Source organism: Bartonella sp. TT67HLJMS, assembly GCF_042193375.1.
GTDB classification, from domain to species: domain Bacteria; phylum Pseudomonadota; class Alphaproteobacteria; order Rhizobiales; family Rhizobiaceae; genus Bartonella; species Bartonella grahamii.
The window spans coordinates 1-57,671 of the sequence record NZ_JBHILP010000013.1; the positions used below are offsets into that span (position 1 = coordinate 1).

General features: G+C 37.4%; 42 protein-coding genes and 1 pseudogene. 16 read left to right on the plus strand and 27 right to left on the minus strand.

Annotated features, from left to right (window positions below):
* The first annotated feature begins 482 nt into the window (after nucleotides 1-482).
* The 3 genes from pyrF (at nucleotide 483) to ACFIJQ_RS07680 (ending at nucleotide 4,438) form a co-directional block, all read left to right on the plus strand.
* Nucleotides 483-1,328, plus strand: coding sequence for an orotidine-5'-phosphate decarboxylase (gene pyrF, locus ACFIJQ_RS07670; protein ID WP_375629576.1), 846 nt, complete (start codon nucleotides 483-485; stop codon nucleotides 1,326-1,328).
* A 488-nt stretch (nucleotides 1,329-1,816) separates the two neighbouring features.
* Entirely contained in the window at nucleotides 1,817-3,304 is a 1,488-nt protein-coding gene (gene hisS, locus ACFIJQ_RS07675; RefSeq protein WP_273788329.1) for a histidine--tRNA ligase, read from the plus strand.
* Nucleotides 3,305-3,892: 588 nt separating this feature from the next.
* A complete protein-coding gene (locus ACFIJQ_RS07680; protein ID WP_273788328.1) occupies nucleotides 3,893-4,438 on the plus strand; it encodes a replication protein in 546 nt (181 codons plus the stop codon).
* 814 nt (nucleotides 4,439-5,252) lie between these two features.
* On the opposite strand, the gene ACFIJQ_RS07685 is transcribed toward ACFIJQ_RS07680, so the two are convergent.
* Complete coding sequence (locus tag ACFIJQ_RS07685) at nucleotides 5,253-5,774, minus strand: peroxiredoxin (protein WP_375620153.1); 522 nt, start codon at nucleotides 5,772-5,774, stop codon at nucleotides 5,253-5,255.
* 216 nt (nucleotides 5,775-5,990) lie between these two features.
* Here ACFIJQ_RS07685 and ACFIJQ_RS07690 point away from each other — a divergent pair, with 216 nt between their 5' ends.
* Both ACFIJQ_RS07690 and ACFIJQ_RS07695 read left to right on the plus strand, forming a co-directional pair.
* The gene (locus ACFIJQ_RS07690; RefSeq protein ID WP_375629581.1) at nucleotides 5,991-7,619 is read left to right on the plus strand and encodes an alpha-D-glucose phosphate-specific phosphoglucomutase; all 1,629 of its coding nucleotides are present in this window, start codon (nucleotides 5,991-5,993) and stop codon (nucleotides 7,617-7,619) included.
* A 1,065-nt stretch (nucleotides 7,620-8,684) separates the two neighbouring features.
* Nucleotides 8,685-9,020: a zinc ribbon domain-containing protein YjdM gene (locus tag ACFIJQ_RS07695; RefSeq protein WP_015856728.1), complete on the plus strand. Its 336-nt coding sequence runs from the start codon at nucleotides 8,685-8,687 to the stop codon at nucleotides 9,018-9,020.
* A gap of 1,130 nt (nucleotides 9,021-10,150) precedes the next feature.
* Here the strand turns inward: ACFIJQ_RS07695 and ACFIJQ_RS07700 are convergent.
* The 23 genes from ACFIJQ_RS07700 to ACFIJQ_RS07810 all read right to left on the minus strand — a co-directional run bounded on the left by ACFIJQ_RS07700 (nucleotide 10,151) and on the right by ACFIJQ_RS07810 (nucleotide 39,353).
* Nucleotides 10,151-10,729 (minus strand): NifU family protein, encoded by a 579-nt coding sequence (locus tag ACFIJQ_RS07700; RefSeq protein WP_375629584.1) that lies wholly within the window; start codon nucleotides 10,727-10,729, stop codon nucleotides 10,151-10,153.
* 59 nt (nucleotides 10,730-10,788) lie between these two features.
* Nucleotides 10,789-11,280, minus strand: coding sequence for a universal stress protein (locus ACFIJQ_RS07705; RefSeq protein WP_273788325.1), 492 nt, complete (start codon nucleotides 11,278-11,280; stop codon nucleotides 10,789-10,791).
* Nucleotides 11,281-11,342: 62 nt separating this feature from the next.
* Nucleotides 11,343-12,413: a tryptophan--tRNA ligase gene (trpS, locus tag ACFIJQ_RS07710; RefSeq protein WP_375629587.1), complete on the minus strand. Its 1,071-nt coding sequence runs from the start codon at nucleotides 12,411-12,413 to the stop codon at nucleotides 11,343-11,345.
* A 60-nt stretch (nucleotides 12,414-12,473) separates the two neighbouring features.
* Nucleotides 12,474-14,045 (minus strand): murein biosynthesis integral membrane protein MurJ, encoded by a 1,572-nt coding sequence (gene murJ / locus ACFIJQ_RS07715; protein WP_375629643.1) that lies wholly within the window; start codon nucleotides 14,043-14,045, stop codon nucleotides 12,474-12,476.
* Nucleotides 14,046-14,902: 857 nt separating this feature from the next.
* Nucleotides 14,903-18,127: a BID domain-containing T4SS effector gene (locus tag ACFIJQ_RS07720; RefSeq protein ID WP_375629590.1), complete on the minus strand. Its 3,225-nt coding sequence runs from the start codon at nucleotides 18,125-18,127 to the stop codon at nucleotides 14,903-14,905.
* 318 nt (nucleotides 18,128-18,445) lie between these two features.
* Entirely contained in the window at nucleotides 18,446-20,470 is a 2,025-nt protein-coding gene (locus tag ACFIJQ_RS07725; RefSeq protein ID WP_375629593.1) for a BID domain-containing T4SS effector, read from the minus strand.
* Nucleotides 20,471-20,680: 210 nt separating this feature from the next.
* Entirely contained in the window at nucleotides 20,681-21,964 is a 1,284-nt protein-coding gene (locus tag ACFIJQ_RS07730; RefSeq protein ID WP_375629596.1) for a BID domain-containing T4SS effector, read from the minus strand.
* 330 nt (nucleotides 21,965-22,294) lie between these two features.
* Nucleotides 22,295-23,476, minus strand: coding sequence for a BID domain-containing T4SS effector (locus ACFIJQ_RS07735; RefSeq protein ID WP_273788320.1), 1,182 nt, complete (start codon nucleotides 23,474-23,476; stop codon nucleotides 22,295-22,297).
* 313 nt (nucleotides 23,477-23,789) lie between these two features.
* Nucleotides 23,790-25,388 (minus strand): BID domain-containing T4SS effector, encoded by a 1,599-nt coding sequence (locus ACFIJQ_RS07740; RefSeq protein ID WP_375629600.1) that lies wholly within the window; start codon nucleotides 25,386-25,388, stop codon nucleotides 23,790-23,792.
* A 10-nt stretch (nucleotides 25,389-25,398) separates the two neighbouring features.
* Entirely contained in the window at nucleotides 25,399-25,599 is a 201-nt protein-coding gene (locus tag ACFIJQ_RS07745; RefSeq protein ID WP_375629603.1) for a hypothetical protein, read from the minus strand.
* 999 nt (nucleotides 25,600-26,598) lie between these two features.
* The gene (gene traG / locus ACFIJQ_RS07750) at nucleotides 26,599-28,515 is read right to left on the minus strand and encodes a Ti-type conjugative transfer system protein TraG (RefSeq protein ID WP_375629606.1); all 1,917 of its coding nucleotides are present in this window, start codon (nucleotides 28,513-28,515) and stop codon (nucleotides 26,599-26,601) included.
* Nucleotides 28,516-28,669: 154 nt separating this feature from the next.
* Entirely contained in the window at nucleotides 28,670-30,304 is a 1,635-nt protein-coding gene (locus ACFIJQ_RS07755; RefSeq protein WP_375629609.1) for a BID domain-containing T4SS effector, read from the minus strand.
* 10 nt (nucleotides 30,305-30,314) lie between these two features.
* Complete coding sequence (locus ACFIJQ_RS07760; RefSeq protein ID WP_273788316.1) at nucleotides 30,315-30,530, minus strand: antitoxin VbhA family protein; 216 nt, start codon at nucleotides 30,528-30,530, stop codon at nucleotides 30,315-30,317.
* Between the two features lie 65 nt (nucleotides 30,531-30,595).
* Entirely contained in the window at nucleotides 30,596-31,666 is a 1,071-nt protein-coding gene (gene virB11, locus ACFIJQ_RS07765) for a P-type DNA transfer ATPase VirB11 (RefSeq protein WP_015856713.1), read from the minus strand.
* The gene (virB10, locus tag ACFIJQ_RS07770) at nucleotides 31,663-32,823 is read right to left on the minus strand and encodes a type IV secretion system protein VirB10 (RefSeq protein ID WP_375629612.1); all 1,161 of its coding nucleotides are present in this window, start codon (nucleotides 32,821-32,823) and stop codon (nucleotides 31,663-31,665) included. Before virB10 ends, virB11 begins: the two co-directional genes overlap by 4 nt.
* Nucleotides 32,816-33,682 (minus strand): P-type conjugative transfer protein VirB9, encoded by an 867-nt coding sequence (gene virB9 / locus ACFIJQ_RS07775; protein WP_375629614.1) that lies wholly within the window; start codon nucleotides 33,680-33,682, stop codon nucleotides 32,816-32,818. The genes virB10 and virB9 overlap by 8 nt, the downstream gene beginning before the upstream one ends.
* Nucleotides 33,679-34,383, minus strand: a complete 705-nt coding sequence (locus tag ACFIJQ_RS07780; protein WP_273788313.1) for a virB8 family protein — start codon at nucleotides 34,381-34,383, stop codon at nucleotides 33,679-33,681. Before ACFIJQ_RS07780 ends, virB9 begins: the two co-directional genes overlap by 4 nt.
* Nucleotides 34,337-34,639, minus strand: coding sequence for a hypothetical protein (locus tag ACFIJQ_RS07785; RefSeq protein ID WP_015856709.1), 303 nt, complete (start codon nucleotides 34,637-34,639; stop codon nucleotides 34,337-34,339). The genes ACFIJQ_RS07780 and ACFIJQ_RS07785 overlap by 47 nt, the downstream gene beginning before the upstream one ends.
* A gap of 210 nt (nucleotides 34,640-34,849) precedes the next feature.
* Nucleotides 34,850-35,836 carry a type IV secretion system protein gene (locus ACFIJQ_RS07790; RefSeq protein WP_273788312.1) on the minus strand — a complete coding sequence of 329 codons (987 nt, stop codon included), beginning with the start codon at nucleotides 35,834-35,836 and terminating at the stop codon, nucleotides 34,850-34,852.
* Nucleotides 35,823-36,344, minus strand: a complete 522-nt coding sequence (locus ACFIJQ_RS07795) for a type IV secretion system protein VirB5 (protein WP_273788311.1) — start codon at nucleotides 36,342-36,344, stop codon at nucleotides 35,823-35,825. Before ACFIJQ_RS07795 ends, ACFIJQ_RS07790 begins: the two co-directional genes overlap by 14 nt.
* Nucleotides 36,341-38,695 (minus strand): VirB4 family type IV secretion/conjugal transfer ATPase, encoded by a 2,355-nt coding sequence (locus ACFIJQ_RS07800; RefSeq protein WP_273788310.1) that lies wholly within the window; start codon nucleotides 38,693-38,695, stop codon nucleotides 36,341-36,343. Before ACFIJQ_RS07800 ends, ACFIJQ_RS07795 begins: the two co-directional genes overlap by 4 nt.
* A 22-nt stretch (nucleotides 38,696-38,717) precedes the next feature.
* Nucleotides 38,718-39,026: a type IV secretion system protein VirB3 gene (locus ACFIJQ_RS07805; protein ID WP_273788309.1), complete on the minus strand. Its 309-nt coding sequence runs from the start codon at nucleotides 39,024-39,026 to the stop codon at nucleotides 38,718-38,720.
* On the minus strand, nucleotides 39,027-39,353 hold the full coding sequence (locus tag ACFIJQ_RS07810; RefSeq protein WP_375629619.1) for a TrbC/VirB2 family protein: 327 nt from the start codon (nucleotides 39,351-39,353) through the stop codon (nucleotides 39,027-39,029).
* A 396-nt stretch (nucleotides 39,354-39,749) separates the two neighbouring features.
* On the opposite strand from ACFIJQ_RS07810, the gene ACFIJQ_RS07815 reads away from it, so the two are divergent.
* Together ACFIJQ_RS07815 and ACFIJQ_RS07820 are read left to right on the plus strand one after the other, a co-directional pair.
* On the plus strand, nucleotides 39,750-40,490 hold the full coding sequence (locus tag ACFIJQ_RS07815) for a hypothetical protein (protein WP_273788308.1): 741 nt from the start codon (nucleotides 39,750-39,752) through the stop codon (nucleotides 40,488-40,490).
* Nucleotides 40,491-41,538: 1,048 nt separating this feature from the next.
* Nucleotides 41,539-41,775 carry an EexN family lipoprotein gene (locus ACFIJQ_RS07820; RefSeq protein ID WP_273788307.1) on the plus strand — a complete coding sequence of 79 codons (237 nt, stop codon included), beginning with the start codon at nucleotides 41,539-41,541 and terminating at the stop codon, nucleotides 41,773-41,775.
* 1,029 nt (nucleotides 41,776-42,804) lie between these two features.
* On the opposite strand, the gene ACFIJQ_RS07825 is transcribed toward ACFIJQ_RS07820, so the two are convergent.
* Nucleotides 42,805-43,164 (minus strand): helix-turn-helix domain-containing protein, encoded by a 360-nt coding sequence (locus tag ACFIJQ_RS07825; protein ID WP_375629622.1) that lies wholly within the window; start codon nucleotides 43,162-43,164, stop codon nucleotides 42,805-42,807.
* Nucleotides 43,165-44,301: 1,137 nt separating this feature from the next.
* On the opposite strand from ACFIJQ_RS07825, the gene ACFIJQ_RS07830 reads away from it, so the two are divergent.
* Both ACFIJQ_RS07830 and ACFIJQ_RS07835 read left to right on the plus strand, forming a co-directional pair.
* Entirely contained in the window at nucleotides 44,302-45,147 is an 846-nt protein-coding gene (locus ACFIJQ_RS07830; RefSeq protein WP_375629625.1) for a TIGR01459 family HAD-type hydrolase, read from the plus strand.
* Nucleotides 45,147-46,148 carry a bifunctional riboflavin kinase/FAD synthetase gene (locus tag ACFIJQ_RS07835; protein WP_375629627.1) on the plus strand — a complete coding sequence of 334 codons (1,002 nt, stop codon included), beginning with the start codon at nucleotides 45,147-45,149 and terminating at the stop codon, nucleotides 46,146-46,148. The genes ACFIJQ_RS07830 and ACFIJQ_RS07835 overlap by 1 nt, the downstream gene beginning before the upstream one ends.
* A 1,718-nt stretch (nucleotides 46,149-47,866) precedes the next feature.
* Here ACFIJQ_RS07835 and ACFIJQ_RS07840 read toward each other — a convergent pair.
* Both ACFIJQ_RS07840 and ACFIJQ_RS07845 read right to left on the minus strand, forming a co-directional pair.
* Nucleotides 47,867-48,100: pseudogene (locus ACFIJQ_RS07840) on the minus strand (D-alanyl-D-alanine carboxypeptidase); the annotation flags it as partial.
* Between the two features lie 159 nt (nucleotides 48,101-48,259).
* Entirely contained in the window at nucleotides 48,260-48,589 is a 330-nt protein-coding gene (locus ACFIJQ_RS07845; RefSeq protein ID WP_375629628.1) for a TIGR01244 family sulfur transferase, read from the minus strand.
* A 1,003-nt stretch (nucleotides 48,590-49,592) separates the two neighbouring features.
* Here ACFIJQ_RS07845 and parA point away from each other — a divergent pair.
* From parA to ACFIJQ_RS07880, 7 genes are all read left to right on the plus strand, one after another.
* A complete protein-coding gene (gene parA, locus ACFIJQ_RS07850) occupies nucleotides 49,593-50,222 on the plus strand; it encodes a ParA family partition ATPase (RefSeq protein WP_015856698.1) in 630 nt (209 codons plus the stop codon).
* Nucleotides 50,219-50,449 (plus strand): plasmid partition protein ParG, encoded by a 231-nt coding sequence (locus ACFIJQ_RS07855; protein WP_015856697.1) that lies wholly within the window; start codon nucleotides 50,219-50,221, stop codon nucleotides 50,447-50,449. The genes parA and ACFIJQ_RS07855 overlap by 4 nt, the downstream gene beginning before the upstream one ends.
* 1,127 nt (nucleotides 50,450-51,576) lie before the next feature.
* Nucleotides 51,577-51,813 (plus strand): EexN family lipoprotein, encoded by a 237-nt coding sequence (locus ACFIJQ_RS07860; protein WP_372440020.1) that lies wholly within the window; start codon nucleotides 51,577-51,579, stop codon nucleotides 51,811-51,813.
* 187 nt (nucleotides 51,814-52,000) lie between these two features.
* Nucleotides 52,001-52,270 (plus strand): EexN family lipoprotein, encoded by a 270-nt coding sequence (locus ACFIJQ_RS07865; protein WP_273788302.1) that lies wholly within the window; start codon nucleotides 52,001-52,003, stop codon nucleotides 52,268-52,270.
* 3 nt (nucleotides 52,271-52,273) lie between these two features.
* Nucleotides 52,274-52,492 (plus strand): EexN family lipoprotein, encoded by a 219-nt coding sequence (locus tag ACFIJQ_RS07870; RefSeq protein ID WP_015856695.1) that lies wholly within the window; start codon nucleotides 52,274-52,276, stop codon nucleotides 52,490-52,492.
* A gap of 899 nt (nucleotides 52,493-53,391) precedes the next feature.
* Complete coding sequence (locus ACFIJQ_RS07875) at nucleotides 53,392-53,622, plus strand: hypothetical protein (protein ID WP_273788301.1); 231 nt, start codon at nucleotides 53,392-53,394, stop codon at nucleotides 53,620-53,622.
* A gap of 2,729 nt (nucleotides 53,623-56,351) precedes the next feature.
* Nucleotides 56,352-56,756 carry a flagellar protein FlgN gene (locus tag ACFIJQ_RS07880; RefSeq protein ID WP_273788300.1) on the plus strand — a complete coding sequence of 135 codons (405 nt, stop codon included), beginning with the start codon at nucleotides 56,352-56,354 and terminating at the stop codon, nucleotides 56,754-56,756.
* Nucleotides 56,757-57,671: the final 915 nt, after the last annotated feature.

Here is a 57,671-nt window from a genome sequence, read left to right on the forward strand (position 1 = left end):
TCTCCTTGAATATGCTGGAGATACAATGTCTTTTTGCCAATTATGTTCCAAAAGTGAATAGATATGCGCTAAAAAGGGATAGGAGAGATCTAAAGTTAAGCTCGAGATCATCATAGTGGGGCATTTTCTTTTAAAACTTTTGTTTAAAGCACGTTCATAGAGAGTTTTTGTTGATCATAAAAAAGGGGTGTAAAAACGACAAGGTACGCTATTGGGCTTTATGAGGTCATTGAACAAAATAATATGAACGCTTTTTTTGTTTATATTCTTTCATAAATTTGAATTTTTGTCTCATGACAACGTCTTGGTCGATAAACATGTGATAAGCGTTACGAATGGAAATATATTTATGTTTCATAAATAAAAGTACACTTTGTATAGAGAGCTCTTTCTTTGTGTTTTCAGTATTGTATTCTTTTGACAAATGCTTTTCTTTTTGATTGTATCAGAAAGTTTAAAGACAGACCGTGTTAGGATATAAAATGTTTTGTTCAGCTTTTTTTAAAAATAGTGAAAAATATGGACCGCTTTGCGTTGGTTTTGATCCGAGTCATAAAGTTTTGCAATCATGGAATTTAAGCTGTGATTATAAAGGTCTAAAAGATTTTTGTGATATCCTCTTAACAGCGGTTGTGGGTAAAGTGGGGATGATAAAGCCTCAAGCCGCATTTTTTGAGTTATATGGGGTGGAAGGGCTTCAAATTCTCAAAGAACTTATTGAAAATGCACAGGCACAAGGTTTGTTGGTTCTCGTTGATACGAAAAGAGGGGATATTGGCTCTACTGCTGAGGCTTACGGTAAAGCTTGGCTTGGTTCAAGTAGTGCGTTTAAAGCAGATGCCATGACAGTCAATCCTTTTTTAGGATTTGATGCTCTCATTCCTTTAATAAAGATTGCAGAAGAAACAAAAACGGCTGTTTTTATGGTTGTTCAATCTTCGAATCCAGAGGGAAGGCACATTCGAAATGCGCGCATTGGTGATCAAACGGTTTCTGTTCATTTGGCACAGCGTATTTTTGAATATAATAGCCAATCTTCAAGTCAATATCATCATGTTGGTCCTATTGGGGCAGTGATTGGAGCAACATTGGGCAATGAAGCAAAAGATACAATCGAACAGCTAGAAAATAACTTATTTCTCGTTCCTGGCATTGGGGCTCAAGGGGGAACAATAACACAATTAACTCAGCAGTTTCCTCAAAGGCTATGGCAGAATCTTATTCCTTCCATTTCAAGATCGATTACACAGGTTGGTCGAAATAGTGTTGATTTAAAAAATGTTATTCATGATTTTGCTGAGCAATCTAAAAATACGCTTCTATCTTAAAGTTTTTTGCTAAGTTATCAAAGAAAAAAAGCTCTTATAAAAGAAGGGGCTTATCAAATTTTAAGTCAGATACTTCTTTCAAAAAGTGTTCATATATTTCTTATTTTCTGTTGGGATTGGGAGGATCAAATACGGAAAGCAAATGTTTGAAAAAAAAATGCAGAAATCTTGGAAATATATGAAAAATTGCTTCAAGGAAGACGAGATAAAGGAAGAAAATGTAAGAAATACCTGAACAGTGCTAAAAGATGAGGCATAAGAGGGCTTGGAGAGTGTATTCGTTTTGGGCACGTTTTAGTTTAAGGGCTATGACTCATCTTACAGGATAAACTCTTTTAGAATATTGCTTTATAAGGATATTACTTTTGTAAAATAAAGGACTCTAATATGTTATTAAAAGTTTTTAGATTGATAAAGTCATTGCAGCGTTGGTTTCTATAAGATAGACACACGTTATCTGTGAATACATATTGTTGTTAGAGAAAAACATGTCATTGAAACAAGAAAAAACCAAAGCCCGTTTACCCCGTGGTTTTGTGGATCGTACAAGTGCACAGTTGTATGCAACTGAAACAATGATTGCGCAAATTCGCGAAGTTTATGAACTTTACGGTTTTGAAGCACTGGAAACACCAATTTTTGAATATACGGATGTGCTGGGTAAGTTTTTACCTGATGAAGATCGTCCAAATGCGGGCGTTTTTTCGCTACAAGATGATGATGAGCAATGGATGTCTTTGCGCTATGATCTTACTGCGCCTCTGGCCCGTTATTTTGCAGAGAATTTTGAAGTTTTGCCAAAGCCTTATCGCAGTTATCGTCTTGGTTTTGTGTTTCGCAATGAAAAACCCGGACCAGGGCGGTTTCGGCAATTTATGCAGTTTGATGCGGATATTGTTGGAACACCAACGGTAGCAGCGGATGCTGAAATTTGTATGATGGCAGCGGATAGTTTGGAAAAGTTAGGGTTTCAGCAGCATGATTATGCCATTCGCTTGAATAACCGAAAAATTCTGGAAAGTGTTTTAGAATTGATTGGTTTAGGGGAAAGGGAGCAGATTGAAAGGCGCTTAACTGTTCTTCGAGCAATGGATAAACTGGATAAATTTGGTCCTGAAGGCGTGCGTTTGCTTCTAGGCAAGGGGCGTTTGGATGAAAGTGGTGATTTTACAAAAGGGGCCGAGCTTAAGGATAAAGAGATTGAGTGTATTCTTTCCTTACTGACTGTAAATGCAAAAACGGCAGAAGAAATCCTTGATGCTCTCAGACAAGTCGTTGGTCAGAGTGCTCAGGGGCTTGAAGGGGTTCGCGAGCTTGAGGAAATGCAAGCAATCTTTGTCGCTAATGGTTATCACAATCGCATTAAAATTGACCCTTCGGTGGTTCGTGGATTAGAATATTATACGGGACCTGTTTTTGAGGCGGTATTGCTTTTTGATGTTCTCAATGATGATGGGCAAAAAGTTGTTTTTGGCTCTGTTGGTGGTGGTGGGCGCTATGATGGATTGGTGGCACGCTTTCGTGGTGAAAATATTCCGGCAACAGGTTTTTCAATCGGTGTCTCACGCTTGATCGCTGCTTTGCAAAATCTTGGAAAGCTGCCTATGAAGGAGACAACAGGGCCGGTTGTGGTGTTGATGATGGATAAAGAACCAGAAGCTGTTGCTGGTTATCAAAAAATGGTGATGCAGTTGCGTGGTGCGGGAATTCGTGCTGAGCTCTATTTGGGGGCATCGGGAATTAAAGCGCAGATGAAATATGCAGATCGACGTCAAGCGCCTTGTGTGGTGATTCAAGGGTCACAAGAACGTGAGAGCGGAAAAATTCAGATTAAAGATTTGATTGAAGGGGCGCGTTTGTCCCACGAAATTAAGGACAATCAAACATGGCGTGAAAGCCGTCCTGCGCAAGTGATGATTGATGAAGAGCAATTGGTTCAAACAGTACAAGATATTTTGGCAGCCCAAAAACGGTAATGATAAAAGTTTTGTGAAAGCGATTGTTGGGAAAAGCTCGAACATTTCCTCTTCAATTTTCAGAATTTGTATTTTACTTGTTTAGATATTCTTAAAATCGCGTTATTTTTTTAAAGTTCCTGCGGCATAAAAGCAATTTTTAAAGATAAAAATGCTTTGTCGTCATTATGAAATGAATGCTTTTGAGCGCGCGAGGTAAGTCCCTTCGTGCAACAAAATACTGGACACTGAAGCATTTGAGGTTCTTGACGCAACCCTGTTTAGAAAAATTGATGATCAATAACAGAAACCCAATAGTTTATAGAAATATTGATCATTCATATGGATTTAATTTTTGAATTCTCATTTGCTGATATCATATTTCTACTGTTTTATTGTCGGCAGTCTACAATCTCACATCCATGAGAGATGAAAGAAATCTCAAGAGTTTTATTTTAGAAGATTTTTTTTAGTTTCAAAAGCAACGAATAACTTAAATCAGACAATTTTTAAAGGGAAAATATGGGAGGCATTATAAGAGATTATAATGACAACCATTTGAAATTATTCATTTATTATAACAAATCAATTTTTTACGGAGAAATGAAAATGGCCCAATATGATTTTACAGTGTTATATGAAAGAAATCCCTTTATTTTGAAAAAACCTGAAGATATTGGAAAATCATTTAAACTTCCTCCTTCAAATTTCGGATTTGAAGATCTTCCGCAAATTACGTTTTCAGGAGCGTCCGATAGCCGGCGTATGATTTTTGGGCTATCATTTAGTGGTATGAAAGCATTTTTTGTGATGTTGTGGCAAGTAGGGAAAATGTCAGATGAAGATGATGTGGATTTATGGTTTGATCAGGTAAGATTAGATGAGGATACTCTCAATGAATTTTTGATTTGTGATCTTTCAATTCAAGAACCAGAATATCTTAATTTTGAAAGTTTTAAAGAAGGTATCAAAGAATTAGAAAAGAATAAAATTGTAGCGAAGGGGACAAAACGATATTGTTATTTTATTAATCCAGATATTTTTGGTCTTCCTGAATGTGATGAAGATTTTGAGCTCGATGAAGAGGAAGAGATAGAAGAGGAAGAAATGAAAACACACTTTATGGTAGAACATTCAAATAAACGCCTTCTTTAACCGTTTCTCTCTTAGAGAAAAATAAAAGCTTAGAATAAATGGCTATGAGAACAGCAATGAGTCTGTTTATGGTATGTGAATTGGAATGTTTACGGGATCTGTTTTTATTTAATATTCTTCATGAACAGTTATTTATGCAGAGCCGTTTTTATACCATATTTTTTTTCTTGATGCTTTTGTGAACCTTGCAGTAATGATGTTCATAGCTCTAGTATTTTAGAGCGTTTACGAGACGCATTTTTACTCTTTTAATCGTTTATTCATATGCCAACCTCACGTGCTAATAAGCGAGAAAATAGTTTTAAGTTCAATATAAGAAGGGATAAAATAACACAATCTTATGATATTCAGTGCCTCTCATTCGACATGAAAAATTATAAATTATCCTTATAAATCAAATTATTGTTTGACACAAAGCTTTTCTCAATAGGAGAAATTTACATTGATCTTGCATATTTCATCGATACGTTAGTCCTTGATGTTTCTGAGAGAGTTTTGTATGAATTTGCGCATTTCGCAATTGCATCCCCATTTTTTGATAGCGTGCAACAGTTTTTAGCTTTTTATTCTTTTAGCACTATAATTGGTTTGGATTTTTTACTGGAAATTTTTCAAGTTTTTTCAAAGCAGTTAAAACGTGAAATACCTATTAAAAAATTATTGCTGGAATATTTTCTCACCAAAAACGCACAACCAACTTATAGTGTCTGCTTTGACAAATAGATGTTTCAAAAAATATAAACGACACAAATTTTCTTTATTAGGGAAATTTGTGTCGTTAAATTTTGTTTAAATAGACGATTTGGGGGCGGAATTAGTTTTTCAAAGCTTTTAAAACATTTTGTGGTGAAGAAACTTCATAAGGATCTGTTGCGCAATTATCTGAAAAGCCTGCTTCTTCAAACCATTGCTCAACCACACCATCATTAATAACGGCAGCATAGCGCCATGATCGCATGCCAAAACCAACATTGTCTTTTGCAACCAGCATACCCATTTTGCGTGTGAATTCACCAGAGCCATCAGGAATTAATTTCACGTTTTTGATATTTTGTGTTTTTCCCCAAGCATTCATGACAAAAGCATCATTGACGGAAAGACAATAAATTTCATCAATACCCGCTTGTTTAAATTCATCATAGAGTTTTTCAAAGTCAGGAAGCTGAAAAGTTGAGCAAGTAGGGGTAAAAGCTCCAGGAAGAGAAAAAAGAATAACACGCTTTCCTTTAAAGTAGGCATCGCTGTTAACTTCTTGCCACCGATAAGAATTATTTTCACCAACTTCATCTCGGACACGTGTATGGAATGTTACATTGGGAACAGTTTTTTTCATCATAAGGATGCTCCTATATTTTTTACAAAAATTTCGTTTTAAAACAGCTTTTGTCTTTAAAAGCATATCGGAAAGAACGGTTTAAATAAAAGGGATTCTTTAAGAATTCTTACTTCTAACGAGTGTGCAAATATTTCACACTTCCGTCAAGTAGAATTAATGGTCGACTTTGGATACTCTTCACCTTAAAATTAAAGGAAAGAATATGAAGGTATTTACATGACCATAAAGACAGTTTTGACCACGGCTTTTGAGGGGCAAAAACCGGGAACGTCTGGTTTGCGCAAAAAAGTGTCTGTTTTTCAACAACCTCATTATGTAGAAAACTTTATACAGTCTCTTTTTGATAACATTGGGCCTCTTGAAGGAAAAATGTTGATTCTTGGGGGCGATGGGCGCACTTTTAATCGTACGCTCCTTCAGATTGTGTTGAAGATGGCAGCGGCGCATGGTGTTTCTTGTGTTAAAATGGGAAGGGGCGGTATTCTTTCTACACCTGCTGTTTCGCATCTTATTCGTAAAACCCATGCTCATGGTGGACTTATTCTTTCTGCAAGCCATAATCCTGGTGGTCCAGAGGGAGATTGTGGTATCAAATACAATGTTTCTAATGGTGGACCCGCTCCTAATTCTTTATGTGATGCTATTTTTGCAACATCGCAACGTCTTTCCTTTTATAAAATTCTTGAAGCACCAGATATTGATTTAGATAGGCAAGGTACGATCTTTATGGGAGCCATGCGGATTGATATTATTGATCCTGTCGCTGATTATGTTGCTTTGATGCAGGAGCTTTTTGATTTTGACTGTATTGCCAAGGCCGTTGCTCGAGGTCTTACTTTACGGTTTGATGCTATGCATGCGGTAACAGGGCCTTATGCTCATGAAATTTTTGAAAAATGCTTAGGATTTTCTGAAGGAACAGTGGTTAATGGTATTCCTTTGCCAGATTTTGGAGGCGGTCATCCGGATCCCAATTTGGTTTATGCCAAGGCTCTTTATGATTTATTGATGTCAGAGCAAGGACCAGATCTTGGTGCAGCCTCTGATGGTGATGGAGATCGTAACCTCATTATTGGTCGTCAACAATTTGTCTCGCCTTCAGATTCTTTGGCTATTATGGCTGAACATGCACACCTCATTAAAGGATATCGAAAAGGTGTTGTGGGGATAGCGCGTTCTATGCCGACGGGGCGTGCTGCTGATCTGGTTGCGGAAAAACACGGATTAAACTTTTTTGAAACGCCAACGGGATGGAAGTTTTTTGGAAACCTTTTGGATGCGGGGAAAGTAACCTTTTGTGGTGAAGAAAGCTTTGGAACTGGCTCTCATCACATCCGCGAAAAAGATGGTTTATGGGCTGTCTTATTTTGGTTAAATCTTTTAGCGGTAACAGAAAAAACTGTTGCACAAATTGTTCAACAGCATTGGTATACCTATGGGCGTTTTTACACGTTACGGCATGATTATGAAGAAGTTGAAGCAGATAAAGCTTTGGAACTTATAGAACATTTGCGTACGCACTTACCACATGCAGGAACTGAAATTGCAGGATTTTTCGTCAAAAAAGCAGATGATTTTACATATCATGATCCTGTTGATCAGAGCGTTAGCACGCGGCAAGGTATACGTATCTTTTTCGAGAATGGAGCACGGTTGGTGGTCCGGTTGTCGGGAACAGGGACGCTAGGTGCTACTTTACGACTTTATTTTGAACAGTATGAAAGTGATCCGCGCAAACACAATTTTAATCCGCAAGAAGTTCTCCAACCTTTGCAACAGGTGGCGCTAAAACTGTTAAATATACAACAAGCATTGGGGCGAGATCGCCCTGATATTATCACCTAAGATCAGTGGAATGTTTTTTGTAAAGGTATGATGATTGATCACATGAGGTATGATTTTAGGGGCGTGATTTTATTGATCATAAGGCAGATCCTCCATTTTTAAGCTCGCTTTGTTTTTTCCTCTTTTACATATCAATCGGATTCCTAAAACTGCGGGCTTCTTAAAACCAAATGCTGTAGGTAATTATAATCAGGTATAATCGGGGAATTTATGTCCAATGGGGTCTGATGGTTTGATGGAAATGTTTGTTTAATAGGGGAGATGTTCCTCATGCAAAACAAAATACTATCATGTTGTACATTTCATATGTTTGTCTTAAAGAAGCGTCTCTCTCAAAACACTAAAAACGCATCTTATGCGTGTCACTTTTGAAAGGGATAACCGGACATCCATTGAGCAGCACCGTTTTTATGCTTATGAGAGAGTAAGACCAGCATCATCATTCACTTTGCTCGTTTTCAATGTTGGTTTTTATATTTGAAAATATTTAGTATTTTGAATAATCGTTTTACACGGCTCTTCCTACTTGTAACCTGCAAGCAAAAGACTTTGGTTGATTCAATGTCAAAGGGGGTAAGAGAATCTCAGTTTATTTATTGGCTCTCATTCAATATACAAAACCATTAACTATGATTATAAATCAGTCTGTTCTCTAACATTATGACTGTTATCTTTACTTAAATAAAAGGTCAAGTTGAGGCTATCATTTTCTTATTTCTTAGTTTTTAGTTCTTTGAGAGCGTTTTATTCAGAGAGGTTCCTTTTCTAATTGTTTTTTATCCATTCGTTAATTGCATTGATGATGCATAAGAAAATGATTTTGATTAATTTATTAGAGAGAATGAAGTGAGTAAATTTTATGATATGCGGGGGGCTCATTTAAGTTGTATAATGATCAATCATTTTTATAAACTCATGTATGGTATGTGACGATAGCATTCATGAACACCGTTGGCAGATGAGGGGTGAAACAAAGGGAAATGTTTTTCTAAAATAATGGACAATAAGCACTTCTTGCTTTATGACCAGTCATAACGAATGATTTTTCTTTTAAAAGGGGAATTTATGACCCAATATCCCAAATGTCCTCGTTGTGATTGTCTTTATACTTATGAAGATGGTGAAAATTTTGTGTGTCCTGAATGCGCACATGAATGGCCACAAAAAAACGATGATACTGTTCTTTCCGATACTGTTTATGATGCCAATGGTCAGATTTTAACAAACGGAGATACCGTTATGGTGATAAAAGATCTGAAAGTAAAAGGCGCTTCATCTGTTTTAAAAGGTGGTACTAAGGTAAAGAATATTCGCTTGGTGGATGGGGATCATAACATTGATTGCAAAATTCCAGGGATTGGTCAGATGAGTTTAAAGTCGGAGTTTGTGAAAAAAGTTTAGGCATTTATCCCCTTGCAATTGTTTTTGCATTTCGCTGGTTTTTTATTTTTACATTCTTCTCGAATGGGCTTTTTTTCTTGTTTCACAGATTACACCAATCAGATAGAGGCAATATATTTTCCTTTATTGCAAAGCCATGTATCGCAGAGGAATAGTGACTCTGTCTTTTCTTTTAATACGCAGTTATGGGTGAAGTTGGATGTTGACTTACATGCGACAGTAAAAGTATGTGCTTTATGAGAAGAACAACGCGGTAAAGCAGACAAACTTATTCCTGCTGAATTGAAGAAATATTCTCATTTTTTTATTAGATAATTTCTCAAACAATCATAATAGATCTAGTTTCAATGTATTTATTTTTACAGGTAGTTACACCGTTTGCGTCATATTTATGGAAATGAGATTGAAAATGATAGAGGGGAAACTCTTTATTTTAAGAATAGAAAAAGGACGGTATGATCTTGATAAGGTCGTACGGTTATGCATTTTCCAGCTCTTAGTGTTGCAACAGTCCCTTATAAAAAGTGTGTATAAGAGCTATTAAAATAGTTTTTGTTATTATCCAGTTTGTGCTGTGTAAGTGGACGATTTTGATTGATACAATAAAAACAGAATTGAAATAAGAAGAATGTCAGAATTCTCATTCAAGTTGCAAAATGTGATCTTTGTCGATTGGCTGCTACAAGAAGTATTTTGCGTGATTTTATCGTTGGGAGAACTGAGAAAGATGGAGCAAATGGGCACTCTATCTTACAATGTTTTCTTTTTTGGGTTTTCTTTTTTGTAACGGGTCGTGTTTTCCTAGTTAAAATTGCATGACAGGGTTATGAAACAAAATAAATTTAAAGTGCACATCCATGCATTGTACTTCTGTGTACGGATTGGTTTGTTGAAACAACTTATGCTTCTTAAAAGGGGCTTTGAGATCTTTTTAAGGCATATGTGGAGGTGAAATATGAGTGAAGGTATCATTATTAGACAGATTTTTTTAACAGTACTGTATTTTTATGGCTGCATAGCTTACTTTTAAAATTTCAGGAATAAAATGACGCAAGATTTTTGCACTCCATGTTTGAGCGCTGTTGAAGAGGGGAAATCGGTGTGGTTATTTTACCTATTGAGGTCAATATTTATTGTGGCATGGCTTCAACGCCTAAAACTTCAGGGATAAAATGGCGTAAAAGATTCTCAATACCATGTTTGAGGGTTGCCGTTGAAGAGGGACATCCAGCGCAGGCACCCCGCATATTGAGATAAACAATACCATTCTCAAATCCGCGAAAAGTAATGTCTCCACCATCATTGGCAACTGCTGGGCGGATACGCGTTTCAAGCAGCTCTTTAATGGTTAAGACAATATCAGCATCTTTTTCGTCATAAAATTCTTCGTTAAGGGCATGGGTTTGTGCTTGTATTGTAGCGTTGGTGGTAATCACTGGCTCATTGGATAGAAAATGTTCCATGATTGTGCCTAAAATGACGGGCTTGAGATGTTGCCATTCTCCTTCTTTTTTGCTTACGGTGATAAAATCATAGCCTAAAAAAACACCATTGATATTGGGAATATTAAACAGCTTAGCTGCCAAAGGTGAGTTTTTAGCTGCTTCTTCAGGGTCACGAAATTCTAATACGCCCTCAGAAAGAACCATGCGTCCTGGCAGGAATTTAAGTGTTGCAGGGTTTGGGGTGGTTTCAGTTTGAATAAACATAAACTCTCCTTTTATAATGAAGGATTGGGAAGATCTTACATTGTAGAATATTATATTTTTTAGGCAATAGATCTAATATCTTCATCGGCAAGATTGCTAGGAATAACAATGACAGGGATTGAAAAAGCTGTCCCTTTATTTCCGATTAATTGAACAAGGGGTCCTGGTCCTTCTGTATGTCCACTGGCTGCTAAAACAATTAGTGCAATCCTTTTATCTTCGTCGATTAGTTTGGAAATCTCATCAATTTTTTTTCCTTCACGCACCACTATTTCTGTTTCAAGCGCATGGGTGGTGCGGACTTCACTGGCAATGTCTCCTAATATTTTATGAGCACTTTGCGTTGATTCTGTGCGCATAACGTTGTTTACACCCAGAAAATGTTGAAATTCTACACTATCAACGACACAAAGTAATACCAATGTTCTACTGGTATTTTGGGCATGCTGTGCAGCAAACGCAACGGCACGCCGACACTCTGGTGTTTCATCGATAATGACTAAGTTTTTTTTCTTGGGTTCTTTTTTCGGATTTTTGGGTTTGGAAATCATGCACTTTCTCTATTTTGTACAAACGATTTTTTTGCTCTCTACAGTTTTTAGTTTTATTATCTTTATGTATCGTGCAAAAATCCAATAATTTCACGAATTTTTTTCATATTTTCTTCTGCGAGCATACTAGCACGTTTAGCGCCATCATGCAAAACAGAGTCAATATAATCACTTTCTTGATGCAGTCGACGTAATTCTTCTGTTATAGGGGCAAGCTTATGGACAGCAAGGTCGGCTAGAGCTGTTTTAAAATGCGAAAATTGTTGACCAGAAAATTCTAAGAGAATCTTTTCTTTGCTAACTTTGGCAAAGGCGGCATAAATACCAAGCAGGTTGTCTACTTCTGGTCGTTCTTTTAAAGCGGTAAGGGTATCGGGAAGAGGAGCCGAATCCGTTTTGGCTTTGCGTATTTTTTTGGCGATAAGATCAGCATCATCGGTCAAATTAATGCGTGAAAAATCTGAAGGATCTGATTTTGACATTTTTTTCGTCCCATCGCGCAAAGACATAACGCGTGTGGCTGTTGTTCCAATAAGCGCCTCTGGGAGGGGAAAGAAGCCTTGTTTTTTTTCTTCATCCGTTTGTATAGAGATACCGAAATTTAATTCGGCAATACGCTGTGCATAGTCGTTGTTAAATTTTTGTGCAATATCGCGTGTGAGTTCAACATGCTGTTTTTGATCTTCGCCTACTGGAACATGCGTTGCACGATAGACTAAAATATCAGCAGCCATCAAAGTGGGATAGGCAAAAAGCCCTAGGGATGCTTTTTCGCGATCTTTTCCTGCTTTATCTTTAAATTGTGTCATGCGTTGAAGCCAGCCGATACGGGCAACACAATTAAAAATCCAAGCAAGTTCAGCGTGTTGAAAAACACGTGATTGGTTAAAAATAATGTGTTTTTGAGGATCAATACCGCAGGCTAAAAAGGCTGCTGTCACTGTTCTGGTGGATTCGCGTAAAGTAAGGGGATCTGGGTTGACTGTGAGCGCATGCATATCCACAACACAGTAGAGGCAGTGATGAGAGTTTTGCAGTTCAACCCAACGCTGAATGGCTCCAAGATAATTGCCAAGATGTAAATGACCACTCGGTTGTACGCCGGAAAAGACAAGTGGTGTGAAGGTATCCATAGGAGTGCTCTTTCTTCAATTAAGGTTATTTGTTTTATTGTTTTTGACAAAGTATAGATATTATGAGCGTTTTTTCAAATTTTTAAGCATGTGAAAAAAGGAATGGGTGTTGAATAAAAAATAGGCACTAAAATAGATCAAGAATATGCCAAGCATGATCCCAGCTAAGGTGCTGGCGCGCAAGAAAAAGGATGCTTGTGAGGATAAAGGAAAAGACAAAAAACCAAACACATTCAATCCGTAATAGAGGGCTAGTGCACTCAAAAGGGTTGCTATTATGAGACATAATATTTGCTTTATCAGTTGGAAGTCGTATTTCCAATAACCGCGTTTGATAAGGACACCCCAAAGCAACAGGGCGTTGACCCATCCAGAGGTAATTTCAGCAATAACAATGCCTCGTGCAGATAGAATAGGAAATAATGTTAAGGCGAGACTGATATTGATGAAAACGCAAATACCTGTAAAAATCATCGGTGTTTTTGTATCTTCATGGGCAAAAAAATTAGGAATAAAGACCTTAATGAGAACAAAAGCTGGAAGTCCTAGTCCATAAAGTTCCAGTAATTGTGCAACATGGTGTGTTGATTGACTGGTAAATTGTCCTCGCTCAAAGAGCAAACTGACAATGGGAGTGGAGAGCAGTAAAAAAGCGATGGATGCTGGAAGTGTTAACAATAGCGTTAATTCAATAGAGCGGTTTTGTAAATTGTGGGTTTCTTTGTGCTTTTTGCTTCGCAAAGCGCGTGTTAATTCTGGTAAAAGAACGGTTGCAACGGCAATGGCGATTACACCTAGAGGCAATTGGTAAAGACGATCAGCGTACATCAAAGAAGAGACAGCACCCGATTGACTAGAAGCAATGTTGGTATTAATGAGCAAATTGATTTGTGTGATGCCACCCGTGATGGCTGCTGGGAATGCTAAAGTTAATAGCTTGCGAACATTAGGACTTAAATGGGGCTGGCGGAAGGAAATTTTCATTCCACTTTGACGCAAAGCAAGGGCAATTAAGGTGAGTTGAAGAAGCCCTGCTGCCAATACACCCCAAGAGAGATTTAAGCCGATATGCCAAGCGTCAAGTTTATAGATCCAAGCATAGGCAAGAACACCAATCAGAATAATGTTTAAAAAGAGTGGGGCAATGGCGGCAATAAAATAGCGTCGCAGAGCATTAAGCATGCCCCCCATCATGGCAGCAAGCGACATGCAGGTTAAATAGGGAAACATGATCGCAGTAAAGTGAATTGTAGCGTTAAATTTTGTTGCATCTTCGGTAAAACCTGGGGCAATAATGGTTCGTACCAAAAAAGGCATACTCAGTTCCATCGCAATCGTTAACAGTAAGAGCATCGAAAAGAGAACGCCAAAGACTTCTTCTGCAAATTTGCATGCTGTTTCTTGACCATCTTCAGTAATTTTTTTTGCAAAAAGAGGAATGAAAGCAGCGTTAAAGGCACCTTCAGCAAAAAAACGACGAAATGTGTTGGGAAAACGAAAAGCAGCGTTAAAGGCATCAGAAACAGGACCAGTCCCTAGGGCTGCTGCCATAAGCATTTCGCGTACGAAGCCAAAAATACGGCTCATGAGGGTTCCGGAAGCAACTGTTGCAATTTTTTTAATCAATGTCATAAAGGTATATCGGGTTCGTTGTAAAAGAGAAGCGATGATAGGAGAAATAAACCGTTTTAAATCGTAAAAATCTGATCTGTATCCCAATCAAGGATACTTTTTGTAAGCGTTTTACGACGGTGTTTATCTTTCTGTCAACAATGGTGCTTGAAGACTTTTTTATGCTCCTTGTTTACTGTTGCATTACAATTTTTATTGTTGCCATAAAATAATTAAAATTTCTTTTTCAAACTGAAATATGGGAGCGATATCATGACAGTTTGAAGGAACATATAGGGATATATAATGTTAATTTCTCTTTATGGTGTGATGTCGTGAATAGTGCACCCCAATACCGTTCTGTTTTTATGTAAGGGGCATGACCCTATTAAAGAACGCAAATAAAATAAAAGCGTGAAGCAATGTACAATCTCCATTATCTATCCATTATTTAAAAGACAGTGCTTTAGATGTTTTTAAAAGTTGTAAGGCTAAGCTAAAAGGTGATGGCAAAGCTCGTGATTGGTTTTTACCTTTACGGCTTTATATTCTCTCAAAATTAGGCTGCCTTCCCATTTTAGAGATTACATAAACAAAAGGATAGGAAGACGTGATCTTTCAACAGCATTTTGTCTGTTTTTAGCACTATAGGTAATGAAAGTGATTAATTATCATTTTCAAAAATGATTGATCCTTTCATTTTACTTGTTCAGGTTTCTTTTCATAGTTAATGAGGATAAAATCTGAGGAAATAAGATAAATTTGTTCTCTCATGGTTTCCATTCCTGTTGAGGTGCGATTGATTTGCCAATGAAAGCAGGCGGGTAAAGGCTATCATTTTTACCAGAGAGGGCAAAAAGTTAAAGTTTATGAATCCTTTAGATATTCATTGTCATGGCTTTTGCGTGCTCTGTTTTGTGAGGTTGAATATTTTCTTGTCTTTTAGAACTCTGATTGACGTTTTCTGTCATTTTTTGCACTTTAATTGTTTCTTTATCAAGAGTGTTGGAACATTTTTTTTCATTGTTTGTCTTTATAGGTTGATGCTGGATAGATTGATACTGGTTTGGTGCTAAGCACTCATCGAATTTATGGTTATAAAAATACATGGGTTGTATATGCTGTTCTATCTCTTTTATCTGCTTGACTATTTCCATAATTTCTTTTGCTTTAACGGTTGATGTGCCAAGATACTTCGCAAGTTTTTCAAGATTATTTTCCTTTATAGCTTCATGCTCGCTTGAGGATAAGCGCTCATTGATTTTTTTGATATAAGTCCTTATCTCCCCCCTTAATTCAGGAGAGTTTGATAAAGTTTCTTGCTGTTGTGCTTTTGACAAGGAAAAGAGATTTTTCATCCAAGCCTCAGGCATTTCTACCGACTGTTCACACCGCCTTTGTTTTATATGATGGGTATGGAGAATGTCTCTTTCTGTTTGTTTAAAAATATTGATATAACGATCAATGGCTCTACAGAGGGGCAAAATATTTGCTTCAGCATGGGCGCGCGCGTTGTTTTTTATGCCAAATACATTGCTACCAGAAAGCTTAGAAATAGATTGAGGAGAGGTGGCAATTTGATAGGTGAGCTGTTCTCCTTCAGTATGATTTTCATGGATCATCTCTATTCTTTCCTGCAAAATATGACGATTGCCATAAATGATTTGGCACAAAGTTTCGATTTCTTTTCTTCTTGCTTGAATGGATGCGTTGTTTTTTATCCTTGTGGCAATTTCATTGTTGGTAAGGGGGGCTATTGTTTCTGCGGGGATAAGCACTTCTTGCTGGTTTTGAACTTTTGGTGCTGTAAAGGAGAGGGCGTCACCGATTTTTAATGTCTGTATTTGCTCTGGAGTGAGATCTTTTTTATTTCCTAAGATGAAAATCCCGTTGGCATCAAGCATGAAGCCATTGGGTCCACTGCCTCTGTAGAAGCCTTTATAGGTATGCCCTTCTTTCGCTGTTATAATAAGATGATGATGAATATTTTCAAATCCAATATGTTTCATATTGTCTATGAATTCTTTTAAAATAAGTATTTTTTCTGGATTTGAGATATCCTCAAGAAGATGTTTCATCTCTTCCTTATCGTTGTGTTTTAGCGATGCAATGCTGGCAAGATTCATACGTTTTTCTGTTACAAGAGAAAAGTCGAGTGTGTGACCAGCAACTTGCCCAAGTTTTTCAAAAAACATTCGTTGTGTGCGTCCATTACCTTCTCTGAAGGGATGCGTATAGTTGAGTTGTATCAACATTTCAGTGACATATTCAACAAATGTTTCGCGGGTTAAGCCTTTTAAACTATTCGTTTCAGAAAGTATTTTATCTAAATTTTCTAGTCCCTCTTGTATCTGTTTTGCTGAGGCAAAAGAAATACCAGCTTTTTTCATCATTGGCATATAAGCAACGGTACCATCTTCAAATGTAAATGGTTTTTCGCGTGTTTGTCCGGCCCATTCAAAGGTATTTTTAAATAGGGTGTGATGAATATATTGGAGATATGTGGAAGTTAGTTTTTGCGGTGGCGCTTCTTGGCGTAGATGAATGATTGCTTTTGTTGTATCATGGGCACATTGCACTTTTAATTTTTTATAGTCGTTTATTCCATATTTATTTTTTAAGATGATACTATTAGGGCAAAAGAAATTACGGTACATTGTCTTATTTTCTTCGGTTTCAGGCGATGAGGATAATTTCTCCTGTAAGGTGAGAGGGACGGTGTCCGTTTTTTTTGTACCAGTGTCCCAGTATGCCGTTGCTTGTTTTGGGGGCTGTTTTGTTCTTTCTTGATGATCAGAGCGTTTTTCCTTTGTCATTTGGACAGATGTTGGATTATTTGTCGCTGTATTGCTGGTCTGTAAAATGTTTTTTTGGAAATCTTTTTGCATTTGCCTTATGGAGGAAGCAGATTGAGCAATTGGTTTGGTCATTTGTTCTTGCAAACTTTGGGACATAACTTCAATGCTGTCATGTAAAGCATGAGGGGCAATCCATGGTGAAAAATGGGCTTTTTCTTTTTTCTTTGTTTGAATGGATGTGTTGTCTTTGCTCTTTTTAGTTATTTCATCGTTTGTAAGAACGTCTCTTTTTTTTTCTGGAAGAAATGTTTTTTGCTGGGTTTTTGCTGGGTTTTGAGTTTTGGGCGCTGTAAAGGAGAGGGCGTCACCGATTTTTAATGTCTGTATTTGCTCTGGGGTGAGATCTTTTTTATTTCCCAAGATGAAAATCCCATTGGCATCAATCATGAAGCCATTGGGTCCACTGCCTCTGTAGGTACCATGATAGGTTTCTCCTTCTTTTGCGACGACAGCGATATAATAATTTTTTTCATCCAATCCAAGTTCTCTCATAGAGTTGGTAAATTCTTGTAAAATGAGCAATTTTTCTGGATTTGAGATATCCTCAAGCAGATGCTTCATAGGCTCTGGATTGCCATGCTCCATGGCAGCGGCGCGGACAAAGTCTTTACGTTTTTTGCTCACAAGAGAAAAGTCTAGCTCATGTCCTGCTGCTTGAGCGAGTTTTTCAACAAACAGTCTCTTTGTGCGCCTATTGCCCTCTCTGAAAGGATGCATGTGGTGCAAATCTATCATTATTCCAGCTGCTTGTTCAACGAATTCTTCGCGAGTTAAGCCTTGTAAATTGTTCTTTTCAGCAAGCGTTTTATCTAACTTTTCTAGTCCCTCCTGTATTTTTCTGCCAATCGCAAAAGGTTTTGTAAATTCTTTTCTTTTCAAAATGGGCATAGAAGCAACAGTACCATCTTCAAATGTAAAAGGCTCTTCACGTGTTTGTCCGGCCCATTCAAATGCACGGGAAAAGAGGCGTTGATGAAGGTATTTTAGATAGGAGGAATTAAACTGTTCTGGTAGAGGTTCTTGACGCAGTTTTATCATTTCTTTTTTTACATCATCACAACATTGTTCCTTTAATATTTCTTGCTCTTTGATGCGGTATTTATTTTTAAGCACTTTGCTATTGGGATAAAAGAAATTCTGCGATGCTTTATTGATTTGCTCAGAAATGGCTGCATTAATTGCAGGGTGTTGTTCTTGCAATTCTTCCTGTGTGGAAGAGGCGTAATGTTTAGTGTTTTCTTTCATGTATATTTCCTTTCAAATGTTAACATTATTTTTTGAAAGCTTTTTTTACATTTTTTGCCTTTAATTATTTTCATTGCGGTTTCTTCAAAGAAGAATGCCCCATTTGAATGATTGAAAAAATTGACCTTATTCGCATGGAACAAAGCTAAAGTGTGTAATTTTTATGAAGTATTATCGTGAAATTTTATCAATGAATTCTGTAAAATAATGGGGTGTCTTATTCTAAAGTTTTCTGTATTTTATACACCGTCTTTGATGCAATCTTGCAAGGTAATTGCACCAAAGTTTTGTATGAAAAGCCAACAATTAGAAGATTTATCACGACAAAGCTATTGCTTTTGATGTTTCGGCTCTGCGCGGTCGAACATGCGGCTGGTCTTCTTGTCTAGAAGTTTCTGCAACCTCTTGATGCTGCTTTGCTGTTGAGCGTTCAGGTAACTTCGGGGGCTGCGATAAGTTTTGCTGCTTTTGCAACTTTTTATCGGGATCGTTAAGCGGTTGATGACGTTTTTGTTGTTCTTCCTGATGGTTTTGTACAATGGCTTCTCTTAACTGTTTTACAGTTTCAGCATAATCCTTAATGACGGTACACAGGGTAGAAAGATTTTCTTCAGCGGCTTTGCGTGCTCCATTTTTTATGCCAAGGACTTGCTTACCAGCAAGCGGAGCAAAAGATCTAGAAGGGTTTTCAATTTGAAATACAAGCTCTTCTCCTATCTCTGGAATTTTTTGCATATCTTCTATTCTATATTGCAAAATAAATGGATCATTATAAACAATTTCGCACCAATATTCGATCTCTCTTTGTCCATATCGAACCGATGGATCTTGTTGAACTCTGCGGGCAATTTCTTGATTTGAGAGAGGCTCTATTTTCTTTTCTGAATTGAGTGGATTTTGTAAATGTTGATTTATTGGCTCTTCTTCTTGTGTTTGTCGCTGGTGTTGTTGTTCCGTGTGAGAAGCTTGTGAAATCTTTTCACTTTTTGTATATTTTGAAGTATATATATAACCGTTAATGGCAGTACGTAGGGTAGGAAGATTTTCTTCAGCTTTTCTGCGCGCATGATTTTTTATGCCAAGAACTTTTCTACCAGCAAGCTTAGAAATAGACTTAGGCCGTTCTGTAATATCCCATAAGAGCTGTTCTCCCATATCAGGGTTTTCTTTGATTGCTTCTATTCTTTCTTCTAAAATCAGCTTGTTGCCATAAACCTTTTCGCACAAAAATTGTATTTCTTCTTGATATGCTACGAGCAATAGCTCTCTTTCCATTGTATTAATAGATTTTTTTTGTCCGTGAGACGGTTTTGGCTGTTCAATTGCTGTGTGTGGAGAGGCAGGTTTTGGGATGACAGCATCGCTTTGTTTTCTGTTTTCCATACGGTGTGGTTTTCGTGAAGGAGATACTGCATATGTTCCACTATCTTGTGATGATGAACTACTTTGTTGCCTGACTTTCATATGTGTTGGTGTTTTGGGTCTAACACTTGGGTAGAGTGTTTCAGAATTCTGGATTTTTGCATCGTTTTGCACTCTGTCTCTCATGCGTGGGGGAAGGGGTGGAGCCACTTTTGTCTGTAGGGAGGGGAGCTCTTGAACTGTTGGTTTGTTTTGTTGCCTATCTTTTTCGCGTGGAGGTCTTTGTGGTGCTGCTTTTGTGTGCGGAGAGGAGTTTTCTTGGATTTTTGAACTGGGGATTTTTGAACTGGGGATTTTTGAACTGGGGATTTTTGAACTGGGGATTGTTGTGCCAGTTTGTGTTTTTTCTCTCATGCGTGGAGGAGGGGGCGGAGCCACTTTTGTCTGTAGGGAGGGGGGCTCTTGAACTGTTGGTTTGTTTTGTTGCCTCTCTTTTGCACGTGGAGGTCTTTGTGGCGCTGCTTGTGTATGCGGAGAGGAGTTTTCTTGGATTTTTGAACTGGGGACTTTTGAGTTGGGGATTGTTGTGCCGGTTTGTGTTTTTTCTCTCATGCGTGGAGGAGGGGGCGGAGCCACTTTTGTCTGTAGGGAGGGGAACTCTTGAGCTGTTGGTTTATGTTGTTGTCTCTCTTTTGCACGCGGAGGTTTTGGCGGAGCCACTTTTTTTTGTGGGGGAGGCGTCTCTTGGTTTTTGGTGCTAGGAGGTATTGTGCTGGTTTGCACTGGGTTTTTCATGCGTGGGGGGGGCGGTGGAGCAACCTTTGGGTGGTGTGATAAATTTTCTGGGTGTTTTTGTACAGTTGGTTTTGGCAAACTTTGAGAAACTTGGGGAGGGGGGGTTCTGGTGGGGGATTGTTCAGTCTGTTGGTGAAATTTTTCCATCATTTCGGTGATAAAAGGGGAAGGATTTCTTTTTTTCATACATGTTCCTTTCAAACTCTTCCAATATTGTTTTTAAATACTATTTAAAAATATACGTTGGTTTTTATTCTGTTTTATGCTTTTTCACTTGCTTTTATGAGAGAGGATATGAAACTGAATGGTTTCACAAGATTTGGCTCTCTTGGCGCAAATGACCTTTGCCATGTGTTGCGCCAAGATGTTGAATTCAATGTGAAAACTTATGCCTGTTTAGCTGGCAAAAGCCATTGCTTTTGGTATCGCAGTTTTGCGAGAACGAATATCTGTTTCTCTTTGTTGAGTAGAGGTTGTTGCTTTTTCATGAGTTACTGTTGAATGCTCAGTGCGTTCAACAGATTGTGATAAGCGTTGTTGTTGATGCAAATCTTGCGCCTGTTCAGAAGATGGTTCATGGCGCTTTTGTTTTGCCTGTTCGGTTTGCAAAATGCTCTCTCTTACTTGTGTTACAGCCGTTGCATAATTGTCAGCGGCGTCAATTAAGTGAGAAAGACCAGCTTCAGCATGTCTGCGTGCTTGATTTTTAAAGCCAAAAAGACTGACACCAGCGTACTTGTGAAAAGATTGAGGATTTCCGACAAGTTGCTGTGCAAGTGGTTCTATTGTTTCAGGGCTTTGAAAAAGTGTTTCCACTTGTGATTGCAAAATGTTTTCGTTACCAAAAACAACTTCGCACCAATATTTGATCTGGGCATAGTGCCTTTTGACTTTTGAATGTTGTTGAATTTTGGTAGAAATTTCTGCCTCTGAAAGAGTTTCTTTTTCACGTTGATCTGGTTTTTGCAGAAGTTCAGTGACTGCTGCCTTTCCCATTAAACGTTCATAGTTTTTGAGTTCTTGCTCTGGAGATTGTAATAGGCTCTCTCTTGCCTGTTTTACAGCTTTTGTATAACAATCAACGGTGACGCAAAGGGCGGAAAAATCTTCTTCCGCTTGTTTGCGCGTTCGATTTTTGAAGCCAAACGTGCTGGTGCCTGAAAGTTTAGCAATACTTTCAGGATGGGCTGCCATGCGCCATGAGAGCTCCTTTCCTGCAGCAGGATTTTTTTGAATTTCCTGCATTTTTTCTTGCAAAATATTTGAATCGCCATATGCACTTGCGGATAAACGTTGGATTTCCTCTCGATATGTTTGAACCAATGAATGGTGTGGAAGCAATTGAATGATTTCTTCCTCTGAGAGAATTCTTGTTGCCCTTTTTTGAGAAACTTGTGAAGTAACTGTTGAGTGTGTCGTTTCAGGTTTTTGCTGCCTTTTGGTAGAGTTGCCTCTTGTTAGAAGCGTTGTTGGATTTGTTGATGCATGTACAGTTTCTTCTTTTAAAAGAGATTGTCTTTCTTCATCTTTTTCCGGTATGGATGACAGTCTTTTGCTTTGTGAAGGAGCTTCTTTATAGAGGCTTTCTGGGCTTGTAACCTCTGCCGCCGCTTTTTCATAGAGCGCTATAATTTCTTGTATTGAAGGGGATGGAAAAGGGTGAGGGTGATCTTTTTTCATGTATGTTTCCTTTCAAGAGTTGTTTTAGAAAACCTCTTTGGTGCACACTCTCGCCCTTTATACTTTTATGGTTTTTATAAGAAGATATCAAAATTGAGTGGTCTCCAAAGAACGACGCTATTTACCATCATCGTAGTGGGACTTTGTGTCTTTTATACAGTTTTTTTGTGAAATTTTATCAATAAGTTATAGTCAATTACTGAATCAATTGTCAGGACCATTTTTTGTCACAAGATAAAACAATTCTTGGCGCAACCGCAATGAAACGATTTACGCCAAGAGATTAGATTACATGAAAAACAAAAGTTTATGTGTTTTTACGTTTATGCCTTACACGGCATAAGCCATTCCTTTTTCGGTTGCATGTTTTCGTTGTTGTGAATTGTGCTCCGGATTAGCGTGTTCTCTTCCTTTTGCGTGATGATGGCGATGATGGTGGTGGTGATGTCTGTGCTCTGAGTCTCTTTCTGGACTTTCGTGTCTTTGACCTCTTTCTCTTTCCTGCTCCCGTGTAAACTGTTTATGGAGCTTTTGTGTAGTATGGATATGTCTCTCAAGAGCTGAGCAAAGGGGAGAAAAACCATCTTCAGCTTCTTTGCGTGCGTGACTTTTTATGCCAAGTGCTTTCCTACCAGCAAGCTTACCAGCGCTTTCGGGATTTTCTGCAAGGTCCCGTAAGACTTTTTCTGCATTTTTGGGATCGTCAAGAATCTTAGCTAAGTGTCCATTCAAAGCATGTTCGTTACCGTAAACAACTTTGCACCACTCTTGGGTTTCTCTTACACCATATTGAAAGCTTGTGTTTTGTAAAAGCTTTGTTGTAATCTCATCTTTCGGGGTTCTGGGAGGTGTTGTTGTTCCTCTGCCAACGCCTTGGTAGATAGGATTTTCTCGTTGTTGGGACTCTTGTCCACCTTCAGCCCCCATGCCAACCGTTGCATAGACAGATTCGAGTGATTTTTGGGGAGAGAGACCACCACGTTCACCAAATTCAAGCTCTGCATAGAGATGTTCTGGTTCATAGGAAAAATGCCTACCCTGTACACCTTCACCAATTGTCTCGTAAGGGGACGTTTGCCAACCTTTCGCCTCCAGATCCGTTATTGCATAGGGATCTACGAGTTTGTCGGCGCGTCGCCCATCACTTGGTTCTCCACCAAGTCTGTCATAGGGATTTCCTAGTGTCTTTTGGGGAGCATAGATCGTTGTTGGTGGTTGTTGAAGTGTATATTGTTGTGGGTTGCGCTGTTCTTTGGGTGGTTTGTTAACCTTTGCGTAGAGGTCTTCTACATTAGAAGTTCCTAGGTTTTGTTGTTCTAGTGGCTTTTTGGGAGCATAGACCGTTGTTGGTGGTTGTTGAAGTGTATATTGTTGTGGGTTGCGCTGTTCTTTGGGTGGTTTATTAACCTTTGCGTAGAGGTCTTCTACATTAGAAGCTCCTAGATTTTGTTGTTCAAATTGTCGTCTTAGTTCATCTACATTGGTAGAAGCGGTTGGGTGACTTTTTTTCATGGCTGTTTCCTTTCAATATTTTTAGAAAACCTCTTTGGCGTTGGCGCATTCCCTACTTTTTGATAACTGTAAGACACAAGGCAGGTATCGAATTGAATGACCTCCAAAGATTTCGCGCTATTCATATTTATATATAGTGGACATTTATGTCTTTTATACAGCTTTTTTATGAAATTTTATCAATAAGTTATAGTAAATTACAGGATTCATTTTTAGGACTATTTTTTGTAACATTCTAAAACAACTGGTGGGCGCAATGGAGATAAAATGATTTGCGCCAAGAGTTAGTTGGAAGAAAAAAGTTCACGCGTTTTTAGCCGGTAAGAGCAAGTGATGAAGAGCGATTAACTTTTAAGGTGGGAGCTTGACACTGGGCTTCTTTGGTGTTCCTTACAGTATTCGCAATTTCTTTTGCTCTGCTTTCTGATGTCCCAAGTAGGCAAGCTAGTCTGGTATAATCTTTTTCTTGTATGGCTTTACGATCTTCTGAGGATAGACGATTATGTAGTTGGCGCGAAAAGTGATGGAGTTCTTGTCGCAGTGAACGAGAATTCAATAAAGCTTCTCTTTGTTGTTCTCCTGGTAAGGCAAACAGATTTTGTAAATTTTTTCCAGGTGTTTCGACAGTGTGGCTCAGGCGTTTTTGTTCTCTTTGATGTTGCTCTAAAATTTCTTCTTTTGTTTGTTCTGTTATTGTGGCATAATTTTTAAGGGCTTGGCTGAGTTGTGGAGCAGTTTGTTCTGCCTGTCTGCGATTTGGACTTTTCATGTCAAGTATTTTTCTTCCTGCAAGTTTAGAAATTGATTGAGGGTTTTGTAAAATTTCATTGGCAAACTGATTTCCGAAGCTTGGATCTGCCGTTAAGATATCCGTTTTTGTCTTTAATGCGTGGGCTTTACCATAAACAGTCTTTGATAAATTTTCGATTTCTTTTCGGCATGCTTCAACATAAGGGTCATTTGAAATCCTTGTGAATAACTCTTCATGTGTGAGAGGTGCTAATGTCTCTTTTGGGATCAGTGTTTTTTGTAAGCTTTGAACGTTGTTTTTTTGAAAGCAGAGGTGGGCACCGTTGAGTAATGTTTTGACGAGTTCTGGGGGGAGATCATCTTTGTGGCCGACGACGAAAGCACCGTCTACTTCCATGACAAAACCTTCTGCTGAAAAACCTCTAAAGATGCCTTCATAGGGGATCCCTTCTTTTGCGGCAACAACAATACGATTGTTAATTTCATCTAGTCCAGCATTTCTCATTTGGGAGATGAATTCTTTTAAAACAAGGGATTTTTGCGGATGCGTGATATCTTCAAAAAGATCTTTCATCGGTTGGGGATTGCCATATTGCATGGCTTCAATACAAGCTGCTGTCATGCGTCTTTTTGTGATGAAAGAAAAGTCAATGGTATGTCCTGCTGCTTGTCCAAGTTTTTCCATAAACATTCGATTTACGCGCCCATTCCCTTTTCGGAAAGGATGTGCGTGCTCGAGCACCATAAAAACTTCAGCGGCATTTTCAGCAAATTCTTGGCGCGATAAACCTTTTAAATTGTTCTTCTCATTAAGTGTTTTTTCGAGTTGTTTTAGTTTTTTTTGAATCTGCGGTCCGACAGCAAAAGGAACTTCATAACCTTTGGGACGCATCGCCGGCATATGGGCAGAGGTTCCGTCTTCAAATGTAAAGGATACATCGCGGGTTTTTCCAGCCCATTCAAAAGTTTTGTGGAAGAGGCTCCAGTGAATTAATTTTAAATAAGTGGAATCAAATTTTTGTGGAAGTGGTTCATGGCGAAAATTGACGGCTTCTCTGGCGGTATCATGGGCACAGCGTTCATACAGTTTTTTGGGATCTTTTATGCCATATTTATTTTTGAGTGTTAAGGTACCTTTATATAAATAATTTTGCTCTAACATATAATCTCTCCTAAGTAGGGTGGTGGTTGATAAGCGTCTTAAACGCTGCATATGAAAAATTCCCCTTCGCGCATTCTTTTGAGATTTCTGGTGTTATGAGAGGGAGTGCTTTTCCCTCAAGTGTATGGATGGTTGTATCGATCGTTTTGTGATACTTTTGAAAGGTTTTTGGTGTGAGAAATGCCAAATGTTCTGTTGTGATTGTTTTCATGTATATTTTCTTTTTTCATTTATTTTTGGAAAGATTTTTTGATGTTTCTTTTTGTTTATTATCCTGTTGTGCTGTAAAATACTCGTATTGAGGGCGCTGATATGAATCCCATGAGCGGTCAGAAAATGGATTGTCTACAAATTGACACTGGAAAAACCTTCATTCTTTGAGGTGTAAGGAAGGGGTCAAAAAGAAAAATGTTGCTTAAAATTGTTGGTTTTTTTCTTTTAATAAAGTTGTTTGCAAGAGCGCTTTGATGAAGATCGTGGATATGGCGGGTGCAATCGCTTTTTGTTTGCGGATGGAGTTGGTACTTTTCATACACAGTACTCAGATTAGTGAATCTATGGGCAAAAGCAGTCATCAAGAATTTTTCTCCATTATGTTTTTCTTATTGCTCCATATGAACATCTTGTTTATGTATTTTTAAACAAATTGTTTTTTATTTTGTATTGTTGCTCTTATCGTATTGCGCTGCTTTAAAATCCATAAGAGAGGAGCCCCTTTCTTTGGTTGGGAAGAAAAGCCTTTTTCAGCGCTTTATCGTTAAAATAGAACACTTTATGATATCGTAAAGGGGGAAAAGTTTGTATAAGAACGATTTATTCATTTTGATGCATATCTAAAATATTTTTTGGAAAAAATCGATGTTCTTGAGTGTAGGTGTCTTGAGAGTTCTTATTTCAAAGATCAAATTTTGTTTTTTTGTAGGGGATAAATTATACACAAAAAGCTTTGTAGGAATGTATTTGCAGACTTTTCTCAGTGGAGATGTTGGTTTAGTTATAGGTGATTTGAGGGGATTGGTGTTTTTTATAAAGACGATAGATGCTGGTAAAACGATACACAAAATACAAAAAGGAAAAAGCACGGATTTTTAATCATGTTTTTCCTATGTGTGTGTGGAAGCGGGTAAAAACTTTTTGTTAACGGGCTTTTAAAAAACAGAAATGTATATTGTTTTTGTTCTTTTCATAGTCAAGATCTCATAAGAGGAGGTTAGTTTTTCTTTTGTGGGGCAAAGCGATTTTTTGCAGCTGCGGCTAACATTTCTTTTCTTCTGAAATAGATAGCGCGACCACATCGCAAAGGAGGTTGTCCTTGCATAAGAATAATTTGTTCATCTTGACGCATTTCTTGAATAACTTCATGGGGTAAAATCAGAGCTCTTTGTTGGTAATTGACGTTGTATGAACTCTTTCCTAAAGATAAGCCTCTTGATTTGCTTGTTCCGGTTACTTCAACAGTCATTTGGCCACAGCGTTCTGAAATGTCTTTGGCAGTTTGGAAGTCTTTAATAGCAGCATAGCTGACAAAGGAGCAGCTTTCAAACCATGAACGTGCTCCAGCTTCTCCAAAGTGATTGACCAACTGACCAGAGGATTGATAAAAAAGCATTAAGGATGTACCGTATTTACGTCCACGATCGCGCGCTTCTTCTAAAATATTCATATAGCCTAGAAGATCAACTTCATCTAAGACAAATAAAACACGCTTTTTATAGTTACCGTCTGCTGTAACCATGGCATTGAGAAAGGCGCCAATAATCACGCGTCCAATAGCTGGATAACTGTTTAAAATGCTTGCGGGGAGATTGAGAAAAACATCTGTATTGCCATTTGTAATATCTGAGGAAAAAAAATCATCTCCGCAGACAAGATCTGCGTAATTGGACAAAGAAAGCCATTGAGTGTCTTTTGATGCGGTTGTATAGACTCCTGAAAAGGTTTGCTCTGCCATTTCTGTAAAAATACCAACCATTTCGCGAATAAAAGGAGAAGGTGTTGTTTCTTGAATCATACGTAGTTGATTGACAACAGCTGTTTCTGATTGAGAGAGAATTCCACGCAATGTTTTTAAATTGCGCTCACTGTCTTTATATTCATCAGAAAATATAACATGAGCAAGAAGGGCTGTTAAAAGGTTATGAGCTTGTGTCGAGAAATATTCCGCTGAAGAATTGTCTGATTTTTTATCTGTAAGAAGCAATTTAGAAAAGCTTACAATATTTGCTTCGCGTTGTGTGCGTGGTACGCTGTCGTCTAAAAGCCAATCGATGACATTGAAATTTTTTGTTAAAAATGAATTGGGATCGAGAACAATGACATTTCTATTCCCCATCTTTTGACGCGCAAATTTGACCATTGGGGCAACTTCTGTTGAAGGATCAAGACAAATAATAGACCCTGGATAGGTTAAACACGTGGGAACTACTGTACTTGTGGTTTTATAGCCACCAGAACCAGCAAAAAAGATCATATGAGTTGAACCAAAATCAAGATTAAAGGTTAGCAAAGGGGCTGTTCCCCCCTTTCCCCATGTTGTTTTATTGCCAGGTGAAAAGGGAATTTTGCACACATTATCTTGATCAACACGGTATCTTTCCCCCACAACAATTTGCCCATTGGCAGGAAAAATTTTCGCTGCCTCTTTTAAATTCATCCATGCGGATTCACCAAACACACCTTTTTTTGCACGCTTGACCTTATTTTTAGGTGGAGAGGTTGTTATGAATTGAATAATGGAAAAAAAACCACCAATGATGATGCCAAAGACAACCATGGGGTCCATGAATTGAAGCGCATAATTCCACGTTATTCCTTGTTGTCCAACATAGGGACCTAAACGTTTTATTTCTCCACCAATATAATAAAGAGCTGTGGTTCCAAAAAAGATAAGGGAAACGAAAGTAATTCCTTTACGTAAGTGCAGCTTTTGCGAGAGACTATAAAACAATGACACAGCAGCTGTTAGTGCTAGGACTAGTAAAGGTTCTGAACGAAGAGTCCAATAAATTTGATTGCTCTTTAGTCCATTTGTTATAAACAACAAAAAATGAGGAACAAGGAATATCGTTAAAGCACCTAAAGCGATTGGTGTTAAAATGAGTACCATTTGTGTCTTGGTATATTTCATTGTATTTACTTTCAATTCTATCAGACTATGCTGCGAAAAGCTCTTTTTTCAGGTGTGTGATATTAAACTCTCTCTTTTTTGAAAAAGCGCAGATGACGCCAAACAGTTCTTGTTTATGAGCCCTTCTTATAAAGTAGGAAGCTTTTATCCATTCTTAGCAAGCCATAGCAAATGCTTTGGAACGATGCATTGTGCATACTTGTGTTTGCTGATGTAGCTCTTTGGCTTGCTTAACGGTTTGTGTAATTTGTTTGGCTTTATTTTCTGATACACCAATGCTTTGAGCCAGTGTTTCATACTCATTATTTTTGACAGCTTTATGTTCAGTTAGTGAGAGACGGCTATTGACGTTTTTTACAAAGTCGGTAAGCTCTTTTTGAAGTAAAGGATTTTTTGCTAAAGCTTCTTGCTGTAATTCTTTTGACAAGGTGAAGAGCTCTTGTAAGCTTTTGCTTGGCATTTTTACTATTTTTGCACGACGACTTTGTTCTGTTGCATGTTCTTGAGTAATTTCCTTCTCCGCATGTTTTACAGCATGGGCGAAATTTGCAACGGTAGTACAGAGCATCTCAAGATGATTTTTAGCGTTTGCACGTGCTTGATTTTGTAGTCCACATAAACTGAAACCTGCAAGATGAGAAACAGAGTGCGGTGCTCTTTCAATCTGGTTGGCGAGCTGCTGGCCTAAGCTTGGATTTTTGATGATCTCTAGCATCTGTTTATCTAATGTTTTTTCTTTACCATAAACAATTTTTGCCAATTTCTGGACCTGTTTTAAGCTTGCGTGGACGCAAGAATCTTCTGCAACCATTTCGGCTTTTTTATTTTCTGTCAAAGGAGCTAATCTTTCTTCTGGAATGAGAATGCTTTCAAGCTCTTTTGTTTTTGGAACTGTAAAGGTAAATTTGTCACCGGGTTTTAATGTTTTGAGTTGTTCTGGTGTGAGATGCTCTTTATTGCCGATGATATAAGCCCCTTTCACATTGAATGCAAAGCTATCATAACCAGCACCTCTATACATTCCTGTGTAGGTTTCACCTTCTTTTGCAACCATAACGGGACGATCATTAACATTGCGCCCAAGTTCTTTCATGTTGTTCATGAATTCCTTTAAAAGAAGTATTTTATTGGGATTAGAGATATCCTCAAATAGATGTTGCATTGGTTCTAGATCACCATTTTCTGCTACAGCAACACTGGCGAGCATCATGCGTTCTTTTGTAACAAGTGAAAAATCAAGCTGATGTCCTGCTGCTTGAGCGAGCTTTTCAAAAAAGACCCGTTGTGTACGTCCGTTGCCTTCTCTAAAAGGATGGAGTTGGTTAAGGAAGTTAAATAAACTTATTGCTTCAGAGTTAAATGTCTCACGCGTTAAGCCTTGCAAATTATCTTTTTCGGCAAGTGTTTGATCTAATTTTTGTAAACCTTCAGGGATTTCATCACCGAGTGCAAAAGGATTTTCCCATCCTGTTCTTTTCATTTCGGGCATAGCGGCTGTGGTACCATCTTCAAATGTAAAGGGAAGATGGCGAAGATGACCAGCCCATTCAAAGGTATTTTTAAATAACTGATAATGAATAGAGCATAGATAGGAGGTATCAAATTTTTCTGGTAAGGGGGCTTCACGCAGATTAACCATCGCTTTTGCTGTATCATGCGAGCATTTCTCCAGAAAGGATTTAAAGTTTTTTATTCCATATTTATTTTTGAGTGTTGTGGTGTTCGGGTAGACATAATGATGAGGAGAAACTGTCAGTATATTTTTTGTTTTTTCTTTTGCTTTCGGCATCGTAGCTTCCTTATAATGTTACGTTGTCCATGAGAGTATTAAATTCCTCGAGTGAAATATTTCCCCTTGCATATTCTTCTAAAATTTTTAGCGTTTTGGAATGTAGCGCTATTCCCTCTATTGCATGGGTGCTGATGGCTGCTTCAACCGCTTCACGGCGTTGTTTTAATTCTTCTACTGTTATAGGTAAAAGGTTTTCGCTGTTTTCTGTTGCTTTGGTTTTCATGCATTTTTCCTTTTATGTGCAATCGTTGCTTTAAAAGAGCCTTTAGCAGCCGATGTGATCTTCTTTTAGTCTCCTCCAAAGATGTTTCGTTGTTTGAAGGGATCATAATAAATTTCTGTGACCTTAAACTTTCCTTCAACCCGTTTGCATTGGATGATGATATCAATCATTGAAATCAACAGTCCTCGAATATCATCACGCTCTAAATCACCTCCTCCGTCACTTTCTTTGACCAAAAGGGTCATTTGCTCAAAGGCAGCAAGGGCTGTTGAAGCATGAACCGTTGTAATGGAACCTGGATGACCTGAATTGACATTGCGGATATAATAAAAGGCTGTACCATCTCGAAGTTCTTGCAAAAGAATACGATCAGGACGCATCCGTAAAGATGATTCAAGCAACTCTTTGGGTCCAACAGAGGCTAAGCCTTGTCCATCTTTTGAATAGAACATCGAGACATGATTAGGGTGCGGTATCACCAATTCTTGTGTATCTTCAATGGTAATAATACGCTCTTCTTGAGGAATTTTGGCGATTAACGCTTTTGATAATGTTGTTTTACCCGAACCAGTTTTTCCTGCAATTAAAATATTTTTCTGACATTTTACAGCTTGATTTAAAAAGGAGACAAAGTCTTTATTGCAGTAGGCATGAGCTAAGTTATGCTCGATGATTTTGAGTTCGTTAAAACGAGAAAGATAATCATTCAATGGCGTGAAAGATATCTGTTCACAGAGCGAAAACAGACCTTTATTCGCGAGCTCTTCGAGAGAAAAACTCTGCGATGATGGTTTGCGAATTGTCATACTAATCGTGTTTTTTTCGACAGCCGGCGGAATAACAACTTGAATGCGCTCATTACCTGGCAGAGTAGCCGATAATATTGGATTCTTGTCTGATATGTTTTGCTTGGAATAGGACGCGACAACTTTTGCAATCCCCATAAGCTCATTAAAAGAGAGAGCCGGTGCTTCTATAGTTTTCCATCCATCAATACCTTCCGTCATTACTTGGTAGGGACGATTGATAACAATTTCAAAAAGACTTTCATCTTTCAAAAAAGCACGGATAGGTTCAAGTTTTGTGAGAACAATCGCGATGGTTTCATCGCTCATGGTATGTAAGTTTGAGTTCATTTTAAAGGTATCACAGAATTTTTGTAAAAGTTTCTTGAAACAGCTCGATTGGTAATCTGTTTTTTATTTTCGATGACTTTCAATTTATAGACGCTGGAAAAATCCAAATCGCGGGCAACAAAGATATTTACCATTTCCCCTTGGTTTTTGGATAATGTTGGAGGAATATTGGCGTAATTTTCGACGAGAATGTTTGCGATGTTTTGTCCTGAAGAGAGTGTTTCAGTTTCTTCTTTTTCTTGTTTTTTTGCTAAACGTTTATTGGCATAGTTTGTCGCATCTTTTATCAGGGAGACAAGAAGCGCAGATCCAATCCTCTCTAACCAATGGTTATCAATATCTCCATCTATACCAGAACGCCCTAAACTGTCTGTTGCAGGTGAAGCTAAGGATATAATGATACCATTAGGGGTTTTTGCTCTATTCCATAGTACAAAGAGACGTGTTTGGCCTTTTTTCAATCCGGCGCGATATTCACCAACAATTTGGGTACCTTTATCGAGAAGGACAACACGACCATTGTCTGATAAGATATCTCTGGAAACGATACAGCTGGCAAAACCTTGTTGATCACTGTTGATGGCTGTTTCTAAAATACAAGGGATAGAAGTTCCCATCGCGATGATGTAGTTTCGATTGCCAAGGGTTGAAGCACGAATACCTTCAAGCACTGTGGGTTTGAGAAGATGATTAAAACGTTGTGTCGTTTCATCAGGTTTACTTTCAAGTTGGTGAGGCAAAATACCATTATTTGTTTGTGAATCTATTTTGCCTTGTTGTGTATTTGCATAAGCTAATACAGGAGAACGTTGTGCTGCTTCCAGAAGTGAGTCATCAGAATTTAATTGATTGATGTTTGGTGTTGGTAGCTCGACTTTTGGCAATAGAGCGTTATTTCGTTGAGGCTGTTCAATGGGGGAAGGGGTAGGCTTTGCAGGGCGAAAAAGCTCTGTTTGTTTTATAACTTTTCCTTCTTTTGAAGATTCAATTGGTTGTTTTTTTTCTGTAACAAGTGTTGAATAGGCTAAATAAAGACAGACACTGAAAAGAATAATAAGAGCAATAGCTTTCCCTACATTGTTCTGTTGACTTTTTCCTTGAGCATTTTTTATTGTATCGCGATCATTGATGCTTTTTTCATCCACGGTGTTATTCATGGCTGCTTCCTAGGTTCACTTTACGTTGTACAGATGGTGATGTCGTACCTGTTTCAGGGTTAATTCCTTCTGGTACGAACCTTTTATTAAAGATGCACAATACTTCATTCCCACGTCGTAGCGTGAATTGTGCAGCTGTTGCATGAACAATAACCTTGTTGCCTTTAATTGATTTGGGAATAAGCGCTTCTTGCCCATCAGGCGATACAATGTAAATGGCAGGGATTTCAATGTTGCCTAAAAAGGTAAAGGTTGTTGTTTTTCCATTATCATAGACAGATGCAGGTTCAATGAGGGATGAGCCTTGGGCTTCATAAGCCCAATTGCGTGGTCCAAAATCTTCATGGATATTTAAAATATCATTGACAAAGTTGTCTTCACGTTGTTTTGCTTTTTCTGCTTCGGCTAATTTCTTACGCAAGGCTTCATCTTCTGGATAACGAAACTTTACCAAGAAATACGTCTCATTGCCGGCTGAAACATCGCCTTCACGGATTTGTAGTTCGAATTGATAAGATCGTTGGATTCCATCTTGGCGGCTTGTGACAATTTGTAAATTGGTCACAGGTTGGATTTCGCGCGGTTTGAGAAAAACAAAGTGACCAGCCGGTGCAACTTGCCAAGCAACGGAATTTCCAATTCCTACATAGGTTACTTCTTCATCATCGGCAAATTCCAGCTGAACTGAAGAGCGAATGGAGCCAATGATTTGTACAACATTGTAGGGGTCATAATTGACAAATCTGATGCGGTTATCTTTACGTGCACTGACAGGCGCTGTTTCTGCAAGTGAGAAGGCTGTGTGAAAGCTGAGAGTGATCGTAAAAATTAAAAAGATTGTTTGTAAAAGTCTGATCATTTTATCACCTCTGGATCAGATCTATATTCCGATACTTGAAAACCAAGAGGGTTGATGAGACGATCAGACGTTGAAATGTGTGCGTTCACGTAGGAAAAATTTAAGATTGAAATCCAATGGGAAATATTTTCTTTTTCATTAAAGTCTCTGACCGTTTTATAGTAACGAACCTGAATAAGATCTTTGCTTATAAAAGAGATTGATTTGATTGTGACGGTAGCAATCATGTTATGATAAATATTTTGCGGACTTTCTGGATTATTGCCCGCGTACCATTTTGCAAAACGGTTTTGTTCTTTTGGAGAAGATAAAAGAGAAACTAAGCGAAAATTGTTTTCTGCTTCGGATGCTTGAAAACCTTCACGGGCACGAACATATTGGCTGGCAAAATAACGCGTTATCGCTTCATCATAGTCGTTAGGGGATTCTTTGAGGGCGCTTACAGTATCAATAATGCCTGTTGAGTTATCAACGCGGATAACAAAAGGCTCTACCGTTTTCAAAGGCGTCAAAGCTGCGACAGCTAAAGCCAGCGCAATCGTCATCAATCCAAAAAGCACTGTTAAAGCCATGGAAATTTTCATTCGCACGCGCATGCTATGCATGCGATCAATGTCAAATGAGCGCGCTTCTTTTATATATTCTTCAAGGGCATCACTTTTCACGCGTAACCTCCACAGTTTTATCAGATCGTGCTTCATGAATAACCGGCTTTAATAAAGCTGAATTGGCTGTTGCTTTTTCACTTTCCAAAGTATTGAGAATGATAGGAGTGGTAACAGTCCTTACGCTCTTTTCTGGGTGGACAACGTTTTGATTGTCCCAATTCCACTTATCTTTATTTAAAGCACGTGTATGTTTGCCATTACAGCGTGGTGGTTTTTTGGGACCACTCAAAGAGGCGCAACCAGTAAGAGCGATTGTTAGGACCATAACAAAAGTTATTTTTCGTTTCATTTTTTGAACTCACAAATATCTTGGAATACAATGCATGAGAGCCTTTATTTTGGACACTTTTACAAGTCTATGTGATGCAAGACTTTGATTGGTTTTGTTGTAAGACCCAAGATGTTAGGTCTTATCTGGAACAGGACCATGGCGCGTGCGCCAAAGGGCGCACGCAAGGCTAAAACAAAAGTGCTTATTCTTTTAAAGAGGTGCTTTATCTTAAAACCGACCACGACCACCTCCAGATCTTCCTGCTTTTGCTGCCGCGCCTGCCGCACCTTTAGAAGCGTTACCGGCAGCACCTGAGATTTGTAAAGCGGCATTTTTTACTGTATTCGCACTCGTTCTTGCACCATTGGCAAGCATTGTGAAAACCTGTCCTCCTGAAGAGACACCAGTGTTAAAGTATGGTCCGCCAGAGGCCAGCGCTGTTGCAATACCAGGAAGCGCACGGAAGATAATAACCCCTATGATCGAAATGACGAGGACAGGGGGGAAAAGAACATAGATTGATTCATATGAAACTTTGAGAACCTGTAGGATAACTTGACATATAATTGTTCCAAGCATGATCACGAGAACCTGTAAAATGGTAAAATTGATCAAAGTTGTAATCCATGCATCGGTGTATTTTCGCGTTGCATTGAACAAATACAAACTAATGAATAGAGGACCAAGACCTATAATCATTACGAGAGCAACTTGTGCAAACATTTGTACAATAAAACCACCTATACAAAAAAGAATAACGGCTAAAAGCATGATAGAACCAAGAAGTCCCACAACGATCTTTTCAAAAAACCAAGCATTGTATAAAACTTCTTGATAGCGAGCATTTGCCTTTAACAAAATATAATCAAAAACATTGGAGCTTGCAGGATTGCTGTTAAGCGCATTCCCAATAGCGTTGGATAAATCATTGAAGAAAATATCCTTGACATAAGTATTAAATGTATCCGCATTCGTTGCCATTGTTGTCACAACAACGATTTTAACAACATTATTGAGAAGACTATGCATAGAAAGCGCAACGCGACCTGTCATAACATTATAGCCATAAAGAAAGATAAAAATGATTGCGGCGAGATTTAAGGGCGCTGAAATAGCAGAAGATAACCCTCTCACTGTTGTGTCCATCACATTATCGAGAGGGGTTAAAATATACCCAGAAACGCTTTCAAATGGAGAAAAACTAAAGTCTGACATTTGTATTCGTACTTTCAAGTTTTTCTTTTAATTGTTTTTCTTTTTCTTTTAATTGTGCCTCGAGGTATTTATGCTTTTGTTGTTCCTTCTCTTCACGCATTTCGTCTTTTGTTTTCGTATCTCTTGCTTGAATCATATCAAGAGACTGAAGTTTTAAAGAAGCCACTTGAAGATCGGCTTGAAGAAGAGAAAGTTTTACTTGAAGCTCTTGTTGAAGAGCTTGAAGCTTCTGCAATTCTTCAAGGCTAGGTTTTTTTACAGCTTCTGTTGCTGTTGTATCTGTTTGTGACTTAAGTTGTTCAAGTTGATGACTTATTGCTTTAATTTTTTTTGCAGTTTCAGTTGCAGTTTTATATACGCTTTCAGCTGTTTCTGATTTTGCAGCATCTAATTTTTGTGTATTCTCGAGTGCTTGTTTATAATATTCATCCGCATCGGGTGTCGTTTGTGATATTGCATGAGAAATAAAAGAAAAAGATAACAGTGTAACTAAGCCATATTTTTTCATTGATTTTTTCTCCTTTGATAAAATATGGGCAGCCATTTGTCAGGGTCTGCTCCATATTCGTTGATAATTTCATTCATGAGTTCAATGTTTTTTGTTGTGCCGCTTAAAACGGCGATCTCATCATTCATTCCACGTAAGTTAAGTTCTGCAACGACGGAACTTTGTCCTTGTTTGACGAGAAAACGGCGAGATTCTCTGCTTAATTCTGACTGTATCAGTTCAAATTCACGCTCAGTAAGTTTGAAAGCTTCGACATAATCATTGTAATTTGCTTTTTGATTTGGAAAAAATATTTGGGTGGGGCATTGCTCAATAATTGTGTGCGCGATTGTTGAGTTCAAAGCATCTTTAGGGCTTTGTGTTGCAAAGAGCATCATGCCATTTTGTTTACGGATTGTTTTTAGCCGATCTTGTGCAAAAGCTTTGAATGAATCATCTTCCAAAGCTTTCCAGAATTCATCAACGACAATAATGATGCGCCGCCCATCAATCAAATCAAGAATGCGGTGAAAGAGATACATCATTAAGGGGCGCCGAATTTCTTCATTGTCTAAGAAATCGGTCATGTCATATCCAATGAACTGTGCGTTTAAATTGAGATCATCTTGATCATTATCAAAAACCCACCCTAAATCATTGCCCCTAATCCAGCGTTGTAGTCGTATGGCGATACCTTCTTTTGATGTGTTGTCAAAAAACAGTTGAAGTGCACCAAGAGAACGTTGTGTTGGGGGTAAGTTTTCTAAAGAATCGATGGCTTTGGCGATATCTTGTCGCTCTTCTTCTGTTACGATTTGCCCTTCAGCGCTTACCAGCTTTAAGATCCAATTACGAAGAAAGATTTTATTTTTTTCAGTGTATTCCATGCCCTTTAAGGGAGAAATCCCTGTAGGCTGCCCATTTTTTAGAGGTTTATATTTCCCTCCTCCAGCTCGTACAAAAATCTCTGCTCCTTGATCTTTGTCAAAAAATACCATTGTTGGATTGTGTTTTTGTAATTGTGCAAGAAGAAAATTAACAATCACTGTTTTACCAGATCCCGATGGACCACAAACAAACGTATTTCCAAGATCGCCATAATGAAAATTAAAATAGTAAGGTGAACCTGCCTGTGTTTTTAGCAATGCGACAGCAGCTCCCCAAACATTATCGTTTAGTTTGCCAACAGGGAAAGAATGGAAGGGCGATAAAGCGGCAAAGTTTCTACTGGTAATGGCACCTGAACGCGCACGATAGCTAAAGTTTCCAGGAAGCTGTGCCCACCATGCTGCTTCCAATCCTAAATCTTCTCTGGCAATTACGGCTCCCCCATTGGTTAAATGGGCTCGTGCTTTTGATAAGTTTTCAGTCAATATTTTGGGATGATCAGCAAAAACAGCTAAAGAAATGTGATGCTCGCCCAAAACAAAACGGTTTGATTCTAAATCATCTAGCGCTTCATCGAGTGCATCAATTTGTGAACTAGCACGGTCAGCTGCATTGATCATTTGATTTTGCTTGCGGCTCATAATCGCACCGGCGGCCGCCTTACTTTTAAAGACAAAGGATTGTGTTAAAATGAATTCAAATGGTACCGTAAGCAAACCATCAGTCATACCAGGGCGTGTTTTAGAAGGGTATTCTTTCCATCCAAACATGCCAGCAAAGCGTTCATTGCTTTCATGGCGAATTTCGATAATTTCTTTCCCAAAAATAACACGATCCGAGTAAATCGTTGAAGCAATAGTTCCAAATGTGAGAGGAATACGCTCACGTCTTCCCCCCACCAGCTGGTGGAGAAATTCACTTTGTTCAGAAAATAAAATACCTTCATGTTCATAGATTGATAGCAGACGGACTTCATACTCTTCTAAACCTTGCATAAGGTCTTGACTTAACTCTTCGAGTTTACGAATAGCTTCCTCATCGGGTTCAGATTGTGTTTTCTTCGCTTTACTCAAGCGCTGAAAAAATGAAACCAGTTGTTCTGTTTTATCTACTGCGGGATTCCAAAGCAGTGAAATAAACAGATCATTTCTATACAGTTCTTGCGAAACCATTTTCTTTTTATATTTTTCATCTAATGTTGTTGCAAAAGATGAAAGAAAATGACCTTCTGGGTAGATCGTTTCACGGCGGCGGATGATGTGAGAATATAAAGCAACTCGTTCATCTGCAATATTTTTTAAAAGGGTATTTAATTGGTTGTGTAAAGAATTTAATTGATCAATATCCGCAGTGTCAAAATTTACGCCTTCAACAGCCATCACAACCATTAAACAGCGTGAATTTAAAGCAACGACATGTTGGTTGATATAGCGTATATAGGGAATATATTCTTCAGGCAAAGTTTCCCGTTTCATTATTGACATCTGTTTCACCGGTTTGGCTCCTTCAGCTTAGTTCCTTATAAGTGCGGATAAGGCGCAAGGGGGAGGTAGAACCTCCTCCCCATCGGTTGAGGTTTTTTTGTTTTCCTCGGGTATTGAGCCAAGCAAATAATACGCGAAATTGGTTGTGATCATGCTTTGTCACTTCACGCAAAATAAAGTGCATCCCAATACCAAAACCAATCACGGTAAAACCGCTCGTCAAAATAAACAGAACGGATGTCGCCATGACATTGAGCGCCATTGCTTCCATTGTGACACCGGCAAACATGGACGGTCGTGTACAGGCAAGGAAAAGAGTGTCTTCGTTCATTTATGCTGTGCTCGCTAATTTACCGACAAGAGTAGGGGCACCAAAAACAATAGCAATACCAAGAACACAGTAAGCTGCTTTGCGTAAATCGATAAAGCCGTACATCCAGCCAATACCCACAGCAGCAACACATATAATTGCAATAAGCTTTGCCGTTGGACCCGTCATCATTGTGACAATGTTGCCTAAAACACCATCAAGATTCCCGAAACCACTCCCATTAGAAACAGGAGCAGCATAAGAAGGATCTGATACAAGCAATGCTGTAAAAAGCAGCATGGTCATGATAACGATAAAAATGATGTTCTGGGATCTATTATCTGTCATTTTACCTCTCTTTAACAAATAATATTTGTTCATATGTCGACATTCCATTGCCTCTAAAAACTGAAAAATGCTGTCATTTGATGACATAAATTCTTCTCGTTTATTTGTTTTAAAAGCCTTGATAGTGGATCTGTTCACTCTCAAACTCTTTTTCGTAAAGAGACAGAAGTCTTTTCAAACTGAGATTGTGTTACATGAAAATGGCAATTTTAAGTTGTATGTATTGGTAAAGACAATAATATTAAAATAATGCAAGAAGGAATATTATTCTTTACAAAATGTAGTTAATATGCAACACAGATATTTGGATTTTTTTCTTTAAAAACAAGGGGATTAGTGATAAATAATGTGAAAGGATAGAAAAACAATGAATTTTTTGAGCGAGCGTGTTAAGAAATGCTATTTAAATTGATTGTTATTATTTACATTATGGGTTCCATAGTGTGGGGATTAAGCCAGTATAAAGATAAAATAGATTTCAGTATTCTTAAAACATTTGAGATGCAAGATATACAAGATATTCTCAATTTTTATCGAAAAGAAAAAAATCGAGAAGAAGAAAAGTTGGTTAAATCTATCACCAAACAGCAATTAGAAAAAAATGAACCAGCTCTCGATTTGCAGAAGAGTGTTTCATCAAACGATGTTGCAAATAATGCTGTTGTTTTTCATGGTAAGGCTTCTGTTACAAGTGGGGTTACATTTAAATTACTGACGCCTGCTGCACAATCTTGGCGCTCATATATCACCCGTGATATTCATCTTTATGGTGTAGACACGTGCGCACCACGCCAAAAAGCACGATTAAATGATCAAGAATGGCCCTGTGGTGCGGTTACAACGGCTTGGCTTGTCACCAAAACACTTGGGCAGGATTTATCCTGTAAACAGGCTGTGATGCACAATGGTGTTTATTATGCGCAATGTTTTGTTCAAGGGGTTGATTTAGCTGAGGCAGGTCTTACAGAAGGTATGTTGGTCCTCTCAAAAGAGGGAAAAGATCCTATTCCAACTCAGTACTATCATGCGGAAGAAAAAGCACGCAACAACAAGATCGGTCTTTGGTCAAGTGATTTCACTGAACCTTTAAAATGGCGGCGAGATAATGGATCTTACAACCCCTTTGAAAATCCGTGATTGGCTTTAACGAACATATTTACTTAAATTTTTATAGAGAAAACTTTATCAATAAAATTGCACCAGAGCATAGGGCAAAAGACCATAGGGCAAATTTGAATAAACCGTGAGATTATTTCCGTTTGTGAAGTAAATGAATAATACTTCCCTTTTCAAGGGGGGGCTCTCAAAATCGCTCTTCTATTTTTACTTATGTGTTTTATAAAAGCAGGAAAATTTCATTGTTGGTGGCAAAACGTTTTTGAGTATTTGTGTTTGAAGGAGAAAATGAGACGATAAAAAACGCTCAAGAAATGGATTTCTAGAGCAGAGTTGATAAAAGTGAAAAATGAAGAGATCCCAAAATGGCGTAACATTTGATATAACGGATAGAATATTTTACAGTGCCTTAAAATAATTCATAGCAAAAGTTTTTTTCATCAGAATTTTGTCTTCAGGATTGGATCACGTTTTTTTACTTCTTTAAAAGTGATCAATCTGTTTCATTCCTTGAAAAGCTTTCATAATTATCTGCTTCTAAATTCAGACTTCTAAAAGATGGATTTCAAACAGACTCCACACGAAAAAATCTTCGTAAAAATGATTTGCATTGTTGATTGTTTTCTATATATCACAAGACGTTTTTATTTAAGCATTCGATGGGGGAAACAATAATCAACATACAAATAGGTAAAAAGAGCTCATACTTTTTTGTAATGGCTTTGTAGTCTATTGATCGTGATACTTAAGTATTATAATGCTCATAGGCTTTCTATAGGGCGAGGGGCGCGGTTCTTATCGCAATGTCACTATTGAAATCAGTTGGAAAAAAACATTAGTGCGCCTTCTAATTTCGTCATTTTTACTCAGTTTGGGCTTTTTTCTTCTCATTATATTTTATGACAAACTCATACGATGGCTGTCGTGAGTTCTTCTTGCATTATTTTACTCAGAGTGTTCACTTTGAAAGCAAGCAAGTGATAGTAAGGCTGTCTTCTCGTACAGTATGAAAATTTAGAACTCATTTGGGGGATGATATTAACAGATAAGGTATTTAAAGAGGGGTAAAATGAAAAAAATTATTTTATTATGCATGGCTCTATTATTCGCTGTGGGGTGTGAAAAAACTTATAGCGTAGAGGATTTTAAGAAAGATGCGAAATTAAGGGAAGAATGGGGAAAGAAGTGTTTTCTTTCAGGACAAGCTGTTAAGGAATCTAAAAATTGTCAAAATGTTTTACAAGCAGATACTGAAATGTTTTTCTCGCCAAAGCTTAATTCTACAGATCGTGGTCATGCGTTTTAACGGTTATGCATCTCAACACTAAAGTGTTATATAAAAATTCTAAAATAAAGAAGTTACGTTTCAACGAATAGTTGCTTCTTTAATTTTTATAGCGGAATTTTTTATCATTTTTCATCTTTCAGATGAGCTTCCCAAATCATATTTGCAATCCTATTGTTTGTTTCATCTTTGTTAGATTGAGGATTATGATCATGAGAAAACAGGATAGCATTGTCTTATAGAAACATCTCTTAAGGCAGCCAATCCCATTTCACGGTGGTGTCCGTGAATGGTATAATGGTAGATTCATTGAGCACCACTATTTTTACGCTTCATAAAGGAGTAAGTCGGCGCATATTTGCTAGCTCGTGGGTGTTGCTACAGCCCTTGGCACTTGAGAGGGTTCATTAGAGGCATTTTTAATCCTTTCTTAATAGTTTTTTATCCACAAGGGCTCTTCCCGCTTGTAACTTGCAAGAGATATGTTTTTTGTTGATTCAACATGGAGCGGGTCTGAAATGAAAGAATCTTACGCTATTCTGGATTCTCATTTAACATACAAAACACTGAACACACTTTATAAATCAATGTATTTTCTTATGGTGGAGTTGGTGTGGCATTGAGATTTTAGAGGAAAAATATGCCTTTAAGAATTTATAATAGATAGCAAGTCTTTATAGCAGGTATATTAAATGCAGATCATCTAAAATAAATGGAACGTTCACAGCGAAGAAGGGGCTAATTTTTTAAATCCGAATGAATGCTTATTTTGTTGTGCTGTAAAGACATCATCGTTTGAGGTGTGGTGTAAGGCATAAAAACTTTATGCATGGGATGTTTTGATAAGAGAGTGTGGTGAATATTCAAGGGAGGGCTTTCTTGTACAATTTTGTGAAAGGAACCATATGAAATGTGAAGCCGAGAGGGAGCTGTTTTTGAGAAGTTGGATTGGGTATCAACCAGTTTGAGGAGGGATTTGCATCCTTTGATGTGTGAGAAGGAAGCCAAGAACAGAGCGTGTAGCACCCTATACTTATGTTTTTAAAGGTTTTAATTTTGATCAGAAATTAATTTTAAAATTGCTTTTTGTTTGACAGATGTAAGAATTCTAAAACTTTTTAAAAGCAAATATTCCTCTTTGCTCGCTACAATTTCATCATAATGGTACGGGGTATGTTCTTTTTTGATGATATCAGCGTAAAAAAAGGCAATAGGGACATCCAATATATCGGAAATTTCCTTTAAACGCCCTGCGCTCACACGGTTTAAGCCTTTTTCATACTTTTGGATTTGTTGGAAAGTGACACCTAAATGATGCCCTAATGTTTTTTGAGACATTTTGAGCATTTTTCGCCTAAAGCGAATTTTTTTGCCTACAAAAAGATCAACATTAAGATTTTGAGTTTGCATTTGCCCCCTCCGGTTGCGAGCGCCCTCGCATTTGTATTCCGGGAGCTTGAAAACACTGAACCCTAGTCAGCATTTTGCTTTTAGTGCTTGGAGCACCTGGACATAGCAAAATCTCCCGGAATTCCGGGACACCCACACACTGGGTTTATTTTTACGCTAGGGTTTCGGGTTTTCAAGGCCCTATTGATCGTTGCGTATACGACCAAAACATTTTCTAATTAGTAAAGTAATTTTAGAAGATTGGCAATAAAAATAGTTTTTCTTGAGACGGATAGATTTTTTTAAATAGAAGGTTGTTTGCCTTTCAAACTTTTAAGGTTTGCTTACTAAACTCACGTTTTCAGATTCGCTTTTTTCAAAGGTAAACCTTGGTTTTTAAGCTCAAGGCACCGTCTATGGTGCTGTTCTTAACCAATAACCAAAATGGCTTGTTTTGATGCGTCTGAGATATCATGATGATAGGGGAAAGCTTTTATGAGTAAAGAGCCCTCATGCAAAATAAAATCAAAACAGAATAGATTTGGTTGTTGTATATTCACATGTTTGTTTTGAGAAGATATTTCTCAATGTTAGCGCCCATTTCACGAATGGCGTTTTGTAAAGTGTATAACGTAAAAGCTTCGATGAATGGGATAAAAGCTATATTTCTCTCTTCACGTGTTTTTATTTATACGCTCATCCTGCTTATAATGTGCAAGCGAATAGTTTTGATTGATTCAATATCAACAGATTTGAAATGAGAAAAGATATTTTGGTTTCTCATTATGTATGAATAATAAATTATTATTATAAATCGATAATTCTATACTTAAGGAAGCGTTTTTTTAAGGAGTTTTTTTGTTCGTTTTTAAGAATGTGCGTGTTTTAGATAAAAAACTGTATCAACGCAGTTATTGTTAGAATTAAAGTTTTTATGAGAAAAATGAGCATTGTGGAATGATAAGCTTTTGATATAAAGCGTTTTAGAATTTTGCACAACTTAACGATAACTTATTTATTTTGTCATTTCTTATGATTGCTATAAGCGATGCAAAGTTGGAATATGGTTTGAGAAAGCAGATGACACAAGTATTATCTTTCGGTAAGTAGTTTTGAAATAAAAGACAGCTTTAAATGATAAATAAAGATAGGTGCACCATGAATGAACTTACCCATATTGAGACTATTATAACGCATTATGATGCTGTTTTTTGTGATGTATGGGGTGTTGTGCATAACGGTGTATATGCATTTGAACCAGCGTTGAAAGCATTGTATAAAATTCGACAAATGGGAAAAAGTGTTATTTTATTAACCAATTCTCCTCGGCTACGGGAAGATGTTGCTGCTCAATTACAAAGCATGAATGTTCATCGTGACTATTATGATGCCATTATCACTTCAGGGGATGTAACGCGCGATCTCATTCGGACTGCTCCGCGTAAAGTTTTTTTTATTGGTTCACAACGTGATTTGGTGCTGTTTGAAGGGTTAGAGTGTGAATTTGTTGAAGAATGGGAGGCTTCTGTTGTCGTCTGTAGCGGTTTTCTTGAAGATTTTGACGAAGAACCCTCTGCTTATGAGGAGATGTTTCTTCGCATGCGGGCGCGGAATTTACCTTTTATTTGTGCTAATCCTGATGTGATTGTCCATTATGGAAATAAAGAATTTTGGTGCGCTGGTGCATTGGCGCGTCTTTATCAACAATTAGGGGGGGAAGTACGCATTGCTGGAAAACCTCACGCGCCTATTTATGAGTGTGCCTTTGAAAAACTTCAAAACATTCGTGGAATTGTGGAAAAAAGTCAAGTTTTAGCTATTGGTGATGGTCTTTTGACGGATATTAAGGGGGCGGCTCATTTTGGTCTTGATGCCCTTTATATTATGGGGGGGATTCATCATTATGATTATGCGCAAAATGGTGTGGTGGATAAGCAAGCTTTGCATTCTTTTCTTGAACGTCATGGTTATAAACCACAAGCAATCATGTGGGCACTTCAGTAATGGCTAATTTTTTGCGTCTTCAGGGGACTCACATGTTTCCCTCGGCTTGGCGGGGAGCCGTGTTGGCACTTGGAAATTTTGATGGTGTTCATTGCGGACATCAGATGGTGTTGCAAAAAGCGCTTGATTTCGCGCAGATAAAAAAGAAACCAGCAGTTGTTTTAACCTTTGAACCACATCCAAGAAGTTTTTTTCAACGTTCAGCTCCTGTCTATCGTTTGACAGAGGCAGCTGAAAAAGCTGAAATTTTTAAAGTCCTTGGCTTTAATGGCGTGATTGAACAGCCCTTTGATGCGCACTTTGCCACGCTTTCAGCGGATGAATTTATCAAATCGATTTTAAAAGAGGTTTTTGATGTTTCAGTTGTGGTGACAGGGGAAAATTTTCAATTTGGTCATCAGAAAAGTGGAAATTCACATCTTCTTTGCGAAAGGGGAAAGAAATATGGATTTGAGGTTGTGCAAGTTCCTTGCGTTTCTCGTCTTCAAGATTCAAAACAGTTGATTATTTCCTCTAGTTTTATTCGGCAGCTTCTCTCACAAGGGAACGTAGAAAAAGCGGCTCATTTGTTAGGGTATCACTATCGGGTATGCTCCAATATTATTCAAGGCGATAAACTTGGACGTCTTTTGGGATTTCCTACAGCTAATCAAATGTTGCCTTCCCAAGTTCGCTTGGCTCATGGTGTTTATGCGGTGCGTTTACGTCGTGCGAACGGTGTTTTGTATGATGGTGTTGCAAGCTTTGGTTGTCGTCCAACGGTTGTTAAAGATGGTGCGCCACTTTTGGAAACCTATTTGTTTGACTTTAACGACGATCTTTATGGGGAAAGCTGTACCGTTTCTTTTTTCCAATTTTTGCGAGGACAAGAAAAATTTGATGGGCTTGAACCTTTGATTGCGCAAATGCGCCGTGATGAAAAAAAAGCAAAAGAAATTTTAAAGACAGCACAACCATTATCAAAGTTGGATAGGCTGCTTACTTTTAAAAATATGCCCTAAACTTATCTGAAAAAGAGAGAAGAGCCGTAAAAATAGCACTTAAAGTGATTATAATCACAAAGATATATTCCAAAACATCGTGGAATATATGTTGTTTCCTTTGTTGAGAGGGAGAATCGAATATCTGAATATCTGATTTTGGCATTATCTTTTTCAAAGTTCATTTTATGGCTTTTATTGTCATTCAAAAGTTTACTGCTTGTTTCTTTCTTATCCGTTAAAACCCATCATAAAAGATGCAGTAAAGAATAAGCCCCAGCCTATTTGGCAATAATAGACGTGAAGAGGGAGAAAGGCTGTTTTTAAAATTTCTTGCGATTTTAAGCTTATAGTTTGATAAAATTTAATCGATAACTCTTTTATTTCAAAAATTTATGGTCTCTTTTTTCTAATTTGTTTTATTATGTCGTATCGTCTTTTATGATGGGATTGGGTTTATCTAAAACCTTACGCATGTGATATTTGGTATCATATGATAAATATTTAAAAAAAAGGTTCGTTTGTCGAGCCTCGTGAAGTAGAGCGGTGGTCAGCAGCTGTTTTGTGCTGACCAATCACGTAAACGAGAATGAAGCTGATGGAAAATGCTTTAAGTCTCGTTTCTCTCGTATGTTGTGACAGGAAATTCACATTAAGGAGACTGCGATTGATTGCAGATAAAAAGAAATCATTGCGAGAAAGCAGGTGTACTTGTTTCAAAAATTTTTAATGCTTTTGATTGATAAAGGCACAATTTGGTTGTCGTAATACGTAAATCTTTCAGATTCTCAAACAAAGAACTGTCCATATATCTTCTTTGTCCTTCACAAATATAACGCCTATAATGTAACGGGAAGGCTGTCTTGTAAGGATATGAAAATGCAAAGCCAATTATGTCTTGTTGTTTTTTGATAGAAGTGTTGGATAAAAGTTGGGACATCTTTCCAATCTATGTTCGCTCTATTCATGACTTTATGGTGTTGTTTTTCTCATAAAACTTTTGCTTTAGCGATCCTCAACGCGAGCAGTATGTTTGAGACAAAGATTAAAGCGCTTTAGTGCTCTCTTTGCTGTTACAGCTTTTGTATACCAGATGGGGAGAGTCTATTGCCATATTCATTTGGATAATCTCTGAAATCAATCTACAGCCTTATTGGGGAAAAATATGAAGTTATAAAGGGGTAAAATCAGTCCAGATGACTGTCTCTTTTAAATTCGGCTTTGCCACTTTCAAAAGTGTTCAGAGCAATATCTCTTAAATCATGAAAATAACAGTTTCAGGCTTTTCTTGTTCTTTGAATAGGTTATCACGCCCTACAGGTAAAATAAAATGCTGGAATATACTTGTGTTGCTAATTTACGCGCCTATTTTAAAGAAATATCTCTCAACGCTTCCTATATCCATTTTTATGATGGCACTCATGAATGGTGTCTTGCAAGCTCCGTTGAGCGCTATCATCTTTGTGCCTAATAAAAGAGCAATCCAGTATCATCAGTTATATTGACAAGCCTTCATGTTGTAAAGCCTTGGCTATTTGAGAGCGTTTATGAGAGGGATTTTTTCTTAACTCGTTTTACTTCACACGAACTCTTCCTGCTTGCGACATATAAGAAACACGCTTTTGATTGTTTCACTATAAATAGACTTAAAATGAGATAATCTTACGGTATTAGGGTTTCTCACTCAACGTGTAAAATAACTAATTATTATAAATCAATATCTTATAATTAATCATAGATTATGGCTTACAGCTTTTTATAAAATATTCTGCATGCCTTTTATACGGAATATGGGGTTTTCTTAGTGGTCTTACTGTCGTTTTAGGTGTCTGTGGCGTACGAATGAGCTCGTACTGGTAAAGGGAGAGACAAAGAAGGTGAAGCAGTGATAAAAGGTGAGGTGAAAATAAATTTCCTTGATCATCATATGAATTTTCATGCATTTTTACGGCTTCAGGTGTGCCTGTTTGTTGTATATTTAACAGCAAAGTTTTCTTGTAGAGTTTTATAAAGTGGGAAGCCTGAGTGGAAAGCGCAAGACAAAGATTATTGACAGATTATTTTTTACAGATCGATGTGTATTTAAGATTCTTCATCTTTTGAGGCGATGAGGAAGTGTATGAAATCTCTGTTTAAAGACGTGCCAAACGATAAAGATGCAGGGAGCGTGCTCCGTGATGGCAATAGGCAAGAAGAGGGAGAGGGGCTGTTTTTAAAATTGTTTGCATAGATTCAACAGCTGACTGTTCTATAGTTGGAGGAGAAATGGGAATGTGATAGGCTTTTATGCCATATTCATTTGCGACCGTTTTAATGCTAGAAAAGTCAGGCTGATGAAGCTCCTCGTGATCGGGGCGGTTACAGATAATTGTTTTAAAACCAGCTTGTGCCAATGTTTTGATATTTTCTATGCTAATTTGGGCACTGATAAAAATATCAGGTTCAATTTGTTGTAAATTCATTTTTATTTATTCTCAATTGCACAATCTTCACGATATCCCCTAGTCTGGTATATAAAAGAACATAGTGAAGGTATGTTTTTCAATGGCATCTTAACAAAAATATTCTTTTTGTCGAGAAGATCTATTGGGGGAAAATGAGCTGTAAGATGCAAAATATCTCACTCCGCAACATGTTCGTTATTCGACCTTATGAAAGACGGCTGTTTGGTCTTTATGGATAATCTATTATGTTTACCAAGCATAGACATTCCATTGTGTTGCTTGTTCACACGTTTGCTAGAGGTATTCTTATTTCTTTTAAGCCCATTTTACCCTGTCGAGCGTATAAGAGTATAAAATTCATTGATCACCACCCTCTTTACGCTTATGAAGAAGTAAGCTGGGCCCCATTGTTATATTTGTCAGCCTCCAATGTTACTACAGTTCTCGGTTCTTGAGACGGTTCATAAGAAATATTTTAAATCCTTTCTTGTACAGTTTTTACTTACACGCCAGCCCCGCTTGTAACGTACAAGAGACATGATTTTGATTGATTTAATATCAGAGGGCATGAAATGAGAGAATCTTCCTGATTTCAGCTCTCTCATTCAACGTGCAAAACAATGAATGCTTCTTATAGTTTGTTGTATATTCAGAGTGGAGCTTATTTGTAGAGTTGCATTAAGTGGACTGCATGAAGGGAGAAGCCCAAATGGTAGGCACGAGATAAGAAACTGGATCATTTACAGAGCATTGTTCACAGATCGACATGGATTTAAGAATCTTCGTTTTAGGGCGGGGGAAGAAGAGCGTGTCTTTTGTTTAGATTTATTTTTGTTATTCTCAAGAACATCATCTTCATAATGTTTTTTCTTATGCTAAAAGAATATTATAAAGACAAAATTGCGGGCTGTCGTTTTATCCTAAAAATAGGAGAAATGGTTATTTTGCACGTATTGGATGCTTGCTTCTTTTATTACTTTCTGTATAATCGTAAAAACGATAATGCTGAAAGGCGTAATAAATGATCATTGGACTTTTGAATCAAAAGGGCGGCGTAGGAAAAACTACGTTGAGTGTTAATCTTGCGGCCAGTTTTGCGCGTACCGGTGCACGGGTATTGCTTATTGATGTTGATCCACAGGGGAGCGCATTGGATTGGGCTGCTGCGCGTGAAGATGCACCTTTGTTTTCGGTTATTGGTTTACCGCGTGCAACGGTTCATAAAGAGATTACACAGATTGGTCATGGTTATGATCATATTATTATCGATGGTCCTCCGCGTGTGACTGATCTTGCTCGTAGTGCTCTTATGGCTTCGGATTTGGTGCTTATACCTGTTTTGCCTAGTCCTTATGATATTTGGGCAGCCGATGGAATTGTAAAGCTGATTGACGAAGCGCGTGTTTATAAAGAAAATCTTAAATCTGCTTTTGTTATTAATCGTAAAATAGTCAATACAGCGATAGGGCGTGATGTGAACGAAGCTCTTGGCATATACCCCGTGCATGTTCTTTCTTCTAGCGTTGCGCAGCGCGTGATTTTTGCAGAAGCAGCAGCACAGGGGAAGGCGGTTTATGAAGTTGATAAGCAAGGACCAGCAACAGCAGAGATTGAAGCTGTTGCAGCGGAAATCAAGGAGTTAGCGCGATGAATAAAAAAATTAAAATCGGCACGAAACCAACGAATAAATCAATTCCTTTAACAGCAGATGCATGGGTAGGAAGCCCCAAAGGGAGCATGAGTGGAGGTATGAAGCGCCTCACGATTGATATACCAGAAAGTTTGCATCGATTGATTAAGGTAAGTTGTGCAAGTCGTGGAACTAAAATAGCCGATGAGGTGCGCGAATTGCTTTCACAAAAATACGGAAAAGTGTAAAAAGTGATATATGATAATAAGTTTTCGTTGGTTTGAATGCTTTTTCTAGAGATGATATCGTTTGTTTTTATACGAAGTTAATAATGATAAAATCTCCCTTCTTTTTTCACGAGGGCTGCTTCATTTAAGTTGTTTTTCATAAGGTTCTATATCATTTCATGAAAGAGCTATGAGTTTGCGAAAAATTCTTCGTTTCAAACTTTTCCCTATAAATGTGATAATCATCATACTTCTTGTGATCTTATATCGCTAGATGAATAGATATGTTTATTCTTCTATAAAAATTTTCTTGATAATGATTTTAAATGTCAGGTTATTTTTTTGTTTATTTTACTTAATACATGCGTAAATAATGTAATTAAGAGTAGCGTTGATTATTTTTTTTTGTTATGCAGCGATTCATTTTATTAAATTATATTCATATTTATAAAGGGGGGATAAAAAAATACATAAAATTTACTGATATTGGCGCGCTATAAGTTTTCCTAATAAACAAAAGAAGTCATTGAGCATATTATAGACAGTATTTCTTACATTTATATGATTTTATAGTCTTAAATAGTTAATGCCAGTCGTAATGGTACGCAAGGAAATAGGCTTTTTTGCTTCAATTGATAATGTATAAGATCGCTTTTTTAGCATTTCTATTGGCATTTAAAAAGTGCAGGGGGACTTAAAGTTTTCTTTCTTTTCCGGTGGTTTAAGAAATGATAAGAGCGCAATCAGTTGGTTAAAAGGTGTATTCTTTCGTTTGCAGGGAATTTGCAATGGATATAGGCATTACGAATTTTTGATAAGATTTTGTGCGACTTCTCATGATGAAGTGGTTTTTGAAAAATGCCAAGATATCAAAATTATTGCTGAAGTTTAAATACTTCAAATACAAAGAGCAGCCGTGCAGATAATGCTACAAATGCAAGTCTGATAAATAAAAGCAGTTTTCATAATTTAACATGTTTGCGTTGCAAGTGTGCGTATTTGCAAAGGAAAGTTAGACGCAAGGTCACAATATAGGAGGGGATGTGAATCCAAAGATATTGTTAATAAAATATAAAACAAAGAGAGGGGTTAAATCATGAACAAGATCATTATAACAGCGCTGTTGCTTTGCACGGGGCTTGTTACTGTTGGTTCACGAAAAAAACTACAGTGTTGAGGAATTTAAGAAAGATAAAAAATTGATGCAAGAATGGGGAAAGAAATGCGATAAAATGGGAGCATCTGCTTTTGCAACCAAGAATTGTCAAAATGTCATGCAAGCCGATATGGAACTTTTTCAAGAGCATTATAGAAATCTTGCAAAGCAACTTCGTGAAAGTGGCAAAAAGGGGAATGAAACTGAAAAAAAGCAGGACAACAATTAAATCATAAAAATATATTGATAGCGGTGTTTTTCTTTGTACGCGATTTATCATCATAGGTTGGGAAAAATCGCGTAAAGAAGTGGATTTTAAAATTTTTGAAAATGCACAATGAACCGCATGTACAAATTTAATGGGTCCCTAAATTGTGTCCTAAACTTTGTAAATTTGAAAGAAGGGGAATTTATTGATGAATAAAGCCATTATTACAACAGTGCTGCTTTGTGCTGGACTTGCTGTTGCTGGTTGTGAAAAAACTTATAGCGTAGCAGAGTTTAAGAAAGATCCTAAATTACTCGAGCAATGGGCAATGAAATGTATGATATCAGGGAGTTTAGATTCTCAAAATTGTAAAAATGCAGATAAAGCGTATCGTGAAGTTCATGCCCGAGATTGGCCTGGTGCGAGCTTTGTACATGATGACGAGAAAAAAACTGAAGATAAAAAGGAGGAGAATTAAATTATGAATAAAATTATTATCACAGCATTGTTGGTTTGTACTGGACTTGTCCTTGCTGCTTGCGAAAAAAATCACAGCGTAGCGGAATTCAAGAAAGATAAAACATTACTCGAAGAGTGGGTAAAAAAATGTGAAAAGATGGATCCATCGTCTATAAAGAAATCTAAAAATTGTCAACATGCCAGACAAGCGTATATGGAACTTATGTTTGGCATTAATTAAAAACATAAAATTCAATAAATTATTCTATCAATAAGGAATTGGTTAATTGTTGATTCTATTACGTTTTTTAGGCTCTCTCTAACGTTAGAGAGCCTTTTTATGGCTTCAAGAATTAGTCTTTTACGATCTGTATTCTTTGTGTAAACGGATTCTATACTGTCATTTGTCCAGCCAAAAAGTGCTTTCAATTGTGATAGTATTGCATCCGAATGAGTTGCTACGTGTTATTGTTAATTTTTCAAACTATGTGCTGATTGTTTAATGTTTTGGTTTCATGTATTTACAACATGAGATTAAATCTACCTTTGGGGTGTTTTTCTGCCTTTATCACAAAATCACAAATCAATGTTTCATCACACTAAGACTGGCTTTAAGCGTTGCGGCTAATTTCGGAAAAATTGGGAGGAAACATTTGTTTGGAATTTACTTTTCTCTATCTTAATAAAGGGAAAAATATTCTGAATGGAATTATTATCGTTTTATACTTAAATGTTTTTCTTAAACTATTTTTAAGAAATTGCTTTTGATTTGAGAATATTATAACATTAGTTAAGATGTGAGTCATTTTTGCTAGGACGGTTTTGCTGGATGTGTGAGGGAGTGAGCGCTCTCCACACCTTTTCATTTTCTCCCTCTCTTTTTTAAGTTTGCAAGGTTTTTCCTTGTTATTTTTTATCTTAATTGTGTTGTAATATTATCATGTTGAGCGGTGGAGCTCATGTAAAACTTTATGTATGAGGTGTTTTTTGTTCTCGAGTGTGTAATGAATGTTTTTTGAATAATACTTTGATTTATAAAAATAATTTAATTATTTTATGTTGAATAAGGATCTCGTCAAAATCTGTTCTAGGTTGAATCAATTAAAACCATCTACTTGCACGTTACAAGCATGGAGAGCCGTGTGGATAAAAACTGCTGAAGAAAGAAGTAAAAATGTCTTTTATGAACTATCTCAAGGATTAAAGGTTGTTGCAACATTTGGTGCTGGAAAAGTGTGTGATGGTGCTGGTTTATTCCCTCGCAAGTGTATGATGATGGTGTTCAATGGATTTATCATAAGCTTCTTGAAATATTCCTTTAGAATTGTGATATGCCCTGAAGGGGAGAAGCAAGAGGAACTTATTCAATAAGGAGACAAATTATTTACAGATCGGTTCTGGTAGAAAATTTAGTTCTTTAAGGCGGGAATGAAGTTGAGATTCAAGTAGCGTGAAAAGACGGAAACTGATGGTTAAAAATGCATACAAAAAGCAGAGTTAACACTTAAATAGTTGCAAGCGATGTTTGAAATTGGGTGTGTAATTTATCTGTAGAGTTAAAATTTTGCTTTGATCTTATGTAAAATTAAGATGATCGTTTGCGCAAATTACAAAAAGCCAAGAGAGTATGCTTAGTATATTTCTATTACGAGAACTAAAATAACAACAAAAGCATTCATGGTGATAATCAAGGTTGAATAAAGCACTGCGGCTTTTACGAGATCAGCCATAAAAACCTCTTTCTGTTCTTTTTGAGGTGATTTTATGAATAACAATATATTACAATCTGTAGTATATGTTGATACAATATATTAGGCAAGCTTAAAATCGTTCCTTTTTTGTAAAGGCTTGAGGAATTAGAGCACTGTAAATCTTAAAAAAGAAAGTTTTAAAGAGAATATTAATTGATTTTGTAGGTTTTGTGTTGCAGAAAACTTTTTTATCCTGTTATGCTATGAAACACTATCATTTATAGCGGTAATATAAGGCATATAAGTTTTCTTGTAACGTTTAAGTATTTTTTAGTGCGCGATGAATATTCGTAGGTTGTTTTATTGAGCCTTTCGTTTAAGTGACTCACATGAGTAGGAAGTCAAGAGAAGATCGCTTGATAAAAATTCGGACTGCGTACAGAGCAGATTGAGTTAAGATCTTTGTCCTTTAAGGTGCACAGAAGAAGACAAAAATGTTTTCTGATCGTTTATCTCATAGTAAGATTGGTTAATGCTGCTCTAATGGGCATGTTTTGCACAAAAGAAAAGAACGTTCCAAACGAAATATACTTATGTTGTATATTAATATATTTGTATTGCATATTTATGTACTTGTAAGAAAACATCTTTCACTGCATACGACAAACATTTTACGATGACACTCGTAAATGGTATAACAGTAAGCTCTCGTGAAATAATATAAAATTTGAATAATATAAAAATCTATAGAATGCTACCATCTTTACACTTATGAAAGAGCAAGGCACGATCATCATACACTTTCTTCCAATGTTTACTATAGTCCTTGGCATTTGAGAAGGTTCATAAGAGGCATTTTTCTTTCAGTGTATTTTATCAACACATCAGGGCGTTGTTTGTGATGTGCAAACAAGTAAATTTAATTTATTCAACATGGAATAGATTTGAAATGTGATGAGTATGAAAGAGAAGAGCCGCATTTAGAAGATTGAAAATAAGAGAAAGTTCGTAATAAAAATTGTACCTTTATTATAAAATGATTGTTTCTATGTTTTTATACCAGTAGCACATGTAAAGCTGCGATATTAAGAGAAAACTGTGTTATGGAGTGAAATAATCTATAGGAAGATGCTGTGGAAATTCTGAAAATATCAATGTGGGGAGCGTTAAGCATTATGCATTGGATAATATTTTGATAGATAATGATAATCTATCGTTATTCAACTTGAATTAGAGTCCTGAATACCATAAAATTTTTTCATTCCAAATCTGTTCGAGGTTGAATCAACCAAAACCATGTCTTTTGCAGTTACAAGTGGGGAGGGTCCATGCGGAGCGAAACTGTACAAGAAAGGCATGCTTTTTGAACCGCACTCAAATGTCAAGGATATCGCAACATGAGGGGCTAGCAAAATATTTGATGGTGTTGGCTTGCTTTTTTTATTAAGCGTAAAGATGGACAGTGCTCAATGGATTTTATACATGTCATGGGGGATTTATCATTATATTATTCATGGGTTATGGCGCGAAATAGGCTTGGGTATACTTAAGAGATATTTCTTTAAAACAAGCGCGTGAATATGCAATTGAAGACGTATCGAATTGATTGGCTAAGAAACTCTTGAAAAGGTTCAAAAAATCTTATATAGTCGTTCATTGCAAAGAAAAGCGAATGATAATTAAAAAAAGGGAGATTGATGGCTGTTTAGCTGTTTTAAGATGTCTTTTTTAATATTGCTGTATGGCTGATCTGTTCAAAAGAGCATTCTTTTTGTTTTTTATGCGAAATACTGCGTGTGTGCAGAAGGAGCATGGGGGAGGGTGTGTCTTTTTGAATGGGTGCAACTAATTTTGTAGGGTGCCATCTTATGGGGTGCCGGAAGGTATGCAAGTTTAGGTGCAAAAAAAGCCATAGGTTATGGAGGGTAAGATGCTGCTATCGTTAAAATGCTGAAATTTTTAATGAGCTTAAGTCTTTGATATGCTGCAAGATATGCTGTGGGTTTTTGTCGGCAGGTGGTCTTTTTGTGGACAAAGTTCTCGTGAGAGCGTTGTTGTTTTCTGTTGAAGGCATGCTGGTGACGAAATAGGCAAAGATAAAATCGGCAAGGCGAAATAGACCAAAATAGACAGAGCAAATGTAAAATTTTCAATATTGCTGCGTAAGGTTTAAGTTTATAGCGTTTTGGTGAATTAGTATAGCCGCAATGATGGTTTTGGAGCAAAGCAAGAAAAATACTTGAGAGAATGCGTTGAAAGTTGAAGTGGTATACGCTTTGAAGGATTGTCGTGCTGTTGTTTGAGCGATGTTTGCACCACGAGCTTTATTGAGTGTATCAGCATTGAAGATAACCTGTTTAATCTCCCTCATTTGAAAGATTGAACAAGAGTGTTGAAGGGGAAGTAAAAATGTCTGTAGTGCAATATGGTGATGATAGTTTTGCATCAAAAGCAAAAGTTCTTGATAATAATCTTATTGATCGTGATTGGGCGATGACAAAATTTGTTGCTGCTGTTAAAGGGTTAGCTCAAGTTGTTGATTATGAAAGCAATATGCTAGAGAGCAGTGGTGTTCCAGATTACGAAGAAATAAATTTATGTAAAATACGTGGTTTGCGTGATCTTAATAAATCCATGAGCGATGTGAAGCGCTACATGAATCAAGATATTGAGCATGAAGTTGAAAGTTTGTTGTCTGATTTACAAGAAAAATTACAGCGTAATAGTGAATTGCTTCAGACGCATTTAAATGCAGTTAATGATCTTTCTAGAGCTATGCAACTATCTGGACGCGTAAAAGAAACAGAGGAATGATTCAAATCTGATGAATATTGGCTGTTCTAAGTGATGACAATGATTAGGTAGATCAGTTTATTTGGATAAATAATGCGTTTAGTGAGTAGACTTGTTTTAAGCGCATTTGGGTATTTAAATTATTATCCTGTTGTACTGTAAAACGCTGTTCTTAAAACAGTGTCTTTTAAGGTGTAGTGATGTGAACCGCATGCTGTTGGGAAGTTAGCTGGGGGAGGACTAAGAGAAGGGGGGGATTTACAGAGTATTGTTTGCAGACTGAGTTAACAGGGAGCTTCATTTTTTAGTTTAGGGAGGCCGATCAAGGGAATATTTAGACCAGCCCGTGATGCCTTAAAAACAGCTTACTTGGGGCTATGGTAATTAAGGTTTTATGCATTAGTTTTTTGAGAGTATGTGATGAATATTGCCTATAAGCCTTATGGAGTACTGTCCTTTGAAGTGTGGTGATACGAAGCGGTTAGTTGTTTAAATCTATATGTTTGAGACAAAAATTAAAGTGGTTTAATATTTTCTTCTGCTGTTTTTAGTTTTTGTATGTCAGATTGGAGAGAGCATCCAGATTTGAGTGAATATATTGCGTATACCTTTGTTGGCGTAATATTTTAAATGGGGAGGCGATCTTATTGGGAAAGAATAAAGGGCTAGAAATCAGCTTTTCTCTGTACCACCATCCTTTAATTTAGCTTTATTTTTTTCAAAAGAATCTAAAGCACTATCTGTTAAATGATGAAGATTACGCATTATTTCACGCTTCTTTTTCTCTCGTTCTTTAATGGGGGCACGCGCCTCCTCATGTAAAACAGAACGTCATTGTGTTGCTAATTCACGTGCTTTTTTAAAGAAACATCTCTTAAGGCACCTAATCCCATTTCACGGTGGTATCCGTGAATGGTATAAAGGTAAATCAATTGA

Bases quoted from the DNA above. Each gene is read 5' to 3' on its own strand.
- hisS (WP_273788329.1), top strand. From the start codon at position 1,817: ATGTCATTGAAACAAGAAAAAACCAAAGCCCGTTTACCCCGTGGTTTT.
- ACFIJQ_RS07735 (WP_273788320.1), bottom strand. From the start codon at position 23,476: ATGAAAAAAAGTCACCCAACCGCTTCTACCAATGTAGATGAACTAAGA.
- ACFIJQ_RS07825 (WP_375629622.1), bottom strand. From the start codon at position 43,164: ATGCAAACTCAAAATCTTAATGTTGATCTTTTTGTAGGCAAAAAAATT.
- ACFIJQ_RS07855 (WP_015856697.1), top strand. From the start codon at position 50,219: ATGAATAAAAAAATTAAAATCGGCACGAAACCAACGAATAAATCAATT.
- traG (WP_375629606.1), bottom strand. From the start codon at position 28,515: ATGAAATATACCAAGACACAAATGGTACTCATTTTAACACCAATCGCT.
- ACFIJQ_RS07685 (WP_375620153.1), bottom strand. From the start codon at position 5,774: ATGATGAAAAAAACTGTTCCCAATGTAACATTCCATACACGTGTCCGA.
- ACFIJQ_RS07680 (WP_273788328.1), top strand. From the start codon at position 3,893: ATGGCCCAATATGATTTTACAGTGTTATATGAAAGAAATCCCTTTATT.
- ACFIJQ_RS07805 (WP_273788309.1), bottom strand. From the start codon at position 39,026: ATGAACGAAGACACTCTTTTCCTTGCCTGTACACGACCGTCCATGTTT.
- ACFIJQ_RS07865 (WP_273788302.1), top strand. From the start codon at position 52,001: ATGAATAAAGCCATTATTACAACAGTGCTGCTTTGTGCTGGACTTGCT.
- ACFIJQ_RS07745 (WP_375629603.1), bottom strand. From the start codon at position 25,599: ATGAAAACAATCACAACAGAACATTTGGCATTTCTCACACCAAAAACC.
- ACFIJQ_RS07785 (WP_015856709.1), bottom strand. From the start codon at position 34,639: ATGAAACGAAAAATAACTTTTGTTATGGTCCTAACAATCGCTCTTACT.
- ACFIJQ_RS07790 (WP_273788312.1), bottom strand. From the start codon at position 35,836: ATGTCAGACTTTAGTTTTTCTCCATTTGAAAGCGTTTCTGGGTATATT.
- virB11 (WP_015856713.1), bottom strand. From the start codon at position 31,666: ATGAACTCAAACTTACATACCATGAGCGATGAAACCATCGCGATTGTT.
- ACFIJQ_RS07820 (WP_273788307.1), top strand. From the start codon at position 41,539: ATGAAAAAAATTATTTTATTATGCATGGCTCTATTATTCGCTGTGGGG.
- ACFIJQ_RS07760 (WP_273788316.1), bottom strand. From the start codon at position 30,530: ATGAAAACCAAAGCAACAGAAAACAGCGAAAACCTTTTACCTATAACA.
- ACFIJQ_RS07725 (WP_375629593.1), bottom strand. From the start codon at position 20,470: ATGAAAAAAAGAAATCCTTCCCCTTTTATCACCGAAATGATGGAAAAA.
- ACFIJQ_RS07845 (WP_375629628.1), bottom strand. From the start codon at position 48,589: ATGAATTTACAACAAATTGAACCTGATATTTTTATCAGTGCCCAAATT.
- ACFIJQ_RS07730 (WP_375629596.1), bottom strand. From the start codon at position 21,964: ATGAAAAAAGATCACCCTCACCCTTTTCCATCCCCTTCAATACAAGAA.
- ACFIJQ_RS07810 (WP_375629619.1), bottom strand. From the start codon at position 39,353: ATGACAGATAATAGATCCCAGAACATCATTTTTATCGTTATCATGACC.
- ACFIJQ_RS07720 (WP_375629590.1), bottom strand. From the start codon at position 18,127: ATGAAAGAAAACACTAAACATTACGCCTCTTCCACACAGGAAGAATTG.
- ACFIJQ_RS07700 (WP_375629584.1), bottom strand. From the start codon at position 10,729: ATGTTTATTCAAACTGAAACCACCCCAAACCCTGCAACACTTAAATTC.
- ACFIJQ_RS07870 (WP_015856695.1), top strand. From the start codon at position 52,274: ATGAATAAAATTATTATCACAGCATTGTTGGTTTGTACTGGACTTGTC.
- ACFIJQ_RS07830 (WP_375629625.1), top strand. From the start codon at position 44,302: ATGAATGAACTTACCCATATTGAGACTATTATAACGCATTATGATGCT.
- ACFIJQ_RS07755 (WP_375629609.1), bottom strand. From the start codon at position 30,304: ATGCCGAAAGCAAAAGAAAAAACAAAAAATATACTGACAGTTTCTCCT.
- ACFIJQ_RS07815 (WP_273788308.1), top strand. From the start codon at position 39,750: ATGCTATTTAAATTGATTGTTATTATTTACATTATGGGTTCCATAGTG.
- ACFIJQ_RS07835 (WP_375629627.1), top strand. From the start codon at position 45,147: ATGGCTAATTTTTTGCGTCTTCAGGGGACTCACATGTTTCCCTCGGCT.
- murJ (WP_375629643.1), bottom strand. From the start codon at position 14,045: ATGACATTGATTAAAAAAATTGCAACAGTTGCTTCCGGAACCCTCATG.
- virB9 (WP_375629614.1), bottom strand. From the start codon at position 33,682: ATGATCAGACTTTTACAAACAATCTTTTTAATTTTTACGATCACTCTC.
- ACFIJQ_RS07695 (WP_015856728.1), top strand. From the start codon at position 8,685: ATGACCCAATATCCCAAATGTCCTCGTTGTGATTGTCTTTATACTTAT.
- ACFIJQ_RS07740 (WP_375629600.1), bottom strand. From the start codon at position 25,388: ATGTTAGAGCAAAATTATTTATATAAAGGTACCTTAACACTCAAAAAT.
- ACFIJQ_RS07880 (WP_273788300.1), top strand. From the start codon at position 56,352: ATGTCTGTAGTGCAATATGGTGATGATAGTTTTGCATCAAAAGCAAAA.
- ACFIJQ_RS07690 (WP_375629581.1), top strand. From the start codon at position 5,991: ATGACCATAAAGACAGTTTTGACCACGGCTTTTGAGGGGCAAAAACCG.
- ACFIJQ_RS07780 (WP_273788313.1), bottom strand. From the start codon at position 34,383: ATGAAGCACGATCTGATAAAACTGTGGAGGTTACGCGTGAAAAGTGAT.
- ACFIJQ_RS07705 (WP_273788325.1), bottom strand. From the start codon at position 11,280: ATGATTTCCAAACCCAAAAATCCGAAAAAAGAACCCAAGAAAAAAAAC.
- ACFIJQ_RS07795 (WP_273788311.1), bottom strand. From the start codon at position 36,344: ATGAAAAAATATGGCTTAGTTACACTGTTATCTTTTTCTTTTATTTCT.
- trpS (WP_375629587.1), bottom strand. From the start codon at position 12,413: ATGGATACCTTCACACCACTTGTCTTTTCCGGCGTACAACCGAGTGGT.
- ACFIJQ_RS07800 (WP_273788310.1), bottom strand. From the start codon at position 38,695: ATGTCAATAATGAAACGGGAAACTTTGCCTGAAGAATATATTCCCTAT.
- parA (WP_015856698.1), top strand. From the start codon at position 49,593: ATGATCATTGGACTTTTGAATCAAAAGGGCGGCGTAGGAAAAACTACG.
- pyrF (WP_375629576.1), top strand. From the start codon at position 483: ATGTTTTGTTCAGCTTTTTTTAAAAATAGTGAAAAATATGGACCGCTT.
- virB10 (WP_375629612.1), bottom strand. From the start codon at position 32,823: ATGAATAACACCGTGGATGAAAAAAGCATCAATGATCGCGATACAATA.